This is a genomic window from Mesorhizobium sp. M1307, from assembly GCF_040318155.1.
Taxonomy (GTDB): domain Bacteria; phylum Pseudomonadota; class Alphaproteobacteria; order Rhizobiales; family Rhizobiaceae; genus Mesorhizobium.
Window position 1 is genome coordinate 1 of record NZ_JAMYLR010000033.1, and the last position, 54,860, is coordinate 54,860.

The window sequence follows — 54,860 nt, forward strand, 5'->3', positions numbered from 1 at the left end:
TCCCATCAGCCATCGCATCAAGAAATGCGCCTGGAACGACGACTATCTCATCAATGCCATCACTCATATGCGATAGCCCTGCCCTTGAGGGGGAGATGGCCGGCAGGCCAGAGGGGGGTGGGCTCGGCCATTGTCAGGTGTTTCCTTCGATCAACACCTGTCGTAGCGTCGGGTAGCGCGACATGCGTACGCGTCATCCGGCCGATCCCCGCGTCACTGCCGGCATCGTCGCGCTCGCCGCCATCGCGCTGCTGATCGGCGGTGCATTCGCCGGGCTCGTCGTCGAAGCCACACGCGACCTGTCCGGCGCCGCCGCCGCTTTCGATTCCTATCTCTTGCGCGTCGTCCGTTTCACGCTCTGGCAGGCTCTGCTGTCGACCCTGCTCTCCGTCGCACCGGCGCTGTTTGTCGCGCGTGCACTGTCGCGGCATCCACAGCTTTTCGGGCGAGGCTTCATCCTGCAGCTTTTCGCCGTGCCGCTGGCGCTGCCGGCCATTGTTGCCGCACTCGGTGTCTTGGCGCTCTATGGCCGCGCCGGCTATTTTGCCGGCACGCTGGGCGCGCTAGGCGGCCAGAGCTGGCCCGGCATCTATGGCCTGTCGGGCATACTCGTCGCCCATGTCTTCTTCAACCTGCCGCTAGCGACGCGGCTGTTCCTGGAGGCGTTGCAGACCGTGCCGGCCGACCAATGGCGGCTGGCGAGCCAGCTTGGCATGGGTGCTGCGCCGGCCTTCCGGCTGATCGAATGGCCACCGCTGCGTGCGGTCTTGCCCGGCGTTGCCGGGCTCGTTTTCATGCTGTGCATCACCTCCTTCACCATCGTGCTTACGCTCGGCGGCGGACCCAGCGCGACGACGCTCGAGGTTGCCATATACCAGGCGCTGCGTTTTGACTTCGACCCGGCGCGGGCGGTGACGCTGACCCTGCTGCAGATTGCCCTGACCTTCGTCGTCGTGCTGGCCTTGACGCGGCTCGGCGCCAATATGGTCGGGGATGCCAATCTGCCGGTGGCGCCGCGCCGGTATTTTTCAGCCGGTGCGGCCGAGACCGTGCTGAACGCATTGGCGATCGGGCTCGCACTGCTGTTTGTCGCCGGGCCGATGGCGGCCACGTTGGCAGCCGGGCTTGGCGCCGATCTCGGCCGCCTGGCCGGCGAGAGCGCGGTGCGGCAAGCGACGGCGACCAGTGCCGTGCTCTCCCTCCTATCGGCGCTGCTCTCTGTGGCGTTGTCGCTGTCGCTGGTCATGGCGCGCCGGGCGCTGGCGCTCACCCGGCGGCAGGGCCGGCGGACACTGCTCGAACATCTGGCCGACACCGGTGCGGGGTTCGTGCTGGTGGTGCCGCCCATCGTCATCGGCGCCGGCTGGTTCCTGCTCTTGCGCACCGTCGGCGATGTCTTTGCGATTGCCCCTGTCATGGTGGTTGCGGTCAATGCGGTGATGGCGATGCCGTTCGCCATCCGCGCCATCCGCCCTGCCTATGACGCGGCGAGCGAACGCCACGAACGGCTCTGCGCACAGCTTGGTATCTCGGGCTGGAACCGGTTGCGGCTGGTCGACTGGCCGTCGCTGCGGCGGCCGCTCGCCACCGGCTTCGCTTTCGCCATGGCGCTGTCGCTCGGCGATCTCGGCGTCATTGCGCTGTTCGGCAGCGATTCCGTGCAGACCTTGCCCTATCTGCTGCTGGCGCGCATGGGCAGTTACCGCACCGAGGATGCCGCCGGCCTGGCGCTGCTGCTCGGCCTTGTCTGCCTGGCGCTGGTGTTGGCCGCGGACTGGCTGGGAAGGGGCGAGAAATCATGATGCCGACCAGCCCGGAACGGTCCATTTCGGTGGAAAAAGGCGCGGCCGTACGACTCGATAATGTCTCGTTCAGCTATGGTGAAACGCCGCTTATATTCGATGTCGATTTCCCGGCGTCGGAAATCACCGCCATTATGGGGCCGAGCGGTTCGGGAAAGTCGACGCTGCTCAATCTGGTGGCCGGCTTCGAGACGCCGCGGTCAGGCCGCGTGCTGATCGGCGGCGCCGACGTCAGCACTGCGCCGCCATCAGCGCGGCCGGTATCGATGGTGTTCCAGGAAAACAACCTGTTTGCCCATCTTTCCGTCGAGCAGAATGTCGGGCTCGGCCGCTCGCCTTCGCTCAGGCTGAGCGAGGCTGACCGCGCCGCAATCGCCGCAGCGCTGAAGCGCGTCGGCCTTGCCGGCAAGGAAAGCCGGCTGCCGCGCGAACTCTCCGGCGGCGAGCGGCAGCGCGTCGCGCTCGCCCGGGTCCTGGTGCGCGACCGGCCGGTGTTGTTGCTCGACGAGCCGTTCGCTTCGCTCGGACCGGCACTGCGCGACGACATGCTCGACCTGGTGGCCGACGTCCATTCGGAGCAGCGCATGACGGTGCTATTCGTCACGCACCAGCCGGACGATGCGCGCCGTATCGGCCAAAACATGGTTTTCCTGGATGGTGGCACGGTTGCCGCGACGGGCACCGCGGCCGATTTTTTCGTCGGGGCTGGACCGGAGGCATTCCGACGCTATATCGGCTCGGGTCCGTTTGCGGTTGGATCACGAGATGTTGCCCGGAAGCGGACATAATTTATGGTCAAACCGGCGGAAGGCGAAGCGGCGCTTGCTTGCCATGGTCGAGGTAGTGTGGCTAGGTCCGCCAGGAGCTGGTCCGGCCTAGACTGTGATTTGCCCTTGCTGCCTCGTATCTGTCGGACGCACGAAGGACGCCGTAGCACTTGATTTTGCGCGTGATGCTTTCCGGAAATCGCGTCCGATTTTCGCGGTCACGTGCCAGGACTTGAAAGGAAGCCGATCTGCCGACCGGCATCGACAATCGGAGGGTGAAACCGCTGGCGCGCTTTCTGGCGCTGGCCGGTCTCGCTGTGGCGCTGGCAAGCTGCCAGATGTTCACGCCTCCCGACGTGCAGGAATCAGGCTTCCAGCCCTCCGACAAGCCGATCACGGTCGATAATGTCGCCGCCAACGGCAAGCTCGCTCAACTGGCGAAGGCCCAGCACCCGCGCATCCTCGCCACCTATGGCGGCGAGTATTCCGACCCCAAGCTCGAGCGCATGGTGGCCAAGATCGTCGGCAGACTGACCGTGGTGTCGGCCAACCCAACCCAGACCTACCGCATCACCATCCTCAACTCGCCCAACGTCAATGCCTTCGCGCTGCCGGGCGGCTATCTCTACATCACCCGCGGGCTGCTGGCGCTGGCCAACGATTCCGCCGAGCTTGCCGCCGTCATCGCGCATGAGATGGGCCACGTTACCGCCAACCACGGCCTGCAGCGCCAGCAGCTGGAAGCCGAAGAGGGGTTGGCGACCAAGGTCGTTTCGGACGTGCTCGGCGACAACCCGACGGCCAAGGCGGCGCTGATCCGCGGCAAGCTGAGGCTGGCCCAGTTCTCGCGCAATCAGGAGCTGGAGGCCGACGCCATCGGCATCAAGTCGATCGGCGAAGCCGGTTTCGATCCCTACGCCGCCGGCCGCTTTCTGCAGTCGATGTCGGCCTATACCGATTTTCGCTCGATCAGCGGCGCTACCGACGCCAGCCTCGACTTCCTGGCGACGCACCCCAACACGCCGCAGCGTATAGACCTCGCGCAGCGCCACGCCCGCCAGTTCGGCGCGCCCGGTGTCGGGTCGCGCGACCGCGATTCATTTCTTGCCGGCGTAGACGGGCTGCTTTACGGCGACACGCCGGAGGAAGGCTATGTGCGCGGCGAAACCTTCCTGCACCCTGGCCTCGGCGTGTCGTTCTCGGTGCCCAACGGTTTCGTCATCGACAATTCGGCGGCGGCGGTGACGGCGACCGGCCCGGGCGACATGGCGATCCGCTTCGACGGCGTTTCGATCGACAAGAACCGCTCGCTGACCGACTACATCCGCAGCGGTTGGGTTGCCGGCCTCGACGACAGCAGCGTGCGCCAGGAGACGATCAACGGCAACGAAGCGGCAACCGCGCATGCCGGCGCCGATGGCTGGCAATTCGACATTGCGGTGATCCGCGCCGGCGGCCAGGTCTACCGCTTGCTGACTGCTGCACCGTCGGCCAGCACCTCGCTGAGCACGGTGGCGCGCTCGGTCAGCGGCTCGTTCCGCATCCTGAGTGCTGCCGAGAAGGCGGCGTTGAAGCCGCTGCGTATCCGCATCGTCACGGTGCAGCCCGGCCAGACAATGGGCTCCCTGGCCGCACAGATGGTCGGCGTCGACCGCAAGCTGGATTTGTTCAGGGTGCTCAACGCGCTGTCGCCGGGTGCCGCGGTTTCGGCCGGCGACAAGGTCAAGATCGTCACCGACAAATAGCAGCCGACGCGATTCAGGCTGCGAGAAATTCCGGATTCTGCTTTACCAGCGCCGCCTTGAGCTTTTCCATGGCGCGCGCCTCGATCTGCCGGACACGTTCCTTGGAGATGCCGAGGGTCTCGCCGAGCGCTTCGAGCGTCGCGCCCTCGTCGCTCAGCCGGCGTTCCTCGATAATCCTGAGCTCGCGCGCATTGAGAGCGCCGAGTGCCGTCTTCAGCCACACCGAGCGGCGTTCGACGTCGATCGTATCGCCGACGACCTCATCGGGCAGCGGGTCATCCGAAACCAGGAACTCCATCCGCTCGGTTGCGCCCGCATCGTCGGCTAGCGGCGTGTTGAGCGAGCTGTCCGGCGCCGAAAGGCGGGAATCCATCATCGCCACATCGGCCTCCGATACCCCGAGAGCCGCCGACACTTCGCGGTAGAGCGTGGCATTCGACATCTGCTCGGCGCCGTTTGCCAGGCGGGCGCGCAGGCGCCGCAGGTTGAAGAATAGCGCCTTTTGCGCCGAGCTGGTGCCGCCGCGCACGATCGACCAGTTGCGCAGGATATAGTCCTGCATCGAGGCGCGAATCCACCAAGTCGCGTAGGTCGAGAACCGCACCTCGCGCTCGGGCTCGAAACGGGCCGCTGCCTCCAGCAGCCCGACATGGCCTTCCTGGATCAGGTCGCCCAGCGGAAGGCCGTAGTGGCGAAACCGCGACGCCATGGAAATGACCAACCGCATATGCGCGACGGTGATGCGGTGCAGCGCGTGCTGGTCATTGTTTTCCTTCCAGCGCAGCGCCAGGAGATGCTCTTCGTCACGTTCCAGATAAGGGGCTTTCATCGCCGCGCGAACCATGGTCCGTCCTGCACTGTCTTCCATCATGCCGCGCTCCTGCTCCAGGCGTTGCGGTGCAATCGAATCGTGAGTTGGCGCCGATGGTTGAAATGGCGGCGCCGCGCCCTACAACAGCGAAGAACGTGCCATGCGGGGGAATGTTCCCCCGGACTGTCATGTCGATTGTGCTGTTCCAGGCGATTCGCCACCGGCCTTGACTCAGCCGGATGGCGCCGGGAGATGCTGGTTGAGAATTGGATTTCAAGGGCGCGAGATTTTTGAAATTTAGTTTCTTATTCTGGCATCGCGCATCTGTCATTTTCCGGCACTCGCAATGACGCCGGACATCGGCCAAGGACGGGATCACAGAAAAATGAAATGGCTCAAATCGCTCATTATCGCCGGAACGCTGCAGGTTCTGGCCGTCGCCGCCAGTCATGCCGGCGCCAATCTCGACCAGATCAAGCAGGCCGGCGTCTTCAAGGTCGGCACGGAAGGAACCTATGCGCCCTTCACCTATCATGATGCTTCCGGCGCGCTGGTCGGCTTCGACGTCGAGATCGCGCGGGCCATCGCCGAGCGCCTCGGCGTCAAGGCCCAGTTCCTCGAAGGCAAATGGGACGGGCTGATCGCCGGTCTCGACGCCAACCGCTACGATGCCGTCATCAACGAGGTCGGCATCACCGAGGCGCGCAAGGCTAAATATGATTTCTCCGATCCTTACATCGCCTCCAAGGCAGTGCTGATCGTGCGCGGCGACAACACCGACATCAAGGGTTTCGCCGATCTCAAGGGCAAGAAGGCGGCGCAGTCGTTGACTTCGAACTTCGGCAAGCTGGCTGAAACCAACGGCGCCGAACTCGTCGGCACCGACGGCTTCGACCAGTCGATCCAGCTGCTTCTTACCGGCCGCGCCGACGCCACCATCAACGACAGCCTGTCCTTCCTCGACTTCAAGAAGCACAAGCCCGACGCCAATGTGAAGATTGCCGCCCAGGAAGAAAACGCCGACTATTCCGGCGTCATCGTGCGCAAGGGCGATCCGGAACTGGTGGCCGCCATCAATAAGGCGCTGGCCGACATCAAGGCCGACGGCACCTACAAGAAAATCGCCGACACCTATTTCGGCCAGGACGTTTCGAAGTAAAACGGCTTTCTCGTGTGGGCCGAATGCCGGCCCGCGTCGTTCGTATCGCGGCGAGCTGTCTTTCGACGGCCCGCCGCTTTCGCGTGATATGAGCGACGGCAATCTGGCAAGGAGGAGCCTTCGTGCCGCACTGGCTGCAATTGATGCTGGAATCCCTGCCTACGCTGCTGTGGGCTGCACTGATCTTCACCGTGCCGTTGACGCTGCTGTCGTTTGCATTCGGTCTTGTCCTAGGCCTGGTTGTAGCGCTTGTCCGGCTGTTCGGTCCCAAACCGCTGGTCGCCGTGGTCCGCTTCTACGTCTGGATATTCCGCGGCACGCCGCTTCTCGTGCAACTGTTCCTTATCTTCTACGGCCTGCCATCGGTCGGCATCCTGCTCGACGCCTTTCCAGCAGCACTGATCGGCTTCACCTTGAACATCGGTGCTTATTCGTCGGAAATCATCCGCGCCGTCATCGGTTCGGTGCCCAAGGGCCAGTGGGAAGCGGCCTATTCGATCGGCATGACCTGGGCCCAGGCAATGCGGCGCACCATTCTTCCACAGGCGGGCCGCGTCGCCGTGCCGCCGCTGTCCAACACCTTCATCTCGCTGGTCAAGGACACTTCGCTCGCCGCCGCCATCACTGTGCCGGAGATGTTCCAGGCAGCGCAGCGCATCGTCGCCACCACCTATGAGCCGCTGATCCTCTATGTCGAGGCAGCGGCCCTCTATCTGGTCATGAGCTCCGTGCTGTCGGCCTTGCAGGCGCGGCTGGAAACGCGGCTCAACCGTTATGGCGGCTTCCTGGAGGCGCGCGCATGATCGGCCTCACCAACATCGAAAAGCGTTTCGGCGACAATTTGGTGCTGAAGGGCGTCACCGTCACGATCGAGGAAGGCAGCGTTACGGCGCTTGTCGGGCCGTCGGGCGGAGGGAAGAGCACGCTTTTGCGCTGCATCAACCTGCTCGAGCTGCCGACTTCAGGCACGGTACGGATCGGCGACGATGCACTCGAATTCCATCCCGGCGGCAGGGTCTCGACCAGGGATATCCAGCGGCTGCGGCTGCAGACCGGCATGGTGTTCCAGAATTTCCAGCTGTTTCCGCATCGCACTGCGATCGAGAACATCATGGAGGGGCTGGTGACGGTGCTGAAATGGCCCAAGGAGAGGGCGCGCGGACGGGCGCTGGCCCTGCTCGAAAAAGTCGGCATGGCGCACAAGGCCGATGCCTGGCCGGCGACCCTGTCGGGCGGCCAGCAGCAGCGCGTGGCGATTGCCCGGGCGCTGGCGCCTTCGCCGAAGGTCCTGCTCTGCGACGAGCCGACCTCGGCACTCGATCCGGAACTGGCGCAGGAGGTGGTTGACGTGCTCGGCAAGCTCGCCAGCGAGGGCACGACCATGGTGATGGCGACGCATGACCTGCGGCTCGCCTCCAAGATCGCGCGGGAAGTGGTGTTCCTCGATGCCGGCAACATCGTCGAACAAGGCCCGGCCGCGGTGCTGTTCAGCAACCCGGAACGCCAGCGGACCAAGCGGTTCATCGCCACGCTGAAGCACGAGGCGGAAAGGGAGGGCGGCGAAGGTTAGATATGCCCGTCGCCGGTCAGCTAAGACAAAAAAACCCGGCGCGAGGCCGGGTTTTCCATGTTTCCTGGGCGAAAAGGCTCAGGCAGCTTCTTCCTGCTCGGCTTCCTCGTTGTCGGCCTTGGCGCCGCGCTTCGGGCCCTTGTTGAGGTTCACCTCGATGAGGCGGACCGCTTCGGTCTCCGACATGCGGTTGACGGCCGCGATCTCGCGGGCCATGCGGTCGAGGGCCGCCTCGTAGAGCTGGCGCTCGGAATAGGACTGCTCCGGCTGGTTATCGGCGCGGTAAAGGTCGCGCACCACTTCCGAGATCGAGATCAGATCGCCGGAGTTGATCTTGGCATCATATTCCTGGGCACGGCGTGACCACATGGTGCGCTTGACGCGGGCGCGGCCCTGCACGACCTTCAGCGCGCGCTCGACATAATCCTCTTCCGACAGCTTGCGCATGCCGATCGAGGTCGCCTTGGCGACCGGCACCTTGAGGCGCATCTTGTCCTTCTGGAAGTCGATGACGAACAGCTCCAGCTTGTGGCCCGCGACTTCCTGCTCGTCGATCGAGACGATCTGGCCGACACCATGCGCCGGATAAACGATGTACTCGCCGGTCTTGAAACCGTGGCGCGCTGCGGTGGACTTCTTCTGCGGGGTGATCGTTGCCATTACGCCCTGAACTCCTTGTTGTGGTACCGGCATCGTGCCGGCCCGAACTCGTGCGACCGGGGTGACCGGTCCTCAGCCACACAACGATGAACTCACCGGAAAGGCCAGGACCGGCAAATCGCAACATTGCGACCGCCTGCCCCAGATCGCTCTGGTCCGGATTGAGAAATTCACCTTTCAGTGATTTGGGGCGTTTGCGCCATAAATCGACGTTGTGTCACCGGCATGTTTGGTTGATATAACACAAAAAGTCGGAAGAATCAAGGTTTTGCTGCACGCGCGAAGGCCACGCGCCGTCGCCGCCTGTCAAGGCGGTTAATGTATCACGGCTGTTACGCGGCGTCAGGCCGCCGCAGCCGGCAGGCTCGTCAGTCGCCTTCGCCGGGCTCGGGGGAGAAATATTTCTCGAACTTGCCAGTTTCGCCATCGAAATTCTTAGCGTCGGCCGGCGGCTCCTTCTTGGCGGTGATGTTGGGCCATTTGTCGGCATATTCGGTGTTGATCTGCAGCCATTTGTCGAGGCCCGACTCGGTGTCGGGCTTGATCGCGTCGGCCGGGCATTCCGGTTCGCAGACACCGCAATCGATGCACTCGTCCGGGTGGATGACGAGCATGTTCTCACCTTCGTAGAAGCAGTCGACCGGACAGACCTCGATGCAGTCCATGTATTTGCATTTTATGCAATTGTCGGTCACGACGTAGGTCATTGGTCGGCTCCGGGACGTCCCATTTTGTTGGGCTTTTTTGGTGAGGTAACGCCTTTGTCCGCCGGTGGCAAGGGCGGCCCCTGCCAGCGGTGCCGCGGTTTCCGGAATGGAATTCCGGAAGGCCGGCAAAGCGGGCGTTCGACCTTGCTCAATCGTCGCCGAGCAGGTGGTCGGTCTGGCGGCGTTCCTTCTTCGTCGGGCGACCGCTGCCGGCCTCGCGCAACGGCGGCACCGCATCCGGAAGCGCCTCGCCCTTGGGCGCGGGGGGGCGGCGACATGTCCTCGTAGAGCAGGCGGGCCTCTTCGGCCGGGCCACGCCGTACGCCGGTGCCAAGGACTTTCCAGACGAAGATCCGCCGCTCCAGCGTGATGGTCAAAACGTCGCCCGGCCGGACCGTATCGGAGGCCTGCGCTGCTTTGTCGCGATTGATGCGGACGCGTCCGGCGACGACCAGCTTGGCTGCCAGCGTGCGCGATTTTACCGCGCGCGAGAAGAACAGCCACTTGTCGATGCGCTGGCGGGCATCAGTGACCATTGGACGAGCAGCTTACTTCTTCAGCTGGTCGCGCAACGCGGCGAGCTTGGCGAAGGGCGAGTCCGGATCGAAGCGGACCGGGCGTTCCTCACGCGGCTTTGGCTGGAACGCCGGCTTTGCGCCTTGGGCGCCGCCTTTGCCGTCCTGCCGGCCAGCCTTCCAGTCGGGCCGGTTTTCGCGCCAGTCCGGGCGTTCACCTTGCGGCTTGCCGGCGCGCTGATCTGCCGCGTCGCCTTGCGGCCTGGGCTTGAACTTGCTGCGATCGAAGCGCGGCTTGCCGGCGCCGTCGCGCTGGTCGTGGCGCCCCTGACGGGCGGGCCGGTCGCCCGGCGTCGGTTGCCCGCCGGCATCTACCGGCGCATCGCTGCGGCTGTCCGGCGCAGCTTGACCATTGCGCGCGCGATTGTCCCGATGATTGTCCCGGGGGCGGTTGTCATGCTGGCGATGACGCGGGCGCTGGTCGAAACGACCCTGCCGCCATAACAGGATGGGTTTTGGCTCCTCGGCTTCTGGAGCAGCTTCGCCGGCGACGGCTCCTGCCGTCGCTGCAGGTTCGGCCGGCGATGCTTCCGTAGTGTCGGAAACCGGCGGTTCTGCCGGTGCCGCAGCCTCAGTTTCCGCCCCAGGTTCCGCCGTTGGCTCGGCCGCCGGTTCCGCAGGCGCTTCAGCAGTCGCCTCCGCGGCGGGCCGGGTCTCTTGCGTGACTTCTGCCGCAGCTTCAGGGGCTGGAGCTTCCGCGACAGGCTCTGCCGTCGCTTCGGTCACAGCTTCGGCCGCCGCCTCCGCAACAGGAGCCGCATCCGACACAGGTTCCGAAGCCTCCGCCGGCGGCTCTGCCGCGGCAGATGCTTCCGCCATCCTCGCCTGCTCGACTCGCGCAGCCTCTTCCGCCGCCTGCTTTGCAGCGGCCGCGTCACGCGCGGCATTATCCTGTGCTTCGAGCCGCGCCTTGACCTCGGCCGCCGGTTTGGCATCGGCGCGATAGCCGAGTCCCTTCAGGATTTCTTCCATGTCGTCGGCGGTGGCGCCGAGAATCGACATCATCGGCGGCGTCACCATGAAGGACTGGCCGTCATAGGCGCCGTCGGGGCGAGGACCGAGGCCCGGCTTCCAGTTGGTCGCCGGCCGGATCAGGTCGGCCAGCCGTTCGAGAATATCGACGCGTACAGCACGCCGGCCAAGATTGCGGTAGCCGGCAAGCTTGTAGAAGGTCTTGTCGAAGGTCGGATCGATGACCACCGAGGTGCGGCCGGAGGCCAGTGCGTGAACGACATCGCCGAAACCGGGCTTGTCCTTGCCGTCGTTTCTCAGCGCCCACAGCAGCGTTATCAGCCCGGCCGGCGCCGGTTTGATCAGCGCCGGCACGAAGACATGGTAGGCGCCGAAGCGCACTCCGAGACGGCGAAGCGCCGCGCGGCCTTCCTGGTCGAGCGACTTCATCTCGTCGGCGATGTCGCGACGGTTGATGAGGCCGAAATGCTCGACAAGCTGGAAAGCGATGCCGCGGCCGATGCCGGTGATCTGCTCGGCATTCTTGAGATCGACCAGCGGCTTCAGCAGGGATTCGATCTGGAAATTGACGAAGCGCTCGGCGCGCGCCGCAACCTTGTCGCGGGCCGGGCCGGTGAGTTGCTCGTCGGCCAGCAGAACCAGACGCGGCTTCAAAGCGTCTTCGCCGGCGACCAGCGTGCCGATCGGCGCGCCGATCCAGCGCAGCGTGCCATCCGAACCCAGCGCGATGTCGCCATTGGCCGAGGCGCCGAAGCGCTCGGCCCGCGCCTCGAACTCGGCGGCAAGCGCCTTCTGCGCCGCCGCCCGCACCGCCTTGGCGTCTTCGCCGCCGGCGCTCTGGTCGGCGGTGAAGCGGAAACCTTGCAACTCGCCGACGTGATGGCCTTCGACGAGGACGGTTCCGGTTGGGCTGATTTCGGCTTCAGGCATCGTGTTTTCTCTAAGGCGCCGCATGAGGACGGAAGTCCTGCGGTCTACAAAACGTTTCGTCAACCGCTCATGCAGCGCATCGGACAATCTGTCTTCGATTTCGCGCGTCTTTTCCTGCCAGTGTGCCCGATCGGCCAGCCAGCCGGGCCTGTTGGAAACGAAGGTCCATGTGCGGATCTGGGCAATCCTGTGCGATAACGTGTCGATGTCGCCTTCGGTGGTGTCGGCACGGCGCACCTGCTCGGCCATGTAGTTCTCGTCGACATGGCCATGCCTGGCAAGGTCCATGTAAATGGAGGCAATCAAGTCGGCGTGCTGGGCCGGCGCGATCTTCCTGTAGTCGGGCAGCGCGCAGGCTTCCCACAGCAGCGCCACGCGCCTGGCATCGGTGGTGAGTGCCCGGACGTCCTCGTCGCGCGACAGATGCTCGAGCGCCTGTGCGTCTACTGCCGGCAGCGCGCGCGTCAGGCCTTCGACCGGGGCGTTGGTCTCAATCGACCGCTTCAGCGCATCGAGGTTGGCGAAATCGAAATGCGCGGTGCGCCACTGCAGCACTTTCACCGGGTCGAAATCATGCGCCTCGATTTTGTTGACCAGTTCATCATCCAGCGGATCGACCTGGCCGGTGACGCCGAAGGTGCCGTCGCGCAGATGCCGGCCAGCGCGGCCGGCAATCTGGCCGAGCTCGGCCGCCGTCAGGTTGCGGTACTGGTAGCCGTCGAATTTGCGGTTCTGGGCGAAGGCGACGTGGTCGAGGTCGAGGTTGAGGCCCATGCCGATGGCGTCGGTGGCGACGAGGTAGTCGACGTCGCCCGACTGGAACAGCGCCACCTGGGCGTTGCGGGTGCGCGGGCTGAGCGCGCCGAGCACGACGGCGGCACCGCCCTGCTGGCGGCGGATCAGCTCGGCGATGGCATAGACCTCGTCGGCCGAGAAGGCGACGATCGCGGTGCGCCGCGGCAGGCGGGTCAGCTTCTTCGAGCCGGCATAGGCAAGATGCGATAGGCGTGGCCGGGTCACCACCGACACGCCCCGCAGCAGGCGCTGCAGGATGCCGTGCATGGTGGCCGCGCCCAGCAGCAGCGTCTCCTGCCGGCCGCGCAGATGCAGGATGCGATCGGTGAAGATGTGTCCGCGTTCGAGATCGCCGGCGAGCTGGACCTCGTCGATGGCAACGAAGGCGGCGTCGGTCTCGCGCGGCATCGCTTCCACGGTGCAGACCGAGTATTTCGCGCCCGCCGGCTGGATCTTTTCCTCGCCGGTGATGAGCGCCACCTTATGGGCGCCGACCTTCTCGCAGACGCGCGTATAGACTTCGCGGGCAAGCAGCCTGAGCGGCAGGCCGATGACGCCGCTTTCATGCGCCACCATGCGTTCGATGGCGAGATGGGTCTTGCCGGTGTTGGTCGGGCCGAGCACGGCCGTCACGTCTCGACCCGACAGGATCAGCGGTTCAGTGTGTTTCGGATGGATGTTCATCGGCCTGGAAATAAGGCTCTCTGCCTCGCATTGTCGGGAGCGCGCCCATATTGGCCGCGTATGACAGGCGACACATAGGGATTTCGGGCGCGAAGCGAAAGCGGAATATGCCGAGGGCAGGCCGATTGGTTGGTTCGAAGCCAGAAAATCTGTTCCCGATTAACAGTTGGAACGAGTCTGGAACGAATCAGCGACGAATCACTGACTCGCGCTGATTCAGGGTTTGTTCACGGCTACATCTGGGTTTTCTGTCGGCGTATCTCACCACATGCTGAATCACGGAAACTGGCCCGATTTATGCAAGCGGCATCCAAGCGAGCACTGCGGTTAACCTTTGCCGGTGAATGGTCGTGGCCGGCCAATCTGCTTCGCACAACGTTATGAAATTATTGATGTTTCCTAACGCGCTTTAATCATTTCGAGGGTGTTTTCAGCTCTCGCCGTTAACGTTCCGCTCAAAGCCGGAACGAATCGGCGACGAATCAGAGATAGCCGAAGTTTCTTGGTTTGTTCACCGCAACATGTTGTGTTGTGAACAGCTTTTCCACCGAGAATCCACAGGCTGCCGGGCGGCTTTTGCACAAGCTGCGAGTTTGCCGTTAACCTTTGCGTGCCGGATTGGGGCAGCGTGCTGCATCGAGATCTTGCAACGGGAAGACCGCTATAGAAACGGGCCGTTTTGCAGGCCCGTTCGTCCAAGCGCGGATCTGTCTCAACGTAAAGACAAACGATCAGGCGACGTACTGGCCGCCATTGGCTGATATGGTCGAGCCGGTGATGAAACCGGCATCGTCGGAAGCGAGGAAGACGACGCAGCGCGCGATTTCCTCCGGCTCGCCGAGACGGCCGACCGGGATGTGCGGGATGACCCGCTCGTTGAGGACCTTCTCGTCCATTGCCTTGACCATCTCGGTGGCGATGTAGCCGGGGCAAATGACGTTGACGGTGATGCCGGCGCGCGCGCCTTCCTGGGCCAGTGCTTTGGTGAAGCCGATATCGCCGGCCTTCGAGGCCGAATAATTGACCTGGCCGGCCTGGCCTTTCTGGCCGTTGATCGAGGAGATGGTGATGATGCGACCGAACTTGCGGTCGCGCATGCCGCCCCACAACGGATGCGTCATGTTGAAGACGCCGGAAAGGTTGGTGTCGAGGACCTCTTTCCATTGCTCGCGCGTCATCTTGTGGAACATCGCGTCGCGAGTGATGCCGGCATTGTTGACCAGCACCGAGACGGGACCAAGATCGGCTTCGATCTGTTTGATGCCGGCGGCGCAGGCCTCGTAGTCGGCGACGGACCATTTGTAGACCGGGATGCCGGTCGCGGCCTTGAACTTTGCCGCCGCTTCTTCATTGCCGGCGTAGTTTGCGGCGACCGAATAGCCGGCGCTTTTCAAGGCGACCGAAATCGCCGCGCCGATGCCGCGCGACCCGCCTGTGACGATTGCAACCTTTGTCATATGTCCTCCCGGGAAATGCAGATGACTGAGCGTTGAAGCGGTGGGGTTTGCCCTCTATTCCCTACTCGCTTTGCGCCAGCATCCTATTCGTATCGCTTATCTCATCACAATGCTTCCACGCACATGGCAACACCCATGCCGCCGCCGATGCACAGCGTGGCAAGGCCTTTCTTGGCACTTCTGCGGCGCATCTCGTAGACCAGCGTGTTGAAGATGCGGGCGCCCGAGGCGCCGACCGGATGGCCGATGGCGATGGCGCCGCCATTGACGTTGACGATGGCCGGATCCCAGCCCATGTCCTTGTTGACGGCGCAGGCCTGCGCGGCAAAGGCCTCGTTGGCTTCGACCAGATCGAGGTCGCCAACCGACCAGCCGGCCTTGGCCAGCGCCTTGCGCGAGGAGGGGATCGGTCCCGTCCCCATGATCTGCGGGTCGACACCGGCGGTCGCCCAGGAAACGATACGCACCAGCGGTGTGATGCCGCGCCTTGCGGCTTCCGCTTCGGTCATCAGCACCACGGCGGCGGCGCCGTCGTTGATGCCGGAAGCATTGGCAGCAGTCACCGTGCCTTCCTTGTCGAAGGCGGGCTTGAGCTTGGTCATGGCATCGATTGTCGCGCCGTGGCGGATGTATTCATCCTGGTCGACTACGGTGTCGCCCTTCCTGCCCTTGACTGTAAAGGCAACGATCTCGTCCTTGAATTTCCCGGCTTTCTGCGCGGCCTCGGCCTTGTTCTGGGAAGCCAGTGCGAACTGGTCCTGGTCGTCGCGGGTGATCTGGAACTGGCGGGCGACGTTCTCCGCGGTGTTGCCCATATGATAGCCGTAGAAGGCATCGGTCAGGCCGTCCTTTATCATGGTGTCGATCAGCTTGAAGTCGCCCATCTTGACGCCATCGCGCAGATGTTGCGCATGCGGAGCCATCGACATCGATTCCTGGCCGCCGGCAACGATGATTTTTGCATCGCCCTGGGCGATCTGCTGCATGCCGAGCGCGATGGCGCGCAAGCCCGAGCCGCAGAGCTGGTTCAGGCCCCAGGAGGTCGCCTCCTGCGGTACGCCGGCAGCCATTGCCGCCTGCCGCGCCGGGTTCTGCCCTTGAGCCGCGGTCAGGATCTGGCCGAGGATGACCTCGTCCACCTCCTTGCCGTCGACGCCGGCACGGACCAGCGCTTCCCTGACGGCGACGGCACCCAATTCATGGGCTGGGGTGTTGGCGAAGGCGCCGTTGAAGGAGCCGACGGGCGTGCGCGCTGCACTGGCGACAACGATGGCGTTGGAAGCGGACATGTTCTTCTCCAGGCTTTCGGGGAACGATTTCGGGTGCCGTCGGGGACTTTTCTTGCCCTTTCCACAACCCGAGTCAAACCCGAAATGGGCATGGCGTCCCACTGCCGCAAGCATGCCGCCCGTCGCTGCAACGGCGGCCCGTCCGTGCTGCGCAGCATAAAATGTTCCCGCACTGCACAAACTGCTTGGATTCATGACGCTTTTGCGCATATCCTTTAAAAAGGCGCAATCGTTACCGGCGGCTTACTTAAGCTGCCCGGTGTCCGGGGAGGATGCAGATGGCCGCAAAAGACGAACCTATTGTTATCAAGAAATATGCCAATCGCCGTCTCTACAATACGGGCACCAGCACCTATGTGACGCTCGAGGATCTCGCTGAAATGATCAAAAGAGGCGAGGACTTTACTGTCCAGGACGCCAAGACCGGTGACGACATCACGCATCCGGTACTGACCCAGATCATCTTCGAGCTGGAGAACAAGGACGGGCAGAACATGCTGCCGATCCCGTTCCTGCGTCAGCTCATCGCCTATTACGGCGACCAGATGCAGATGATCGTGCCGAGCTTTCTCGAACAGTCGATGCTGGCCTTCTCGAAGGAGCAGGAACGCTTTCGCGAGCAGATGAAAGATGCGCTCGGCAAGTCGCCGATGGACATGATGAAGATTGCCACGCCGATCAAGGTGCTTGAGGAGCAGACGCGGCGCAACATGGAAATGTTCCAGAACGCCATGCGGCTGTTCACGCCGTTCCCGCCCGCGGGCTCGGCGCCGGCAGCAGCGCCGGCCGAACCGGCCAGGAAGGAAACGCCGGAAAAACCCGACGACCTTCAGGAGCTGAAGGAGCAGATCGCCGCGATGCAGCGCAAGCTCGACACCATGTCGTGATTGCCGGGGCGAGGCGCCGCGTCGAACCTTCGCTCAGGTGCCGCTGAGACTTCGCAAACAGCGCGGCTAGAGCTGCTCCGGCAGCGGCCCCTGGTAGCGGGCGCGTGGCCGGATCAGGCCGTTGCTTGTCACCTGCTCCACGGCATGCGCGGCCCAGCCGACGCTGCGGCCGAGCGCGAACAGGCGGAACGGCGCATCGGACGGCAAACGGAGGCTGCGCGTCAGCGCGGCCAAAGCGAAATCGACGTTCGGGCGCATGCCCGTTGCCGCAAAGGCCGCATCGCAAAGCCGTAACAGCCCATCATCGACATCTATCGCGGCCAGCAACGGTTCCGCACGCGGATCGCCGTCGGGATAAAGCGGATGGCCAAATCCGGGCAGCGGCCTGTCGTGACCGAGCCAGCGTCCGACAGCCGCATCCGGCCCCAATCTCTGCGCATCTTCCGCCAGCATCATGACCGCCTCCGCGGCGCCGCCATGACGCGGCCCGGAGAGCGTGGCGAGGCCGGCAAGCAGGCAGGCCGAAACAGGTGCGCCGGTGGACGCGGCGACCCGTGCGGCGAAGGTCGATGCGTTCAATTCGTGATCGGCCAACAGCACCAGTGAGCGGCGGATCAAGTCTGCGCCGGCCGCATCGAGCGACCATCCCCGCGCCAACCTTTCGTGCGCGGCACCAGTTCCGGGAATCGCGCCGAGCGCCTGCGCCAAAGCGGCGATGGCGCCGGCCGCATCGTGGTTGAGCGAAGCCGATCTTCGGCCGAGCGAAGGCCGGCCGTTGGCCGCCAACGCGGCCAATTCCGCGAAGGCAGCCGGCCGGCCAGTTGCGCTGTTGCCATGGCGGCTCGCCGAGACGAACGACACTGCTGCGTCAGATGCCCAAAGCAGGTTTGCCGTCTGCTCCAGCGTGGCAGCCTCGCAGAGAGCAACCGCATCCTGGCCGCGATAGACAAGGCGGCCATGCAAAACGGTCGAGATCGTGGTGGCGATCGCCGGCTCACCCCAGGCAATTGCACTTTCGGCGATTGCCTGGGGATTTCGGCCACGAGCCCGGCGGCTCGCCAGCGCCGCGATGTCGTCGGCGCGATACTGGCTGCGGCGTGGATCCGCCCGGTCCGGCCGCACGCCGATGCGTCCGCGGCTGACATAGGCATAAAGGGTCTGGGCGCGCACCTTGAGACGCTCCAGGGCTTCGTCCCGCGTCAGCCACTCCGTCATGTCAGCCTTGGCATATTGATTCAGTTGATCAAGATTGATGGTCCAGTCACCAACCCTTATCTTCCACCCGGAAAGGGTCAAGGAGAAAACCAATGGCGAATGGGCTCGATGATGTGGTGGCGGCGGAAACGGTGCTCTCCGATGTTGACGGTCTTGGTGGCCGCCTGACCATCCGGGGCCATTCGTTGCCCGAACTGGCAGGCCGCTGGAAATACGCCGAGGTGGTTCATCTGCTGTTCGACGGCTTTTTCGACGATCTTCCCGGCGACAAGGAGCTGGCGAACGCGATCGGTCGGGCGCGCAGCGAAGTGTTCGAGCAGATCAAACCCTTGCTGCCGTTTCTCGCATCCCTCGATATCTACAGCGCAATGCGCGCCGGCATTGCCCTGCTGCCGGACGGCGACAAATTGCCGGACGCGCTGCGGCTGGTTGCGGCACCTGCCGTGCTGACGCCGGCCTTGCTGCGCCTGCAGCGCGGCGACAGCCCGATTGCGCCCGATAGCAAGGCCGATCATGCCGCCGACATGCTGCGGATGCTGACCGGCATTGCGGCCTCGCCTAAATTGGCGAAGGCGCTCGATGCCTATCTCGTGACGGTTAGCGACCACGGCCTCAACGCATCGACTTTCGCCACGCGCGTGGTCGCCTCGACGCAGGCCGGGCTTACTTCGGCGGTGCTGGCCGGGCTCGGAGCGCTCAAGGGGCCGCTGCATGGCGGCGCGCCAGGTCCGGTGATCGAGATGCTGGATGCGATCGAGGCGAATGGCGACGCCGCCCGCTGGCTGCGCGACGAGATCGCGCGCGGCCGCCGCATCATGGGCTTCGGGCATCGCATCTATCGCGTGCGCGATCCGCGTGCCGACGTGCTGAAAGCGGTGGTGCGGCAGCTCGGCGCCAAGGGCGAAGCCGGCCACCGGCTGGCCTTTGCCGAAAGCGTGGAGCAGGCGGCGCTCGAAGTGCTCCGCATCGCCAAGCCGTCGCGCTCGCTCCAGACCAATGTCGAGTTCTTCACAGCGCTCCTGCTGGAAGCGGCGGGCTTTCCGAAAGAGGCGTTCACCAACGTCTTTGCTGCCGGGCGCGTCGCCGGCTGGATTGCCCATGCGCGCGAGCAGCAGACGAGCGGACGGCTGATCCGGCCGCAGTCGCGCTATATCGGGCCGGTCCCAGACCTCGTCGCCTGAGGATTTTTCCCTCGCGTACTTGCGAAAACCGGTCGCAACAGCCGGTGCCGGACACCTCTCTCATCGGGACGAGAGCGGTCTACATGACAAAAATTTCATGTCATTGCTCCACACATCCGCTGTTCTTGGGTGACAGAGAGCCTATATGTTGCAGTGCAGCATGGTTCCACGGGAGCCCGCCTCGAAAGGAATAAAGCCGCCTTGACCGCCAGAAAAACCGCCATCGTCACCGGTTCCACCTCGGGCATCGGCCTGGCCATTGCCCACGCGCTCGCGGCCGAAGGCTGCAACGTTGTCGTCAATTCCTTTTCCGACACCGCCGACGATCACGCCATCGCCGACGCGATCGCGAAGCACCACGAGGTGAAGACCGTCTACGTCAAGGCCGACATGTCGAAGCCGGCCGAGTGCCGGGCTTTGGTGGCGAAGGCAGCCGAGGCATTCGGCTCGGTCGACATCCTGGTCAACAACGCCGGCATCCAGCATGTCGCGCCGGTCGAAAGCTTCCCGATCGAGAAATGGGATGCGATCATCGCCATCAACCTGTCATCGGCCTTCCACACCATCGCAGCCGCCATCCCGTTGATGAAACAGGCTGGTGGCGGCCGGATCGTCAACGTCGCCTCGGCCCACGGCCTTGTCGCCTCGCCGTTCAAGTCGGCCTATGTCTCGGCCAAGCATGGCATTATGGGCTTGACCAAGACTGTCGCCCTGGAGCTGGCGCGCGACAAGATCACCTGTAATGCCATTTGTCCGGGCTATGTGCTGACGCCGCTGGTCGAGGCGCAGATCCCCGACCAGATGAAGGCCAACAAGATGGACCGCGAGACGGTGGTCCGTGAGGTCATGCTCGAAAAGCAGCCGACCAAGGAGTTCGTCACCGTCGAGCAGGTTGCGGCGGCCGCAGTGTTCCTATGCTCGGATGCGGCGGCGCAGATCAACGGCACGCACATCTCTGTCGACGGCGGCTGGACCGCTCAGTGAGGCTTCCAGCGGTCAAGGGCCACGCCATGCCGAAAAACGGCAAGGCGGAAGAGCCAAAGAAGATCAATGTCGCGCTGCAAGGCGGCGGCTCGCACGGGGCGTTTTCCTGGGGCGTGCTCGATCGGCTGCTCGAGGACGGGCGCCTCGACATAACGGCGGTTTCGGGCACCAGCGCCGGCGCCATGAATGCCGTGGCGCTGGCCGACGGCTTTGTCCGCGGCGGTGTCGAGGGCGCGCGGCGGAAGCTCGACGATTTCTGGCGTGCGGTGGCGGCAAAGGGCCGCTTCAGCCCGGTACAGCGCATGCCCTGGGACGTCGCCTGGGGCAATTGGTCGATCGAGAACACGCCCGGCTATTTCCTGTTCGATACGATGTCTCGGGTATTTTCGCCCTATGTCGCCAATCCGCTCGCAATCAATCCGCTGCGCGACGTGGTCGAACGTGAGATCGATTTCGACAATGTGCGCGCCTGCAAGTCGATTGAACTGTTCATTTCCGCTACCAATGTCGAGACCGGCCAGTTGCGGGTCTTCTCGGACGGCGAGATCGACCTCGACACGGTGATGGCGTCGGCCTGCTTGCCGCAATTGTTCCGTGCCGTCGAGATCAAGGGCGTGCCCTATTGGGATGGCGGTTATGGCGGCAACCCGGCACTGTTCCCGTTCTTCAAGACGGCGGCCACCGAGGACGTGCTTTTGGTGCAGATCAATCCGGTGGTCCGCGAGGGGACGCCGAAGAGCGCCAATGAGATCCAGAACCGCATCGACGAGATTACCTTCAATGCCGGGCTGTTGCGCGAATTCCGCTCGATCGCCTTCGTCAAGGAACTGATCGCCGCCGGCCGATTGCCGCACGGCGAATATCGCGACATCCGCATGCACCGCATCGATGCCGACGAAGCGTTCAAGGATCTGTCGGCATCGTCCAAGGTCAATGCCGAATGGGCGTTCCTTGTCTATCTGCGCGACCTCGGCCGCACCGCAGCCAGTGATTGGCTGGAAGAAAATTATGACGCCGTCGGCAAGCGGCCGACGATCGATCTGTCCGGCGAACTCGACGACGGCTTGAAGCCGGTGCGCGGGCCGGCGCCGGGCCGGCGGGTCAAGGAATTTCTTGCGGCGCGCAAGCAGCCCGAGGCTGCCCGCCGTCCGGCCTAGCTGCTTCGCAAGCAGATGGCATTCGCAATCTGTCCAATCATCCTGACACTTGCTGCCATACTGCTGTTTTGGCGATCAACAGCCGATGCTGCAGCCGCATCTTTGCGGACAAAGCAACAACCCATCAACTTTTCTGACTATATTGCGATGCAACTTTGAGGTAGAAGCGCGCTTCGCCGATCACGGCAATTTGAATACGGCCTCGCGCGCACCCATATCGGCGACGCGCCCCAAGTAGAAGATGCGGCCTGGCCGAACCCCGCGCACTGGAAAAAATGACGATGCCGAAATTCAGGTTTCACAAGCTTGCAGCCATTGTTGTGCTCATCGGGTTCGCTGGCTGGATGGCGACAGGCGAGTTCTCGTCCGTCGGCAGCGCGTCCGCCGACAACAAGCCCAAGGCAGGAGAGGTCGAGCAGCCCACGGCAGCCGACGCAGGCAAGCCCCAAACTGGCAAACAGGGGGCTGCCAAGCCGGGGACTGCCGAGGCGGAACAGCCCAAGGCGCCGTTACGCACGGTCGCGATCATAACCCCGCCGCGGCGCACCTATGCACGCGCTATCCGCATTTCCGGACTGACCGAAGCCGACAAGCGCGCCGTCCTGGCGACACGCGTCGCCGGCGTCATCGACAAGCTGCCGGTCAAGCAGGGTCAGCACGTCAAGACCGGCGACCTCATCCTGATGCTTGCCGCCGAGGAAAAGATCTCGGCGGTCGACAACGCCAAGCAGCTTGTCGTGCAACGTGAGGCCGAGCTGGCTGCGGCCCTGCGGCTGATGAAAACCGGCAATCTGCCCAAGCTGCAGCTCGATACGGCCCGTTCCAACCTGACGCTGGCCAAGTCGCAACTGGACGCCGCGCGAGCTGAGCTCGACCGCAACGAGGTGAAGGCGCCCTTCGACGGCGTCATCGACCGGGTGCCGGTGGAGCTTGGCAGTTCCGTCATGCAGGGCGGCGAGGTGGCGACCATTCTCAAGCTCGATCCGGTGATCGCCCGCGGCGAAGTCAGCGAACGCGATCTCGGCTATCTGAAGATCGGTGACGAAGCCAATGTGCGCCTGGTCAGTGGCCAGACCGTCAAGGGTACGGTGCGCTACATCAGCCGGGATGCATCTTCGGCAACCCGTACCTTTCGGGTCGAAGTCGCCATCCCCAACGCCGATGGGTCCGTACCGGCCGGCATGACGGCAGAAATTGCGCTCAGCGCCCAGCCGACCGACGCCGTGATGTTGCCGCGATCGGTGGTGACGCTCGGCGACAAGGGCGACCTCGGCATCCGCGCCGTCGACAGGGATGACAAGGTCGTGTTCTTCCCGATCGATCTGGTCGACGACACGCCAACCGGCCTGGTGCTCGGCGGCATTGCGGCCGACGCCCGCATCATCGTCGCCGGCCAGGAGCTGGTGAAGGAAGGCGAGGTGGTCAAGCCGGTCGCAGCCGACCAGGCGACCATCCAAAAGCTGTTGGGCGAAGCGACGGCCGGGACGCAGTAATCATGGACATCGTCAAACTTGCTATCAGCAATGCCCGGCTGACCATTGCGGTCCTGGTCTTTCTCATTCTTGCCGGTGCGGTCGCCTACCAGTCGACGCCGAAGGAAGCGGAACCCGACGTTCCGATTCCGATGATGTATGTCAGCCTGATCTACCAGGGTATCTCGCCGGAAGACTCCGAACGCCTCCTGCTGCGGCCGATGGAAGCCAAGCTGAAGAGCCTGAAGGGCCTGAAGGAGATGCGGTCGGCCGCCTTCCAGGGCGGCGGTTATGTGCTGGTCGAATTCCAGCCACAGACGGACCTCGCCACCGCGCTGCAGGACACACGCAGCAAGGTGCAGGACGGCAAGGCCGACCTGCCGCAAGCGGCTGAGGAGCCCGTGGTCTCCGAGGTCAACATCTCCGAGTTCCCCGTCCTGGTCGTGACGCTGTCGGGCGAGGTGCCCGAGCGCGTGCTGACGGCGGCGGCGCGCGAGCTGCGCGACCGCATCGAGGAAGTGCCTGGCGTGCTCGAGGGCTCGCTGCAGGGTGCGCGCGACGACCTCGTCGAAGTGGTCATCGATCCGATGAAGCTGTCTTCCTACGGGCTGCAGCTCGACCAGTTGATCGGTGCGGTCGGCGCTTCCAACAGTCTTGTCGCCGCCGGCAACATCGAAGGATCCGAGGGCAAATACGCGGTCAAGGTGCCGTCGCTTATCGAGACGCCAGAGGATGTGGCGGCGCTGCCGGTCGTCGCCGGCCCCAATGCGGTGGTGCAGGCCAAGGACATCGCCACCATCCGCTCGACCTTCAAGGACGCCGAGACGGTTACCCGCCTCGACGGCAAGCCGGCGATCGCCATCGAGGTGAAGAAGCGCATCGGCTCCAACCTGATCGATACGATTGGCAAGGTCAGGGAGGTGTCCGACGCCTTCATCAAGACGATGCCGGAGGGCATGCACGTCACCTACACGCAAGACAAGTCCGTCTTCGTGAACCAGTTGCTCGGCGATTTGCAGAACCACGTGATGATCGCCGTGATCCTGGTGTTCATCGTCATTCTCTACGCGCTGTCTGGCCGTGCCTCGTTGCTGATCGGATTGGCCATCCCCTCGTCCTTCCTGATCGGCATCCTGTTGCTGGCAATGATGGGCTACACGATCAACATGATCGTGCTGTTCAGCCTCATCCTGGCGGTCGGCATGCTGGTCGACGACGCCATCATCGTCACCGAATTCGCCGAGCGACGCATGAGCGAGGGCATGCCGAAGGAGCAAGCGTTCGCGCTTGCCGCCAAGCGCATGGCCGGCCCGGTCATCGCGGCGACGATGACGCGCATTGCCGCCTTCTCGCCGCTGCTGTTCTGGCCGGGCATTATCGGCGACTTCATGAAATACATGCCGATCACGCTGATCGTGACGCTCTCGGCCTCGATGCTCTATGCGCTGGTCTTCGCGCCGACGCTGGGCGCGATATTTGCCAAGGCGCCGGCCCATCACCCCGACGACAATCGCGACGGCTGGTACATGGCCGTGGTCAAGCAGGCGGTGCATTATCCCATCACCGTGCTTGTCCTCACTGTGGCGCTGTTGTTCGGCGTCGGCTACGCCTATTCGAAATTCGGCGCCGGCGTCGAATTCTTCCCGAATGTCGAGCCTGACTACGGCCTGCTCTATGTCCACGCCCGCGGCAATCTTTCGCTTGCCGAAATGGACGCGGCCACCAAGACCGCGGAAAATCGGCTGCTCGGTTGGCCGGGCGTGAAGTCTGTCTATACCCGTGTCGGCAAGACGCAGAGCGGCGGCCAGGATGTTCCGGAAGACGTGGTTGGCGTGATCCAGTACGAATTCGTCGACTGGCGCGAGCGTAAATCGGCGAACTCAATCCTGGACGAACTGCGCGGCGTTATGGCCGGCATTCCCGGCGTCGACGTCGAGGTTCGCGTGCCGGAAGCCGGCCCGCCTACCGGCAAGCCGATCCAGATCAGGCTTTCGGCCGTCGATCCGAAGGGCCTTGACGACAAGGCCCGCGCCGTCGCCGCGCGCATTGCCAAGGTGCCCGGCGTCATCGATATTTCCGACGGTCTGGCGCCGCCCGGCGTCGACTGGGCGCTCGAGGTCGATCGCGCCAAGGCGGCGCAGTACGGCATCAGCCCGACCGCGGTCGGGACGGTGGTGCAACTGGTGACCAACGGGCTGAAGCTCAGCGAGTACCGGCCCGCCGGCGCCGACGATGCAGTCGACATCAGGCTGCGCCTGCCCGAGGATCGGCGCACGCTGTCGACGCTCGACGAACTCAGGGTGCAGACCGCGCAAGGCTCGGTGCCGATCTCGAACTTCGTCGTGCGCAAGCCGGAGCCGACGGTCGGTATCCTCAACCGCATCGACGGTGCGCGAACGGTCGTCGTCCAGGCCAACGTCGCTGCCGGCGCCCAGGTGGCTGCCGTCCAGCAGGAGGTCACCAAAGCTGTCGCCGACATGAACCTCGGCAGCGGCATTCGCTGGAAGCTTGCCGGTTCGAATGAGGACAGCGCAGAGGCCGGCGCCTTCCTCAGCAAAGCCTTCGGTGCGGCGATCTTCCTGATCTTCATCGTGCTTCTGGCGCAGTTCAACAAGTTCACCAGCGTCTGGCTGGTGCTGTCCTGCGTGGTCATGGCGACGATCGGCGTGTTCCTCGGGCTGCTGCTGACGGGAGAGGCATTCGGCATCGTCATGTCGGGCATCGGTGTCATCGCGCTGGCCGGGGTGGTGGTGAACAACAACATCGTGCTGATCGACACCTATGACCGGTTGCGCGAAGAGGGCTGGGACAAATACGAAGCCGTTCTACAGACCTGCCGCGAACGTGCCCGTCCGGTGGTGCTGACGGCGGTGTCGGCGATCCTCGGCGTGCTGCCGATTGCTTTCGGCCTCGGCCTCGAAATCTTCCATCACGAGACGACGATCAACGCGCCGTCGACGCAATGGTGGATTTCGCTGTCTTCGGCGATCGTCTTCGGGCTGTCCTTCGCCACCGTGCTGACGCTGGTGGTGACGCCGTCGATGCTGATGGTGTTCACTCGCGCCAAGGTCAAACCCGGTGCGCGTCGTGGCTGGTTCAGTCGCCTGTTGGGGCGTCGAAAGGCCGAAATCCCGTCGAAAGGCCTGGACGCCGATCTGGGTGCCGAACCGGCGATCGCCTTCCCGAAGGCCGCCGAATAGAGTCCGGATCGCCGTCCTGATCAAGCAAAGGCCGCCCGGGAACAATGGGCGGCCTTCTGCATTGTTCCGTCATTGCAACCTCAAAGCGAGGATTTTCAGATGACGATCAGCACCATTCTCATCATTATCCTTATTCTTATTCTGATCGGCGCGGTTCCGGCATGGCCGCATTCCCGGTCCTGGGGTTACGGACCATCCGGCATCGTCGGCGTCATCCTGATCGTTGTCCTGGTGCTGCTGTTGATGGGCCGGATCTGAGCGCAACCTTCCTCCCGAACAGCGGCGGATGACCATCAGGCCATCCGCCTTTTTTAAGTTCCTTGTTGGGCAGCTTTTTGCGTCGTCTTGATCGTGGCGATGCCGATATCCTCAAGCGCTTCCGACACTGCATTTTCCAGCGGCGTGTGCGGGATCGTACCGATCACGCTTTCCAGCCTGCCTGAAACCAGCCGGTGCGGCTCGAAGCGGAGATAGGACATCGAAACGATCTCGCGCCACATCGCCACGAACGGGCTGCCGGCGCGCAGCACCCACCACGGCATCGACGTCAGTTTCAGCGAGCGCCCGAGCGCCTTCTCGGCGGCCGCCTTGAGCTGCAGGTCGGTCACCGCATGGCCAGGAAAGTTCAGCGCCTCGTAGAAGCCGAGCTTGTCGAGATTGTCAGCCAGCCCGACGAAGGTCTTGGCCAGGTCGGGTAAATAGGCCCATTCATGCACGAGATCGACCGGCCCTGGGGCGGTATAGACGCCCTTGGTCATCTTGGCGGCAACAACCAGATCGAACCACGATCCGCTGCCGGTGCCGCCGAAGAAATCACCAGCGCGCAGCAGGATCGTGCGCACTCGACCTGCATCAGCCTCGCGGCGAAACAGGTCCTCCATGGCGACGCGGATACGGCCCTTTTCCGTCGTCGGGCGAAACGGCGTGTCGGCGATCACCGCCGGCATTTGCGAGCCGTAATTGTAGACGGTGCCCGGGAAGAGATGCAGCGCGCCGTTCGCCCGGCAGGCAGCCATCACATTCTCGGCCATCGGCAGGCATTTGCTCCAGTCGGTGTAGAGCGGGTTGAGGCCGTTGAAAATGATATCGACGCTTTCGGTCGCGCGGATCAGCGCAGCACGGTCGAGCGCGTCGCCGGCGATCGCCGTAGCGCCTTTGAGCTCGGCCGGCACCTTGCCGCTGCGGGTGACAGCGCGGACGTCGTAGCCGGCATCGATGAAGGCCTTGGCGACCGTGCGGCCGAGGCGGCCATTGGCGCCGAGAATTGCGATCGTGGTCATTGTTCGTCTCCGTGTTGCGTTACGACGCCAATATTGTCTCTTCGCAAACGAATGAAAATTGACTACGATTGGCGATATGATATTCAATTTTGAATGGATATTGACTGGAACCTGATCAAGAGTTTCGTCACCGTGGCGGAGACCGGCAGCCTGTCGGCGGCCGCACGAAAACTTGCCGCAAGCCAGCCGACGCTCGGCCGCCACATCGCCGAGCTGGAACAGGCGCTCGGCGTCACCCTGTTCCGGCGCGGGCGGCGTGGCTATGCGCTCACGGAAGCGGGCAGCACGCTCTTTGAACGGGGCCGCGCGGTGAGCGAGCAGGCGAGCGCCTTTTCGCTGCTGGCGCTGGGATCGGTCGAGGCGATAGAGGGTACGGTGCGCATTGCCGCCAGCGAAGTGGTGGCGGCCTATGTGCTGCCGGAAATCACAGCGAGGCTTGGGTTCGAGGAGCCGGGCATCGAAGTCGAGATCGTCGCCTCGAACCAGGTCGAGAATCTGCTGCGTCGCGACGCCGATATCGCCATCCGCATGGTCAAGCCGGCGCAGAATGAACTGGTCGCGCGCAAGGTGACCGACATTCCGCTCCGCGCCTGCGCGGCAAAATCCTACCTCGACCGGCGTGGCCGTCCGCGCGAGGCCCGCGATCTTGCCGGCCATGATCTGGTCGGCTTCGACCGCAGCGATGAGATCATTCGCGGCTTCGCCCAGTTCGGCGTCCCGCTCGCCCGCAATGCCTTCCGCTTCAGGACCGATAATCAGATCGTGCTGTGGGAAGCGGTGCGGGCGGGAAACGGCATCGGCTTTGGCCAGGAGCCGCTCGCCGACCGTGATCCGCTGGTCGAGACAGTGCTGCCGGGTCTCCCGCTGCCGACGCTGCCGGTGTGGCTGGCCATGCATCGCGACGTGCGCACCAGCGTGCGCATCCGCCGCGTGGCGGATTTCCTCTACGAAGAGTTCAAGCGCTATTCGGCCGGTGCGGGCTCGGCAGCGAATTCGGCGCGGTGAGCGAGGCCGGCCATCAACAGCACGACGACCAGCAGCCCGGACAGAGCGACCAAGATCGGGCCGAAGCTCGAGTGCTCGGCGATGAAGCCAATCGCCGACGGCGCCACCAGAATGCCTGAGTAACCCATTGTGGTGACGACGCTCATGCCGGTGCCGGACGCCATGCCCTCCTGGTTGCCGGCGGCCGAAAAGATGATCGGCACCATGTTGGCAATGCCGAGGCCGCAGAAGGCAAAGGCGGCAATGGCCAGCCAAGGCGAGGGAGCCAGCCCGGCCACCAGCATGCCGGCAGCAGCGGCAAGGGCCGAGGCGCGCAACGTCGTAACGGCACCGAAACGGTTGCGGACGCCATCGCCGAGAAAGCGCATGATGGCCATGACTCCGGAAAAGGCGGCATAGGCCAGGCCTGCGATGGCAAGATCGGCGCCGAGCTCCTGCCTGAGATACAGCGCCGCCCAGTCGAGTACCGCACCTTCGGAGATCATCGTCAGCAGCGCCATCAGCCCAACCAGATAGACCAGCGGGTTTGCCGGCAGCGCGAATTTGTGGTGCTCGGCGACCGGGTGCTTGTCCTCGGCGATCAGGTAGCGGACCGCTACAGCGATTACGGCAAAGGCAAGAGCCGTCACCACTGTCGCATGGGCGAGGTGACCGTAGTTCTGGATGGCGAAACCGCCCAAAGCGCCGCCAGCGAAACCGCCAAGGCTCCAGAAGCCGTGCGAGGACGACATGATGGCACGGGACAGCCGCCGTTCGACTGCCACTGCATTGGCATTCATGGCGACGTCCATTCCGCCGATCGAACCGCCGAAGATGAACATGGCGACGGCCGCAAGGGGCACGTTGGGGGCCAGAGCCACAACCAAAAGGCCGAAGCTGCCGGCAAGTCCGAACCAGCGCAGCACCGTGCGCGAGCCATGCTTCGAGATCAGATGGCCGCACCAGGTCATGGCGGTGACGGCGCCGGCACCGAACAACAGAATCAGCAAGCCGAGCGTGAACTTCGAAATGTCGAGTCGCGTCAGGAACACCGGGATCTGCGGCGCCCAACTGCCGGTCAAAAAGCCGTTGGCGAGGAAGATGCCGGCCACTGCCCAGCGTCCACGAATCGCGATCTGCGTGATTTTCTGCGCGTCCATCGGGTAGAATCCGGTCCGGAAATGGCGTTGCGCGGCAAATTAGATCGATTCAATTCACAGTCAAGCGCTCTTCGCCGAAAGTGCTTGGACCAGACGCTACGTCCTCTCGCGTCGGCCAACCATCTCGGCGGTCCACTCCGAAATCCCTACGGCTCGGGATAAGGCGCGCCATCCTTGTGCACAAACCGGCCGTCAGCGTTGGTGCTCATCATGTCGATGTCGGAGCAGGTGGCGACGTCGTCGGGCCAGCGCGAACCGACTTCGAGATAGATCGCCATCGCGCCCGATTTATTGATCATGTGATGGCCGTTGCCTGATCCTTTCGGAAAGGCCGCGCAATCACCGGCGCGCAGCACCGTCTCGCCGGCATCTTCGACGAGCGTCAGCTCGCCTTCAAGCACGTAGACGAATTCGTCTTCGTGCGAATGCCAGTGGCGCTGGCTCGACCAGTTGCCCGGCGGCAGGCGCATGAGATTGATGCCGAAGTCGGTGAGCCCGCCTGCGTTGCCTAGCCGCTGCCGCACGCGTTCGGCACAGGGTGCATCGAACGGCGGTGGATAGGATGAGCCCTTGCGTCCGGGCACGTCGGCAACGTCAATCTTAGGCACGGCGTCCCCCTAGTGATCCCTAGGGCGTCTTGCCTCGAACTCGGCCTTCTTGGCGTCGGAGGCCTCGATCTGGTTCCGTGCCTGCCACTCGGCATAGGGCATGCCGTAGATGATCTCGCGCGACCGGTCCTTGCTGAGTTCGACACCTTCGGCTTGCGCCGCATCGCGGTACCAGTTGGACAGGCAGTTGCGGCAGAAGCCGGCGAGGTTCATCAAGTCGATGTTCTGTACGTCGGAACGCTCGCGCAGATGCGCGACCAGCCGGCGGAAGGCAGCGGCTTCGAAATCGCGCTTTTGTTCGTCGCTGAGTTCGGTCATGTCATGTTGGCCTCCCTTGGGCCTCATCATACCGGCCCGGTGCGAGAGCCGAATATTTTCACCGCATGTATATCGGCACGTCGATCTATCGCGTCAACGATCAGCGCCAGCCGTTCGGCCCAGGCGAGGGCACCCTTGCGGTCGGCGATCAGGTCCTGGCGGACCTCGAGCAGCGCATGGGCAAAGCCGTTGACGATGGCGTGCCTGAACATGGTATCGCCGCGCAGTGCGCCGTCATAGGGTTCGTTGTCGCCGACGATGAGGCTCTTGTCCTCGGCGAGCATGTCGATCAGCGGCCGCGCAACGCGGTCGTCCAGGTCCCACAATATGCCGACGTGCCACGGCCGCACGAATCCCTGCATGGTCGGTGTGAAGGAATGCACCGAAAAGATGAAGGGTGCCTGCGCGGATGCTCGCGCCACAGAGGCGATCATGGCGCCGACGGCATCATGATAGGGGCGGTAAAAGCGGTCCAGCCGCCTTTCGCGCTCCTCCGGCGCGATGGGGTAATTTCCCGGGATGACGGTTCCGTCATAGAGCTGCCGAATCAGTGTTGGATCGTCCTCGCCGCGATTGGGGTCGATCAGCAGTCGCGAAAAATTGGCAAGCACCGCCGGAACGCCGAGCAGACTTGCGAGTTCGCGGGTTACAGTCTCGACGCCGATGTCGTAGGCGATGTGGCGGTCGAACTCCGCCGCCGGCAGGCCGAGACTGCCATACTCCTCCGGCAGGTCGCGGCGGGCGTGATCGGCCAGAAGCACCATGCCGCGCTTGCGATCGCCTTCGACTATATCGAAAGGCGCGAAAACTGTGGATCGGGTCATTGGCGGGAAAGGTCTGTTCGCTGGCTTTCGGGGAGGGTGGTATCGTCATTCCACGAAGAGAACGCTTGCGCAATGCCGTTGTTTGGCCACGGTTTCTGCCAAAAAACTGAGCAGGGGCGACCGCAAGCGCGCCAGAGCCTTCTAAATCGATTGGAATTGGACAGATCGGCGCGTTGACATGCGTACGGACTTTTCCGAAAAGGGGCGTTGAGAGATGCAAATGTGGTTCTTGAGGGGTTTCAGGATGGGTTTCGCCGGCAGGCTGCGTGTGCGCCACGCCTTGGCCATGCCGCTCCTGATACCGGCCATGGGCCTTTTCGCGGTGATTTCGGCCTCGCCGGCACGGGCCGATTTCCGGGTCTGCAACGCCACGCAGAACCTGGTCGGTGTCGGCATCGGCTATCGCGCCAAGGCCGGCTGGATCACCGAAGGCTGGTGGCACATCGAAGGATCGAGCTGCAAGACGCTGATCGAGGGACCGTTGTCATCAAGGTTTTACTATCTTTATGCAGAAGACGCCGAGCGCGGCGGACGCTGGGATGGCCCGATCAACATGTGCGTGGCCGAAAAAGAGTTCAAGATCGCCGGCGTTACCGATTGCGTCGCCCGGGGCTTTCAGCGCGCCGGATTCCAGGAATATGACACGGGCGAGCAGGCAAGCTGGATGGTCCAGCTGACTGACGAGCCCGCAACGGATGGCGCTCCAGCCGCCCCGGGAACAAACAGTCAATGAGACGCAGCCGCAAGGTCAAGATCCTCGCCACCATCGGTCCGGCCTCCTCGTCCGAGGAGATGCTGAAGAAGCTGTTCGAAGCCGGCGCCGACGTGTTCCGCATCAATATGAGCCACACCGACCATGAATTGATGCGTACGCTTGTCGGCCGCATTCGTGCCGTCGAGGAGGCGGTCGGCCGGCCGATCGGCGTTCTCGCCGACCTGCAAGGGCCAAAGCTGCGCGTCGGCAAGTTCGCCAACGGCAAAGAGGTGCTGACCGTCGGTCAGACCTTCACGCTCGACGACAATCCCGAGCCCGGCAATTCGACGAGGGTCTACCTGCCGCATCCCGAAATCCTGCGTTCGGTCGAGGCTGGTCATCGCCTGCTGATCGACGACGGCAAGCTCGAGCTCAAGGCGGTCAGCAGCAACGGCAAGGCGATCGTCTGCACCGTCGTCGCCGGCACCACCATTTCCGACAAGAAGGGCGTCAGCCTGCCCGACACCGACCTGCCGGTCGGCGCGCTGACGGAAAAGGACCGCCGGGATCTCGACGCGGTTCTGGCGACCGGCGTCGACTGGGTGGCGCTGTCCTTCGTGCAGCGGCCCGAGGACCTGGCCGAGGCGCGCAAGATCGCACGCGGCCGGGCACTGATCATGGCCAAGATCGAAAAGCCGCAGGCCGTCGCCCGGCTGGCCGAGATCATCGAGCTTTCGGATGCGCTGATGGTCGCCCGCGGCGATCTCGGCGTCGAGATGCCTCTCGAAGCCGTGCCTGGCATTCAGAAGCAGATCACCCGCGCCGCCCGCCGCGCCGGCAAGCCTGTGGTAGTTGCCACGCAGATGCTGGAATCGATGATCACCGCGCCGGTGCCGACCCGCGCCGAAGTCTCGGACGTCTCGATCGCCGTGTTTGAAGGCGCCGACGCGATCATGCTTTCGGCGGAGTCCGCCGCCGGCGCCTACCCGGTCGAAGCGGTGGCGATGATGAACCGGATCGCCACCAAGGTCGAAACCGACCCGACCTATGCCGGCATCATCAACGCGCAGCGCTCGGAACCGGAAGCGACCGGCGCCGACGCGATCTCGCTCGCCGCCCGCGAAATAGCCGAGACGCTGAAGCTGTCAGCGATCATCACCTATACCGCGTCCGGCACGACCGGCTTGCGCGCCGCGCGCGAGCGGCCGCAAGTGCCGATCGTGGCGCTGTCGCCGATCCTCAACACGGCGCGGCGGCTGTCGCTGTTGTGGGGCACGCATTGCGTCGTTTCCCCCGACGCCATCGACCTCGACGACATGGTCGACCGCGCCTGCCGCATCGCCTTCGATGAAGGTTTCGGCAAGCCGGGCGACCGCGTCATCATCACGGCCGGCGTGCCGCTGAGGACGCCGGGCTCGACCAACATGTTGCGCATCGCCTATGTCGGATCGGAAGTCGGCCGCTAATGTCGGCCGCGGCTGCCGGATAGGCCGGCTGCATCGCGCGTCGTAAACACGGCGCCAGCCGGGCGCATCGACGGCAGTCGGGTTAGGATAGACGCCGAATTCCGCCAGCTTGCATCAGCCTGTGGCCGGCCGTGAAGCGGTTCGAATGCCCTATCCGACTTGAGCTGGAAGTCAGTTAAGGTAATCTCTCCTGGGAGAAAGAGGAGGGTGATCCAATGTGGATGCGCACTGATCTTCTGGAACTCCTCGGCATAGAGCACCCGATAATCCAGGCGCCGATGAGCGGCATCACCACGCCGGAACTGGCGGCGGCAGTCAGCAATGCCGGGGCGCTTGGCTCGCTCGGATGCGGCATTCTGCCTGCGGCGGCTATCCGCGAGCAGCTCACGGCGACACAGCACGCCACCAATCGTCCGATCAACGTCAACTTCTTTGCGCACCCGGCGCCGATACACGATGATGCGGCAGCCCAAAGTATGCGAGACCGCCTTCGCGGCTGCTATGAGGAGGTCGGCCTCGGACCGGTGCCCGAGCCGGGCGAGCCCTTCCCCACCTTCGATCGTGAGCGTCTCGAAATTGTGCTCGAGCTGCGCCCCAAGGTGGTCAGCTTCCACTTCGGTCTACCCGACACCGCAATTGTGCAGCAGTTGAAGACGGCCGGCTGTACTGTCTTATGTTCGGCCACCACCGTCTCGGAAGCGCGCCAGCTTGAGGCAGGAGGGGTGGACGCCATTATCGCCCAGGGATACGAGGCGGGTGGGCATCGCGGCACATTCACTGGCGACCCTGCTATCGGCACAGCCGGCACTGTGGCACTCGTACCGCAGATTGTTGATGCCGTGCGGGTGCCTGTAATTGCCGCTGGCGGTATCTTCGACGGTCGCGGCATTGCTGCCAGCTTTGCACTTGGTGCATCTGGTGTGCAGATCGGCACGGCTTTCCTGGCCTGTCCTGAAGCCAATGTGCAGCCAGTCTATCGCGAAGCATTGCGCTCGGCCAACGACGAGAGCACGTCGGTGACTCGCTGCTTCACTGGCCGCCCAGCGCGCGTGGTGCGCAACCGGTTTGTGATGGAAATGGCTGGTGAGGAAGATGCAGCGTTGGCGTTTCCGCTGCAGGCGAGTCTGGTCATGCCGCTTTCGATGGCAAAGGATGAAAGCAAGCGGGCTGACTTCTTGCCTATTTGGGCCGGGCAGGGCGTCGCGAAGCTGCGGGAGATGCCGGCCGCCGCCCTTGTAGAGAAACTCGTCACGGAAGCAAACGGCATAGATCGGGCCTATAGGGGAGTAGGGGAGTAGGGGAGTAGGGGAGTAGGGGAGTAGGGGAGTAGGGGAGTAGGGGAGTAGGGGAGTAGGGGCATGCGTTCCACAGTGCAATCTACACCACTCACATACTGCATTACTCCCCTATTCCCCTATTCCCTTACTGGTCTCAAATGCCTTCGCCGGCAAGCTCCTCGGAAAGTGCGGCGACCTGGTCCTGGGCGCTGCGCATCATTGGGTAGATGGCGAGCACGCGCTGCCAGGCCTCAAGTGCCGACTGCTTGTGGCCGGTTTCGGCCATGATCTGAGCCACGCCCGAAAGCGCGCCGAAATGGCGTGGTTCGAGCTGCAGAGTGCGGTCGATGTCCGCCATCGACTTCCCGTAGTTCTTCATCATGAAATGAACAGTGGCGCGCCGGTTCCAGCCTTCCGCATAGGTCGGCTGCAAAGTCACCACCTGATCGAGGAAATCGAGTGCAACATCGAATTTCTGGGTTTCGATCGCCTTCTGCGACCATTGCATCATCAGGTCGATAGAGGCGCTGCCCGACTGGGACCACTCGCTGCCGATCCGTCCGGCGATGCGCTCGGCGGCCTTTTCATTGCGTTCGCGCTTGAGATCGGCAAACAGCTGATCGAGCCGCGCCTGTTTCGTCTTGACGACCGGAGGTGCTGCCGGCGGAGTTGTGGTCGGATCTTCAGCCCACGCCGGCAGCGAGACAGCGCCGGAAACGAGGAAAGCCGTGAAAAATGCAAAAAGAATCCGCATCGCGGGAATCTAGCCCCCGACGCCGGATCGTCAAACTGAATTTAGCGTGAGAGGCGTATCATGCGAACGGAGGCGCGCAGCCTCCGTCGAAAACTCAACCCTGGCGCGCCTTGTAGCGCGGCGCGGTCTTGTTGATGATGTAGATGCGGCCCTTGCGACGAACCAGCTGGTTGTCGCGGTGACGCGCCTTCAACGCCTTGAGCGAATTCTTGATTTTCATGGTCTTGCCCGTCGGTCTGGGCCCGGTCACGGGCCGAATTATTAAGGCGCGCCCACAGACGCGCCTTTGAACTGTGCGTGGCTCATAGACGAGGAGCGTTGCCCGTGTCAACCGCAAGCGCGTTGCCTAAACGATACGGACCGTTTCGTATCATCAAATATCCGCCACTGGCGTCTTGCGGCGTTGCGCAGGGTTGAGACGGCTGGAATGATGCGGTTGCGAATTGGAGATCGTCATGCGCCGAATTCTTGTGTCCGCCTGTCTTGTCGTCCTCGCGGCAGGTTCTGTTGCCTATGCGCAGGAATGCGACCGCAACGACGACAGCCAGCAGATGATGAACATCTGCGCCGACGCGGACTACAAATCCGCCGACGCCAAGCTCAACAAGGCCTACCAGGATCTCATCGGCGGAAGTGACGCAAAAGCCAGGAAGCTGTTGCAGACGGCGCAGCGCGCCTGGATCGCTTTTCGCGACGCGGAATGCAGCTATTCCGCCGCGGACAGCGAAGGCGGCTCGATCTATCCGATGCTGATATCGGAATGCCTGACGCGGCTGACCGACGATCGCACCAAACAGCTCACCGCCGATTCGACCTGCGCGGAAGGCGATGTGAGCTGCGCCAGCCCCGACGAGGACGAGAGCGGCGAAATCCAGTAAGCGTAGGTTCTAACTTTGTGTTTGAGCATGATCTTTTCCGAAAACCGGATTCCACTTTTCGCTAGCGCGGACCTTCGGTTCGGGATCATGCTCTAGCTGCGGCGGCTCACGCGCGTAAAATGGCCCATCTTGCGGCCGGGCCGCGCCTCGGCCTTGCCATAGAGGTGCAGCATCAGATCGGGCTCGGCGAGCAGATCAGGAACGCGCCTGACATCGTCGCCGATCAGGTTTTCCATGACGCAGTCGAACTGCCGGGCGGGACTTCCCAGCGGCAGGCCGGCGACGGCTCGAATATGCTGTTCGAATTGCGAGATGGTGCAGGCGGCCTCCGTCCAGTGGCCGGAATTATGGACGCGCGGCGCGATCTCGTTGGCCAGCAGCGAACCGTCGGCAAGGACAAAGAATTCGACGCCGATGACACCGACATAGTCGAGCGCCGCGAGTATCTCGGCCGCCGCCGCTTGAGCCGCAGCCGCCGTCTCGGACTTCACCCCGGCCGGCAGCGTCGAGCTGTGCAGAATACCGTTGCGATGGACATTCCAGGCCGGATCGTAGGCGGCGAGCGAGCCGTCGCTGCCGCGGGCGGCGATCACCGAAATCTCGCGCTCGAAGGTGACGAAGGATTCCAGGATCAACGGCACGTTGCCCATCGCCTCGCAAGTGCCGGCAAAGCCGCCTGTTTCCATGTTGCGGAAGACACGCTGGCCCTTGCCGTCATAGCCCATGCGGCGCGTCTTCAATATGCCGCTGCCGTTGAACTGTTTCAGCGCAGCCGTCAGTTCCTCGTCATTGTCGACGGGGCTGAAATCCGCGGTCGGTATGCCAATGCCGTTGAGGAATTTCTTTTCCGCCAGCCGGTCCTGCGCTACTTCCAGTGCGCGTGCCGGCGGATAGACCGGCACCGTAGAGGCAAGTGCCGCGGCGGCCGCGACCGGTACGTTCTCGAATTCATAAGTAACGACGGCACTGGCCGCAGCCAGCTCGCTAAGCGCGGCCGCGTTGTCATAGGCGGCGACGATCTGCCGGTTGGCGACCTGTGCCGCCGGGCAATCCGGCTGCGGCTCCAGCACGACGATGCGGTAGCCGAGGCGGGCCGCGGCCATCGCCAGCATGCGGCCAAGCTGGCCGCCGCCGATGATGCCGATGCTCGATCCCGCCGGCAGGCTCACGGCGCGTCCGTGGGCTCGGCGGCCACCTTGGCGGTCTGCGCGGCGCGCCAGCTATCCAGCCGGGCGGCGAGCTTTTCGTCGCTCAGCGCCAACACCGCGGCGGCCAGAAGGGCAGCATTGGCAGCGCCGGCCTTGCCGATGGCCAAAGTGCCGACCGGAATGCCGGCCGGCATCTGCACGATTGATAGCAGCGAGTCCTGGCCCGACAGCGTCTTCGATTCCACCGGCACGCCGAACACCGGCAGCGGCGTCATCGCCGCCGTCATGCCGGGCAGATGCGCCGCACCACCGGCACCGGCGATGATCACCTTGTAGCCGGCCGCCTTGGCGCCCTTGGCGAAGTCATAGAGCCGGTCGGGCGTGCGGTGGGCCGAGACGATCAGGCGCTTGTGCGGAATTCCAAGCGCCTCAAGCGTTTCGGCGGCGTGGCGCATCGTCGCCCAGTCGGACTGGCTGCCCATGATGATGGCGACGTCGGCGCGGTGATCGTCCAAGCTTCTGCTCTCCGGCGGCAAAAGCGCGCATTAGCTGAAATCGAGGGGAGCCGCAAGGATGGCCGGAAACGGCAAAGCCGCTTGGGCCATCTCCGTGGCTATGCACATGGACAGGGGCGGTCTGTCATCGGGCGGCCGCTGCTCGGAAGCGGTTGACGAAGTCGTCAAGTTCGGGCCGTTCCGTATCGGAAATCGCCCAATAGGAAAAGGCGCCGTCGCTCCAGTGCACCAGCGAGAAGCCACCGGCAGAAAGATCGACCGGCGCGGTTGTCGAGCCGGTTTGCTGTGGCGCGGCGACGAGGGTGATCAGGTGCTCGCGATGGCGGTAGACCAGTGCCGGCACCGGCTGGTCGGCGATCACCTCGACCCGGCCGCCGAGCAATGCGAAGCCGTCATTGGCAAGGTCAGGTGCCGGCGGCGACAGACCGACCCTGCCATCGAGCCAGGGTTTGACCGTATGCCTGTCCGACGAGACGACGTCCACCGGGCTGGCGGCCAGCAGGCTGCGGCGGTGGCCGCTGGCGACCGCGGCGGCAAAGCTGTCGGGCGCCCTGCTCAGCATCATCCATTGCGTCGCGCCGCTGGCCAGCACGGCGGTGACGAGGATCGATGCCGCCATTGCGCGCCAGTCGAACGCGCCGAAGCGGCCCGGCCGCGTTTGGGTTGGCCGCATGTGGGTTGGCACGGTTTGCGGCGGCCGCGTCGGCGCCGGCCGAGCCTGTGCCTCGCCAGTCGCGCCGATCGCCGCGATGCGCGCATTGAGGGCGTCGCTGACCTGTGGCAGCGCCAGCCTGCCGACAGCGGACTGCAGCGCCACGATGCGGGCATGCTCGGCGGCGAGCGCCGGATCGGCGGCAATGCGTCGCTCGACAGCCAATGCTGCTGCTGCGTCGAGCTCGCCATCGACCAAGGCATGGATCATCAGCTCCACGCCCGCCGGGTCATCGGGCAGTCCATCGTTGTGCGCGCTCATGGCGCCCTCCCAAGTTGGGATATCAGCAGACCGCGCGCCCTCGCCAGCCGCGACATCACCGTGCCTAGCGGCACGCCAAGCAGCGTCGCGATCTCGCGATAGCTGAGGCCGTTGATGTCGCGCAGCACCACAGTCTCGCGAAATTGGTGCGGCAGCGCGGCGATCGCCGCCTCGAGTGCGGCCGTGTCGGCCTTGGCGATCAGGCTTGCCTCAGGACTATCCGTATCCGGCAGGCCGGCGCCATATGCAGCCGTCATGTCATCGAGGTCGCTCAGGTCGCCGACGGCGACGATACTGCGCGGCCGGTTGCGCGCCAGCCAGGAGTAAGAGGCGTTGCGCACGATCGCCAGCAGCCAGGCGCGCGCATTGCCGCCGGCATAGCCGGCGATGCCCGCATGCGCCTTCAAACAGGCCTCCTGCACCACATCCTCCGCGTCGGCGGCGTTGCCGGTCAGCCAACGGGCAAGCGCAAGCGCATCGGCGAGATGGGGCAGAACCACCTCGCGAAAGCGCTCGGTCGCGGCCTCTTGGTTCAACACCGTCGCATCGCCCGGCATCCCGGGCAGAACCTTCCGAAAATCCTCACGGAGCGACGGTGATCCTGCCCTGCATGTGCGGGTGAAGCCCGCAGAAATAGGCATAGTCGCCCACTTTGGTGAAGGTGAAGGCATATGTGTCACCGGTGTCAAGCGCCTTGGAGCGAAACGAGGCATCGTTGGCGACCACCAGATGCGGGATGTCGTCGTCATTCTCGAAGGTCACGGTAGTGCCCTGCTTTACCGTCAGCACCGCCGGTGTGAAGGCAAAGTTCTCGATCTTGACCATTGGCTGGTCTGCTGCGTTCAGTGGCATGGCAACCATTGTCAGGATCGCCGCCAAACCGAACGTGACAGGGGATACGACCAAGACGCGGGATGGGAAGCGGATCATCGCATTTCCCCTCAGGCCAGCGTGCTGTCGATGATGGCGAGGTCCTGCCCGCCTTGCGTGACTGTCACGCTGCTTGTGCCGAGCAGGCTGCGCAACTGGCCGGCAGGTACCGTCATCGGCCCGGGTGAGGCTGCGGTGCCCGGCGCCGGTTGCGGGAAAGCGGTCGAGCGCGCGGTATGAAAGGTAACGTTGCCTTCGACCTTCTGCATGATCTGGTGGATATGGCCGTTGAGTACGGTGACAGAGCCGAAGCGCTTGAGCAGGGCCAAGGCCTGCGCCGCGTCGTCGGTGCCCCAGCCCCATTCGGGATAAACAGCCCATAGCGGGATGTGGGCAAAGACGACGATTGGCGTCGAGGCGGTGACCGCCTTCAGATCATCGGCCAACCATGCCAACTGGTCGGCGCCGAGATTGCCCAGCCCGCCAGCCTTCAGGTTGACGACGTTGACCAGCCCGATGAAATGGACGCCGTTCTGGTCAAACGAATACCAGCCGGCGCCCTTGGTGCCCTTGCCGTAGCGGTCGAGATAGGCCTGGCCATTGCCGTCATCGATCAGGTCGTGCTCACCGGGCACATAATGCACGTCGAAGCCTGCGCCGCCGATGATCTGGGCAGCGTTGTCGAACTGCGCGACTTTCGACAAATGGGTGATGTCGCCGGTGTGGATCATGAAAGCGGGCTTTTGCGGCAACGCCTGGATCTTGCCGATCGCCTCTTTCAGCGTGTCGATGGCGTGCGGGTTGGCAGCCTTGTCGAAGCCGATGTGGCTGTCGGAGATCTGGAGGAAAGTGAAGCCGGTGGCCAAGGCCTCGGCGGCTTGCGACGCACCGAGCAGGCTGAGCGAGACCGGCACGCCGGCCGAAATTGTCCACAGCACTCCCGTGCCGGCCCAGATCATGCATTCCAGTGCATGACGGCGGCTGATGCCGTCAGCTTCATTGTCGTGGTGGTGGATCATACCGGTCTCCTGCACGCCGGAAATGGCGTCTGTTTGGGAGACCAATGGGCGGGGTGGTTTATTCCGCCCGAAGACTAAAAGTTCATTCACACTGCCGTGATGGCGCACTGGCCCGATGCGAAGCCGGTGCTGGAAGGCACTGGCTCGACCACGCTCTGGCGATGTCTAGTCCGGCCAGCGCAGCGCTCCGGCGGACTGCTTGCGAGCGGGTTTCATCGCATCCGCCGGCCGATCGGCAGCACTCAACACCGCCCGCAGGCGTTCGGCAACGATCTCCGCCTCGCCGGGATGGAGATTGCACGGATCAAGGAAGAAGTGACCGCGCTCGACCTCGTGGTTGCGCACGATCACGGGCGGTGAACCCGCCGCAAGCGCCGAGGCGAGGCCGGCGGCGGTGAAGCGGCTTTCCGGCGCAACGAACACCTGCAGGCGGTCGAGAGGATTTCCGGTCGGATCTGGAATGATACGTGCCTCGATGCCAGGCAGGCCCTGCAATGCGGCTTGCCACAGATGCAGTGCGGCTTCTTCCCGCTGGCGAATGCCGGCATGGTCGCGCCGCTCCCAGGCTTCCAGGGCCGCCATGGTGCCGGCAATGCTCTCCTTGCCGACCTTCATGGCGCGCGCAACGCCGCGGTTCTGGAGATAGGCGGCCCGTACCAGATCCTTGCGGCCGGCAACGATGCCGCTTGTCGGCCCTGAGAGAAATTTGTGCCCGCTGTAGACAACAATGTCGGCGCCGCGCGCCAGAAAGCCACGCAAATCGTATTCCGAGGCGGCGTCGACGATCACCGGCACGCCCTTGGCGTGGCAAATCTCGCAGAACTCCTCAAGCGAGAGCATGCCGTATTGCACGGTGTGGTGCGCAACGACGTAGAGGGCTGCCGCAGTCCGGTCCCGGATCGCCTCGGCAACATGATAATCCTGGGTGACGCTGACCGTGCCGGCAGGCACTGCCTTGGCTCCGGCAAGCCGGATCGACTGGTCGATCGGCGCGCCGTAATTGACGATGTGACCAAGCTGAACGATGACCTCCGATTTGAGGCCCTCGGTGTCGTCCGGCAGCCGCTCGATCGCAAGAAGGCTGGTCCCGGTCATCGCGCCGGCAATCGCCATTGTTATGCCGCTGGCGCAGCATGCGGTGATGAAGCCGGCCTCGCCGCCGGTGAGGCGTGCAATCACAGTACTTGCGGCGCGCTGCAGATCGTCCATCTCGACCCATTGCGAGGCGATTTCCGACATTGCGGCAATCGCTTCTGGCACGATGATCGAAGCGCCGAGCGCCGTCATCGTACCGGAAACATTGATGATCGGGCGAAGGCCAAGCCGTTCGCGGATTGTCGTGTTGGAACGGTCAGCGGCATAGGTCGTCATCTCTGTAGATCCTGTTTAAGATTTCAGGCGGCGATCTCGACGACCGCCTCGATTTCAACTGTGATGTTGCCCGGCAGCGAGCCGACACCGATCGCGGAACGGGCATGTCCGCCAAGCGTATCAAAGACGGCCGCGAAAAGATCGGAACAGCCGTTCACCACCTTGGGGTGCTCGCTGAATGTCGGCGTCGCATTGACAAAGCCAAGCAGCTTGACGACGCGCACGATGCGGCCGAGGTCGCCGGCCGCCGCATGCATGACGGCGAGTAGGTTCAGGCCGGTCAGACGCGCATGCCCGTAGGCCTCTTCAACGCTGACATCCTCTCCGACCTTGCCGGTGCAGAGCGCGCCATCGGCGCGCAACGGCCCCTGGCCGGAGAGGAAGATCAGCCGTCCGCTCTCGGCATAGGTGACGAAGTTGGCGATGGGCTTCGGCGGCTCGGGCAGTGTCAGGCCCAATTCCGCGAGCCGGATGTAAGGCGTCATAAAAGCTCCTTGCGACAGCTTTCGCCGTCCGATGTCAAAAATGCGAGGCGCGAAACCGCGCCAGGAAACTGCGAAGGCGTTCATTGTCGAACCCCGCCGCCAGAATCTCGGCGGGTGGTCCGACGGCACTGACGCCGCCATCCGCCATGAAAACGATGCGGCTCGATGCGTCGCGCGCAAAAGCCATTTCATGCGTGACCATCAGCATCGTCATGCCGTCTTCGGCGAGGCTGCGCACGACCTCGAGCACCTCGCCAACCAGTTCGGGGTCGAGCGCCGAGGTTATCTCGTCGAGAAGCAATATCTTCGGCTCCATCGCCACGGCGCGGGCGATGCCGACGCGCTGCTGCTGGCCGCCGGAAAGCTCGGCCGGCAGACTGTCGGCTTTGTGGGCGAGGCCTACGCGGCCGAGCCAGTGCTCGGCAATGGTGCGGGCCTCGGCATTGCTCTTGCCGCGCACCTTGCGCAGGCCAAGCATGATGTTGCCGGCCGCAGTCAAATGCGGAAACAGATTGAAGCTCTGGAACACCATTCCGGTCTCGGCTCGCATCGCCGCCAGGTCGCGCTCGCTGCGTCGCTGGCGCGTTCCCGTCTCGCGATAGCCGACTTCTTTGCCGTCGATACGGATCGAGCCGCTGTCGTAGCTCTCCAGGAAGTTGACGCAGCGCAGTAGCGTGGTCTTGCCGCTGCCGGAGGGGCCGATGATAGTCACGACCTCGCCGCGCGTCACTTGCAGGCTGACGGAGCGCAGGACCTCGACGGATCCAAAGGCTTTGGAAACCTCGGTGACATCGAGAAGTGCCGGATTCTGGTGCGAGGCGTTGGACATCGTGCTATTCCCGGATGAAGGAGAAACGCCGCTCCAGGCGCCGGCTGGCCAAGGAGAGGGCGTAGTTGACGGCGAAGTAGACGAGCGCACCGAGAATGTAGAGTGGCATCGCCTCATAGGTGCGGCCGATGACCTGGTTGATTGCCTGCATGAGGTCGGTGATGCCGAGCAGCGAGACCAGCGCGCTGCCCTTCACCGCGTCGGTGACGCCATTGATCCAGGGTGGCAGGAAGCGCCTGAACGCCTGCGGAAAAATGACGTAGACCAGCCGCTGGCGAAAGGTCAGTCCGATCGCCATCGCCGCCTCGGACTGACCCTTGGGAATCGAGCCGACGGCGCCCCTGAGATACTCGACGACTTGTGCGGTCTTGAAGAGGGTGAGGGCGAACACGGCCGCCCAAAAGGATTCCAGATGCAGCCCTACCGCGGGCAGGCCGTAATAGACGAAGAAGATCAGCACCAGGATCGGAATGCCGCGTATGGTGTCGCTGAAGATGCGCACTGCCCAGCGTAGCGGAAAAGGACCATAGACAAGGCCGACGCCCATCAACACGCCGGCGATGAGCGATAACACCACGACCAGCAGCGACACCCACAAGGTTACGGCAAAGCCTTCGGCGAGGAACGGCAAGGCGTAGATGATCTGGCTCAGCATGTCAGCGCGCCGCCTTGAACCGGCGCTCGACGAGCCGCAGCGCGAAAAGCAGCGTGTAGCCCGTCAACAGGTACATTGCCGTCACCACCAGATAGACTTCGACAATGCGGAACGTGTTGAAGTTGATCCACTGGGCGCCATAGGTGAGTTCGGGTACCGAGATGACCGACGCCACGGACGTATCCTTGAAGAGCGATATGAATGTATTGGAAAGCGCCGGCAGGGTTATGCGCAGCATCGTCGGCAGGCGCACATCGAGCAGCCTTTGCCATGGCGTCAGGCCGATTGCCTTGCCGGCGTCGAGCTGACCGCGCGGCACCGCCTCGAGCCCCGAGCGAAACACCTCGACCAGGTAGGCGCCGCTGTAGAGCGACAGCGTGGCAATGAATGAGGTTTGCGCGCTGTAGGTAATGTCGACCACCGTCGGCAAGCCGTAGAAGACCAGATAGACGAGCAGGATCAGCGGCACGTTGCGGATGAACTCGACATACCCCGCGATGATGGTCCGCACCGCACGCCCGGCCGACACGTACCAGACCGCCAGAACGAGTCCGATGACGATGCCGATCGCGATCGAGATGACGGCCAGTTCGAGGCTTAGCAGCAGTCCGCCCCAGAGCTTGTCGAAATGCCGCCAGATAAGGTTGAAGTTGAGAGTATAACCCATGCGTCCTCGTCATGGAGGGCTGTGATGAGAGAAGGCGGAAGGACGTTGTCCTTCCGCCTGCTTGCATCAGATGACCGGGAAACCGGGATGGCGCGCCGGCGGCTCCTGTCCGAAATAATCCTTGAACGCAGCGTCGTAGAGGGCCGTTTCATGGCCGAACATGGCGATGGTGAAGGTCTGGTTGACGAAGGTCAGCCAGTCGAGGTCGCCCTGCCGCAGCGCGGCACCATAAAGCATCGAGAACCAGCTCTTGCCGGCATCGAAGTACTTATCCGGATTGCGCGAGGCGAGCCAGCGTACCGTTGACAGATCGACCGCGGCGGCGTCGACGCGCTTCGATTCCAAGGCCTGCAGCACGTTGGCCTGCGTGTCTATCTGCATCACCTGCGACTCCGGCAGGACGATATGCACGTTAGCCTCGGCATCGACATTTTGCAGGATGGAAATCCGCGTCGCCGAACCGCCGGCAAGCAGCTTGTCGAAGGTCTTGTTTTCGGCGTTCGGAAGGGTCAGCAAGGCGATGCCTTCGACGTAGTAGGGTCGGGAGAAGTGGATCAGCTGCGAGCGCTGGGCGGTCATGGTCATGAACTGGATGGTGATGTCGACCTTGTTGGTGGTCACGTTCGGAATGCGCTGAGCCGGATCCTGCATGACAAATTCGACCTTGGTCGGATCGTCGAAAAGCCCCTTGGCGAGGATGCGACCCATGGTGATGTCCATGCCTACCAGTTCGCCGGCGTCGTTCTCGAAATGCCAGGGCGCGTTGGTGCTGCCGGTCCCGACGATCACCTTGCCGCGCTCGAGGACGGTGCGCAGCAGGCTGTCCGGCGCTGCCTGGGCCGCCGCTTTCTGAACGTCGACCGCGGTAGCGGCGCTCATCACTCCGGCCGTTGCAAGCCCGGCCATTCCCAGTTTCAGAAATTCACGCCTTTTGGATGTGTCGTTCACGGCGACCTCCTTTCGTGTTGTGTTCCCCTTTGGAGCAGCAATACAGGCATCGGTTGCAACTGACGCCATTGTCCCTTACAAGGGACGCCTGTACTCTGTACAAGACAGATTAACATCAGGAATCGATAATGCAAGAAGGTAATGCCTTGGCCGCTCGACCGGACGCCGGTCTGGACGAAGACAAGAACTCGGTTTCTCGGGAGAAGGGCCTCAACCGGGTCCTCCAGATTCTGGAGTTTCTCCACACGACCCAGCGTGCGATCGGCATCGGCGACCTTGCCAAGGGGGTAAACGCGCCGCGTTCGACGACTTATACGCTTGTGCGCTCGCTGGTCGACGCAGGCCTGCTGGAGATGGCCGGAGACGGCAATCGGGTCTATTTCGGAAAGAAGCTCTATCTCTACGGAATGGACTATGTGCGGGGCAACGACCTGCTCAGGCGAGGACGCCAGGAAGTCGATCATCTGTCACGCGAGACCGGCGAGACCTCGGAGTTGTGCATGCTGCAAAGCGGCCGCTACACCATCGTCCATTCAACCCCGGGAACGAGGCCATTCCGGATCAGCTCGGCGACCGGTCTGCAAATACCGCTCCCCTGGACAGCTTCCGGGCGACTGCTCCTCGCCGGCTTCGACAGGGCAGCGATTGAGGATATGGTCTCCGAGGACGATCTCGTGCTGCCGGACGGCCGCAGATTGCAACTCGACGATTTCATAGACGACATCGCCGTCGCCAAGTCGGCCGGCTACTGCGTCACCTCCGGCCTTGTCGATGCCTACACGAAATGCCTGGCCGCGCCGGTCTTTTCAGCGCCGGGCAGGGTCGAGGCGACGATGTGCCTGGTGGTTCCGATCGATACCTCGACCGAAAAGACCGACAACCTGATAGCGTTGTTGCGCGAGCGCGCCGCACGGCTTTCGATCGCGGCATAACCGCTTTTCCAGCAGGCCCCGCCGGCGTTCGTTCAAACAATGGCGTTCGTTCAAGCAATAATGTCTGGAATGATCTTGTCTTCCAGCGCCATCAGCCTGTCCTTCAGGAAAAGCTTCTTTTTCTTCATGCGCTGGATCTGCAGCGGGTCGCAATTCATGGCGATCATCGCATTGATGGCCGCGTCGAAATCGGCGTGTTCCTGCTTCAGCCGGGAATATTCGAGGCGGATATCTGCCTGTTCCTGATCGGACATTTTTACCGTCTGCACGTCTGCGGCGCCCAAACTATGGGCCTGATTGGGCGGGACCGGGGCTTCTTGCCCCGGCGCGCAGCCCATATCACATTTCATATTGGCGTGGAATGCTACCACGCAGCATTCGACATCGGTGCGCGATGGTGGCACACTGTCATTATGCCGTCATAGAAGCGAGCCTGCGGTGGACGTGCCATGACGGCTGCAATCCGAGGAAACCATGAAAGGGAGAACCAATCATGTCTCTTGCATCCCATCTTGATGAGCTGCAGCGGAAACACGGCGACATCGAACGCGAAATCGATGATGCGATGACCCATCCATCGGTAGACGACCTCGAAATCGTGAATCTCAAGCGGCGCAAGCTGGCGCTCAAGGACGAGATTGAAAAACTGAAGGCGAAACCGACGACCCACTGAAACCCTTCCAGGACTAGAAGCGCCGCCCGGAGCGCGATCTTTCCGGTGGCATGTCTCTATGCTGCCGGAAACGCTCATGGATTTGCGGCAAGCTGCCGTCTTGTTGTTTCCGATTTGCTGGGCCTGCGCGCCAGTTGCCATTGACAAGCCATCTTTGCTCCTCCACCTCATGCCCGGACCTTCAAGATTAAAGGTAGCCGGCATGACCGGATATTTTTCCTCACCCTTCCCACGCCGCAGGTCGGTCGGTGTCGATGTCGGCGGCGTGATTGTCGGCGGCGGCGCCCCAGTCGTCGTCCAGTCGATGACCAACACCGACACGGCCGATGTCGACCAGACGGTCGCGCAAGTGGCGGCGCTGCATCGCGCCGGCTCCGAGATCGTGCGCATAACGGTCGACCGCGACGAAAGCGCTGCCGCTGTGCCGGCCATCCGCGAGCGACTGGAGCGGCTCGGCATCAACGTGCCGCTGGTCGGCGATTTCCATTATATCGGCCACAAGCTCCTGGCCGATCATCCGGCCTGCGCCGCGGCCTTGGCCAAGTACCGCATCAACCCCGGCAATGTCGGTTTCAAGGACAAGAAGGACCGGCAGTTCGCGGCAATCGTCGAGATGGCGATCCGATACGACAAGCCGGTGCGCATCGGCGTCAACTGGGGTTCGCTCGACCAGGAGCTGCTGACCCGGCTGATGGATGACAACCAGGCCCAAGGCTTTCCGCTGACCGCGCAGGAAGTGACGCGCGAGGCAATCGTGCAATCGGCGATCCTGTCGGCCGAAATGGCCGAAGAGATCGGCCTTGCGCGCGAGAAGATCATCCTGTCGGCCAAGGTCAGCGGCGTGCAGGATCTGATCGCCGTCTACACCGAGCTTGCCACCCGATCCGACCATGCGCTGCACCTCGGCCTGACAGAGGCCGGCATGGGCTCGAAAGGCATCGTCGCCTCGTCCGCGGCCATGGGCATCCTGCTCCAGCAAGGGATCGGCGACACCATCCGTATCTCGCTGACGCCGGAGCCGAACGGTGACCGCACACGCGAAGTGCAGGTGTCGCAGGAGCTGTTGCAGACCATGGGCTTCAGGCAGTTCGTGCCGATCGTCGCCGCCTGCCCGGGCTGCGGCCGCACGACCTCGACCGTGTTCCAGGAGCTTGCCCAGAACATCCAGGCCGACCTGCGCAAGAACATGCCGGTGTGGCGCGAACGCTATCCCGGCGTCGAGAACCTCAAGGTCGCGGTGATGGGTTGCATCGTCAACGGTCCGGGCGAATCCAAACATGCCGATATCGGCATTTCGCTGCCCGGCACCGGTGAGACACCGACCGCCCCGGTGTTCGTCGACGGCAAGAAGGCGGCGACGCTGCGCGGCCCATCGATTGCCGCGGATTTCGAGAAGATGGTCGCCGACTATATCGAACGGCGGTTCGGGCAGCACGACAAAGCCGCGGCGGAGTAGTTGAATGCGGCGTTTGCTGGGCGCGGCGCTGGTTCTCATTTGCGGGCTGATCTGGGCGACAGCCGTTCAGGCCGATCCACCACGGCCCGCCAAAAAGAAGCTGATCGACCAGGTTTGCAACCTGATCGAGGCCCATGCCGACCGGAACGGGCTGCCCAGGGATTTCTTTGCCCGGTTGATCTGGAAGGAAAGCCGTTTCGATCCCAATGCGGTCAGCCCGGTCGGCGCCGAAGGCATTGCCCAGTTCATGCCGGGCACCGCCAGGATGCGCGGGCTCGCCAATTCCTTCGACATCGAACAGGCGATCCCGGCCTCGGCAAAATACCTCGCCGAAATGAAATCCGGTTTCGGCAATCTCGGCCTCGCCGCCGCAGCCTACAATGCCGGCGAGAGCCGGGTGACGCGCTGGCTGCATTCCGGCGGCTTCTTGCCGATGGAGACCGAAAGCTACGTGTTGGACGTCATGGGCGAGCCGGCCGACAACTTCACCAATACCGCCTACGCCGGCGTCATCCGGCCGCTCGACAAGAAGGCGAGTTTCGCTGCTGCTTGCCGCGAGCTGCCGGTGATCATGTCCAGAACCGTGCCGATGTCGTCGATCAACATCAAGCCGTGGGGCGTGCAGGTGGCCGGCAATTTTCGCCGCGCCGCGGCGCTCAACCAGTGGCTGAGAGTGAAAAGCCGGTTCCCGGCAATGCTTGCCGGCCACGATCCGGTGGTCAGCCGGGTCCGTACCCCGATCGGCAGGCGCGGCATCTATGCCGTGCGGATCGGCGCCGATAACAGAGCCAAGGCCGACACGATCTGCGACAAGCTGCAAAGCGTCGGCGGCGCCTGCATCGTGGTACGCAACCGGTAAAGCCATATGTCGGAGCGTTTTGCGCCATTGCTGCCCATCTCGCTCCCCGTGGCACTTCGTCCTCGATACGTGAATCATATTTTCGGTGAACCGTTAGGCAGGTCTTGCATCGTCGTCGATGCGGGGTAAGGTCCCCGCGATTTTTCGTGAAAGGGATCAGCATGGCCGGCTTCAAGACACTGGACGACATCGGCAATATCAGCGGCAAGCGTGTGCTGGTGCGTGTCGACCTCAACGTTCCCGTCACCGAGGGCAAGGTCACCGACGCCACCCGCATCGAGCGCATTGCGCCGACCATTGCCGAGCTCTCCGGCAAGGGAGCCAAGGTCATCCTGCTTGCCCATTTCGGCCGGCCCAAGGATGGACCTGCGCCGGAATTCTCGCTCGAGCCGATCGCCAAGGCGACGGCGGACGTGCTCGGCCGTCCGGTTGGCTTTGCCGCCGACTGCATCGGTGACAAGGCGGCAAATGCAGTTGCTGCCATGAATAATGGCGACGTGCTGCTGCTCGAGAACACCCGCTTCAATAAGGGCGAGGAGAAGAACGACCCGGCCTTCACCGAAAAGCTCGCCGCTAACGGCGATATCTTCGTCAACGACGCCTTCTCTGCTGCGCACCGTGCCCATTCGTCGACGGAAGGGCTGGCGCATGTGCTGCCGGCGTTCGCCGGCCGCACCATGGAGGCCGAGCTCGATGCGCTGGAAAAGGGGCTTGGCAATCCCGTCCGCCCGGTTGTCGCCATCGTCGGCGGCGCCAAAGTCTCGACCAAGATCGACCTGTTGATGAACCTGGTGAAGAAGGTCGACGCGCTGGTCATCGGCGGCGGCATGGCCAATACGTTTCTAGCGGCGCGCGGCACCGACGTCGGGAAATCCTTGTGCGAGCATGATCTCGCGACCACCGCCAAGCAGATCATGATCGAGGCGGCCGAGGCCGGCTGCGCCATCATCCTGCCCGCCGACGGCGTTGTCGCCAGGGAGTTCAAGGCCGGCGCCGCCAGCGAGACCGTCGCCATAGCAGACGTGCCGGCCGACGGCATGATCCTCGACGTAGGCGCAAAGACCGTGAAAACCATTGCCGAATGGATCGACCGCGCCGCGACGCTGGTCTGGAACGGGCCGCTCGGCGCCTTCGAGATCGAGCCGTTCGACCATGCAACGGTGGCGACGGCCAGGCACGCGGCAGCGCGCACCAAGGCCGGCAGACTGATCTCGGTCGCTGGCGGAGGCGACACGGTGGCGGCGCTCAATCATGCCGGCGTCAGCGATGATTTCACTTATGTCTCGACGGCCGGCGGCGCTTTCCTCGAATGGATGGAAGGCAAGCCCTTGCCCGGCGTCGACGTCTTGAAGCGCTGAGCGCGGCCGCAAGAGCAGCGCGAAGGAGTGCGCCCGCGACTTTCAATCGATTCGCGCTTGTTTGACGAAATGGTTCGACTTGAACCTGCGTTGCTCTGGTGGTCTGCTGGGCGCGTATCAATTCTTTCAGGAGAAGCACGATGAGCGAACGTCTCGAGGACATTGCCGCCGCGATGGTGGCCAATGGCAAGGGCCTGCTGGCCGCCGACGAGAGCTCCGGCACCATCAAGAAGCGCTTCGACGTCATCGGTGTCGAGTCGACCGCCGACAGTCGCCGCGACTATCGCGAGATGATGTTCCGCGCCAGCGATGCAATGACCAAGTACATTTCCGGCGTCATCCTCTACGACGAGACCATTCACCAGAAGGCCGCCGACGGCACACCGCTGGTCGACATCATCAAGGCATCAGGCGCTATCCCCGGCATCAAGGTCGACGCCGGCGCCAAGCCGCTGGCCGGCTTTCCCGGCGACACCATCACCGAGGGCCTGGACGGCCTGCGCGAACGCCTTGCCGACTATTACAAGCTCGGCGCCCGCTTTGCCAAATGGCGCGCGGTGATCGACATCGATGTTGCCAAGGGCGTGCCCTCTGCCACCTCGATCGGCTCGAACGCCCATGCGCTCGCCCGCTATGCAGCGCTTTGCCAGGAGGCCGGCATCGTGCCGATCGTCGAGCCGGAAGTGCTGATGGACGGCGCTCACGACATCGACATTTGCTACGAGATCAGCAAGGCGACGCTGACAAAGCTTTACACGGAACTCTATGCGGCGCGCGTCGTCCTCGAAGGCACCATCCTGAAGCCGAACATGGTGCTGGCCGGCAAGAAATCAGGCAAGGTCAGCAGCCCCGACGAAGTTGCCGAAAAGACGATAAAACTGTTCCGCGAGACGGTGCCGGCCGCTATTGGAGGCATTGCCTTCCTTTCGGGCGGACAATCTGACGAGGAGGCGACCGCCAACCTCAACGCCATCAATGCCATTGGCCCGCATCCGTGGAAGCTGACCTTTTCCTACGGTCGCGCCTTGCAGGCCGCTCCGCAGAAGGCCTGGAGCGGCAAGCCGGCGAACGTCGCCGCCGCGCAGGCCGCCTTCGCCCATCGAGCCCACATGAACCATCTGGCAGCCCTTGGACAATGGCAGCCGACGCTGGAGCAAGCCGCCTGACGGAATTCAGGTTGCGTTCCCTCCGACCCGGGCCATGTGCCCGGGTTTGTTTGAAAGCAGCAAGGGCCGCAATTTCCTGCAACTAAAAATGCAGCTCGGTGTCGGCATTCCTCGCTGCCGAACGTCCTCCGTGAAAAGAGGAGCAGACCTATGCCAAACAACAAGACCGTATCGCAGGAAGACTGGTTTCAGGCGCACAAGGCGCATCTGGCGCGCGAAAAGGAATTGACGCGCTTTCGCGACCGCGTCGCCGCCGAACGCCGCGAATTGCCGTGGCTGAAGATCCGCAAGGACTATGTCTTCGAGACCGAGCAAGGGCCAAAGAAACTGCCCGACCTGTTCGGCGGCAACAGCCAGCTGATCGTCTACCATTTCATGTTCGGGCCGGGCGCCGATTATCGTTGCGAGGGCTGCTCGTTCCTTGCCGACCACATTGACGGTGCCAACCAGCATCTCAGGCACCACGACGTCTCGCTCGTGGTGGTGGCGCGGGCGCCGCTGGCCGAGCTTCTGCCCTACAAGCAGCGCATGGGCTGGAAATTCGACTGGGTGTCGTCGTACGCTTCGGACTTCAACTTCGACATGCAGGTGTCATTCACCGACAAGCAGATCGCGGCCGGCGACACGACCTACAATTTCGAGCGGCGCGCGCGGAGATCGAAAGACCTTCCCGGCACCAGCGTGTTCTATCGCGACGAGAAAGGCGACATCTTCCTGACTTTCATCTCGCGCTCCAGAGGCGGCGATCCGCTGATCGGCGCCTATCACTATCTCGACCTGACGCCGAAAGGCCGCAACGAAACTGGCCCGCATCATAGCCTCGGCGACTGGGTGCGGCTGCACGACGAGTATGAAGACCGATCCGGAACACATGACTGCTGCCATTGAGGCGACAAGGGTGTCGCTGCAAGGTCGTTCACCTTCAGTGCAACATGCGCTAAGTGCTGTTCGCTATGCCCTAAAAGGGACTTGCCATGCGGCGCTTTCCGACCCTTCTCACCTGGCTCGCCTTTCCGGTTTATGTCTGGCAAGGACTTGGCGTGCGTCGCCGCACCGCCCGCATGCTGCCGGCACAAGGTCCGGTCATGCACGAGATATCTGGCCTGGCGCCAGCAATCTCGGTTCTGGTGCTTGGCGATTCCTCCGCCGCCTCGGTCGGCATCGGCAATTCCGAAAACGGATTGGCCGCGCAACTGGCAGTTCTGATTGCGCAACGCACCGGCCGCACCGTGCGCTGGCGGGCGGCCGGCTTCAACTCGGCAACCTCTGGCCAGATCCGCGATCATGTGCTGCCCAATCTATCGGCCGATCCGTGGACGCATATCGTGCTGGCCATCGGTACCAACGACACCAAGAATTTTCATTCCGTACCGCGCTTCAAGCGCGAGTTTGGCGGCCTGCTCTACGCGCTGCGCGCCAAATGGCCGGAAGCGCGCGTGGTGTGGTCGCCGGTGCTGGAGTTCACCCGGGCTCCGGCAATGCCGCCATTGCTCGGCAAGATCCTCGAAATCCGCGCCGTCGAGGTGAACCGGATGGGCGAGCGCCTTTGCCTCGAACGCGGCGCCATACCGGCGCCCCGGCTGCCGATCACGGATGCCGATGCCGGCTTCGCATCGGATGGATTTCACGCTTCGGAAGCCGGCTACCGAGCCTGGGCGGAACATCTGGTCAGCCTGGTGCTCGCCAACGAACCGGGCGTCGCGTAGCGGGCCGCCCGCACTAAAGCGCGTCGCGTTCGATTGGTCTCATCCGACGCGCTTCAGGTTCTTGTTTTTATGCATGTCGTTGTCGCAAAACCGCTGCACAATTTTGCGCGACATGCATTACGTCCAGTGCCCGAGCACCGCCGTAATCGAAATCGCCGCCATCGCCAGCAGCGCCAGCTTCCAGAAATCGCTGCGCCGCTTCAGCCCGGGCCAGCCGAGCGGCTTGATGAGCTGGATGACCATCATGAAGATGATGACGAGCGCGAGAAGTTTCGACATGCAGCCTTTGATCAGCATCGCGGCTGGCTGTCAAAGCGGCTCCGGGATCGCCGGCTTCCACTGCGGCAAGCCTCTTTTCAGCACTGCCTTGTCACTTCGATGGATAAATCGGAACGCCGGTCATGAGAGCCGCACCCTCCTGACAGACTGCTGTCAGCAGGGGTGTGCGATAGTGCCTGCATCGAAAGAGAGGAGACCAGCCATGAACGGTATTACCATTCTGCGTAGCGTGCAGCACTATGTCGGCAAGATCCGGACGATCCGCAATGAGATCCGCACCCAGCGATTCATGAACACCCTGCCGGCGGACATCCGCAAGGATATTGGTTGGCCGGACATGTATGGCGACCGCCGCAATGGCGGCAATTGAGGCAAGCTTTCCGCGTGGCGTTTGGATGCGACCTGGCGACGAGCTGAAATGGGCATGCTGAAGCCTCCTGACAGTATGGTGTCAGGAGGCTCGTGCCATAGTGCAATGGCCGCCGGAGCCGGATGGCCGAGAGGACGATCGATGAAAAGCTGGAACGACAGGCTGAACACGCCTGGCATCAACGGCATAACACCGTCGCCACGCACCATCGGCGACGTCGTCGAAGGCCAGCCGATGCTGGTTCCTACAGCTCGCCAGGTCCACGCATTCATCCGCTCTATCCCCGAAGGCATGGACATGAATATCCGCGCTTTGCGCA

The 54,860-nt window shown here is 63.4% G+C and carries 56 protein-coding genes and 1 pseudogene (1 of these 57 running past the window's edge); 28 read left to right on the forward strand and 29 right to left on the reverse strand.

All coding sequences use genetic code 11. The annotated features are described in order from the left end of the window. Window positions 1-182: 182 nt before the first annotated feature. The 3 genes from thiP to NKH16_RS26020 all read left to right on the forward strand — a co-directional run bounded on the left by thiP (window position 183) and on the right by NKH16_RS26020 (window position 4,314). A complete protein-coding gene (gene thiP, locus NKH16_RS26010) occupies window positions 183-1,802 on the forward strand; it encodes a thiamine/thiamine pyrophosphate ABC transporter permease (protein WP_352677922.1) in 1,620 nt (539 codons plus the stop codon). Further along, window positions 1,799-2,590: a thiamine ABC transporter ATP-binding protein gene (gene thiQ / locus NKH16_RS26015; RefSeq protein WP_352452516.1), complete on the forward strand. Its 792-nt coding sequence runs from the start codon at window positions 1,799-1,801 to the stop codon at window positions 2,588-2,590. Before thiP ends, thiQ begins: the two co-directional genes overlap by 4 nt. A gap of 254 nt (window positions 2,591-2,844) precedes the next feature. Beyond that, window positions 2,845-4,314, forward strand: coding sequence for a M48 family metalloprotease (locus NKH16_RS26020; RefSeq protein WP_023680559.1), 1,470 nt, complete (start codon window positions 2,845-2,847; stop codon window positions 4,312-4,314). A gap of 13 nt (window positions 4,315-4,327) precedes the next feature. On the opposite strand, the gene NKH16_RS26025 is transcribed toward NKH16_RS26020, so the two are convergent. Continuing rightward, window positions 4,328-5,185 (reverse strand): RNA polymerase factor sigma-32, encoded by an 858-nt coding sequence (locus NKH16_RS26025; protein WP_023680558.1) that lies wholly within the window; start codon window positions 5,183-5,185, stop codon window positions 4,328-4,330. Window positions 5,186-5,510: 325 nt separating this feature from the next. Between NKH16_RS26025 and NKH16_RS26030 the strand changes: the two genes are divergently transcribed. The 3 genes from NKH16_RS26030 (at window position 5,511) to NKH16_RS26040 (ending at window position 7,854) form a co-directional block, all read left to right on the forward strand. Then, window positions 5,511-6,284, forward strand: coding sequence for an amino acid ABC transporter substrate-binding protein (locus NKH16_RS26030; protein WP_352452514.1), 774 nt, complete (start codon window positions 5,511-5,513; stop codon window positions 6,282-6,284). Window positions 6,285-6,406: 122 nt separating this feature from the next. Beyond that, on the forward strand, window positions 6,407-7,087 hold the full coding sequence (locus NKH16_RS26035; RefSeq protein WP_023721020.1) for an ABC transporter permease subunit: 681 nt from the start codon (window positions 6,407-6,409) through the stop codon (window positions 7,085-7,087). Beyond that, the gene (locus NKH16_RS26040; RefSeq protein WP_352747691.1) at window positions 7,084-7,854 is read left to right on the forward strand and encodes an amino acid ABC transporter ATP-binding protein; all 771 of its coding nucleotides are present in this window, start codon (window positions 7,084-7,086) and stop codon (window positions 7,852-7,854) included. The genes NKH16_RS26035 and NKH16_RS26040 overlap by 4 nt, the downstream gene beginning before the upstream one ends. Window positions 7,855-7,932: 78 nt before the next feature. On the opposite strand, the gene NKH16_RS26045 is transcribed toward NKH16_RS26040, so the two are convergent. The 6 genes and pseudogenes from NKH16_RS26045 to NKH16_RS26070 form a co-directional block, all read right to left on the reverse strand. Continuing rightward, window positions 7,933-8,514: a CarD family transcriptional regulator gene (locus tag NKH16_RS26045; RefSeq protein WP_006327799.1), complete on the reverse strand. Its 582-nt coding sequence runs from the start codon at window positions 8,512-8,514 to the stop codon at window positions 7,933-7,935. Between the two features lie 368 nt (window positions 8,515-8,882). Then, window positions 8,883-9,221, reverse strand: coding sequence for a ferredoxin FdxA (gene fdxA, locus NKH16_RS26050; RefSeq protein WP_352452512.1), 339 nt, complete (start codon window positions 9,219-9,221; stop codon window positions 8,883-8,885). A gap of 148 nt (window positions 9,222-9,369) precedes the next feature. After that, window positions 9,370-9,757 (reverse strand): annotated as a pseudogene (locus tag NKH16_RS26055) (RNA-binding S4 domain-containing protein). A gap of 12 nt (window positions 9,758-9,769) precedes the next feature. Next, the gene (locus tag NKH16_RS26060) at window positions 9,770-13,177 is read right to left on the reverse strand and encodes a helicase-related protein (protein ID WP_352747688.1); all 3,408 of its coding nucleotides are present in this window, start codon (window positions 13,175-13,177) and stop codon (window positions 9,770-9,772) included. A 731-nt stretch (window positions 13,178-13,908) separates the two neighbouring features. After that, entirely contained in the window at window positions 13,909-14,634 is a 726-nt protein-coding gene (gene phbB, locus NKH16_RS26065; RefSeq protein WP_352747686.1) for an acetoacetyl-CoA reductase, read from the reverse strand. Window positions 14,635-14,738: 104 nt separating this feature from the next. Beyond that, the gene (locus NKH16_RS26070; protein ID WP_352747684.1) at window positions 14,739-15,923 is read right to left on the reverse strand and encodes an acetyl-CoA C-acetyltransferase; all 1,185 of its coding nucleotides are present in this window, start codon (window positions 15,921-15,923) and stop codon (window positions 14,739-14,741) included. 278 nt (window positions 15,924-16,201) lie between these two features. Between NKH16_RS26070 and phaR the strand changes: the two genes are divergently transcribed. Then, on the forward strand, window positions 16,202-16,810 hold the full coding sequence (gene phaR, locus NKH16_RS26075) for a polyhydroxyalkanoate synthesis repressor PhaR (protein WP_352747681.1): 609 nt from the start codon (window positions 16,202-16,204) through the stop codon (window positions 16,808-16,810). A gap of 66 nt (window positions 16,811-16,876) precedes the next feature. On the opposite strand, the gene NKH16_RS26080 is transcribed toward phaR, so the two are convergent. Then, on the reverse strand, window positions 16,877-18,025 hold the full coding sequence (locus NKH16_RS26080) for a citrate/2-methylcitrate synthase (RefSeq protein WP_352747700.1): 1,149 nt from the start codon (window positions 18,023-18,025) through the stop codon (window positions 16,877-16,879). Window positions 18,026-18,117: 92 nt separating this feature from the next. On the opposite strand from NKH16_RS26080, the gene NKH16_RS26085 reads away from it, so the two are divergent. From NKH16_RS26085 to NKH16_RS26110, 6 genes are all read left to right on the forward strand, one after another. Next, a complete protein-coding gene (locus NKH16_RS26085; RefSeq protein WP_352747679.1) occupies window positions 18,118-19,206 on the forward strand; it encodes a citrate synthase/methylcitrate synthase in 1,089 nt (362 codons plus the stop codon). Between the two features lie 201 nt (window positions 19,207-19,407). Further along, entirely contained in the window at window positions 19,408-20,190 is a 783-nt protein-coding gene (locus NKH16_RS26090) for a 3-hydroxybutyrate dehydrogenase (protein ID WP_352747676.1), read from the forward strand. A 26-nt stretch (window positions 20,191-20,216) separates the two neighbouring features. Then, the gene (locus tag NKH16_RS26095; RefSeq protein ID WP_352747698.1) at window positions 20,217-21,347 is read left to right on the forward strand and encodes a patatin-like phospholipase family protein; all 1,131 of its coding nucleotides are present in this window, start codon (window positions 20,217-20,219) and stop codon (window positions 21,345-21,347) included. A gap of 281 nt (window positions 21,348-21,628) precedes the next feature. Further along, window positions 21,629-22,840, forward strand: coding sequence for an efflux RND transporter periplasmic adaptor subunit (locus tag NKH16_RS26100; RefSeq protein WP_352902548.1), 1,212 nt, complete (start codon window positions 21,629-21,631; stop codon window positions 22,838-22,840). A 2-nt stretch (window positions 22,841-22,842) separates the two neighbouring features. Continuing rightward, window positions 22,843-26,019, forward strand: coding sequence for an efflux RND transporter permease subunit (locus tag NKH16_RS26105; RefSeq protein ID WP_352747672.1), 3,177 nt, complete (start codon window positions 22,843-22,845; stop codon window positions 26,017-26,019). Between the two features lie 99 nt (window positions 26,020-26,118). Further along, window positions 26,119-26,277 carry a DUF3309 family protein gene (locus NKH16_RS26110; RefSeq protein ID WP_023678456.1) on the forward strand — a complete coding sequence of 53 codons (159 nt, stop codon included), beginning with the start codon at window positions 26,119-26,121 and terminating at the stop codon, window positions 26,275-26,277. A gap of 53 nt (window positions 26,278-26,330) precedes the next feature. Here NKH16_RS26110 and NKH16_RS26115 read toward each other — a convergent pair whose 3' ends face one another. After that, complete coding sequence (locus NKH16_RS26115; RefSeq protein WP_352902551.1) at window positions 26,331-27,299, reverse strand: SDR family oxidoreductase; 969 nt, start codon at window positions 27,297-27,299, stop codon at window positions 26,331-26,333. 93 nt (window positions 27,300-27,392) lie between these two features. On the opposite strand from NKH16_RS26115, the gene NKH16_RS26120 reads away from it, so the two are divergent. After that, window positions 27,393-28,304, forward strand: a complete 912-nt coding sequence (locus tag NKH16_RS26120; protein WP_352745982.1) for a LysR family transcriptional regulator — start codon at window positions 27,393-27,395, stop codon at window positions 28,302-28,304. Here NKH16_RS26120 and NKH16_RS26125 read toward each other — a convergent pair. The 4 genes from NKH16_RS26125 to NKH16_RS26140 all read right to left on the reverse strand — a co-directional run bounded on the left by NKH16_RS26125 (window position 28,262) and on the right by NKH16_RS26140 (window position 31,193). After that, window positions 28,262-29,443: an MFS transporter gene (locus tag NKH16_RS26125; RefSeq protein ID WP_352747668.1), complete on the reverse strand. Its 1,182-nt coding sequence runs from the start codon at window positions 29,441-29,443 to the stop codon at window positions 28,262-28,264. The genes NKH16_RS26120 and NKH16_RS26125 overlap by 43 nt on opposite strands. 146 nt (window positions 29,444-29,589) lie before the next feature. Then, window positions 29,590-30,051: a cupin domain-containing protein gene (locus NKH16_RS26130; protein WP_352452498.1), complete on the reverse strand. Its 462-nt coding sequence runs from the start codon at window positions 30,049-30,051 to the stop codon at window positions 29,590-29,592. A 9-nt stretch (window positions 30,052-30,060) separates the two neighbouring features. Next, window positions 30,061-30,369 carry a DUF1244 domain-containing protein gene (locus NKH16_RS26135; RefSeq protein ID WP_352747666.1) on the reverse strand — a complete coding sequence of 103 codons (309 nt, stop codon included), beginning with the start codon at window positions 30,367-30,369 and terminating at the stop codon, window positions 30,061-30,063. Window positions 30,370-30,395: 26 nt separating this feature from the next. Next, window positions 30,396-31,193 carry an N-formylglutamate amidohydrolase gene (locus NKH16_RS26140; protein WP_352747663.1) on the reverse strand — a complete coding sequence of 266 codons (798 nt, stop codon included), beginning with the start codon at window positions 31,191-31,193 and terminating at the stop codon, window positions 30,396-30,398. A gap of 286 nt (window positions 31,194-31,479) precedes the next feature. On the opposite strand from NKH16_RS26140, the gene NKH16_RS26145 reads away from it, so the two are divergent. The 3 genes from NKH16_RS26145 to NKH16_RS26155 all read left to right on the forward strand — a co-directional run bounded on the left by NKH16_RS26145 (window position 31,480) and on the right by NKH16_RS26155 (window position 34,651). Further along, the gene (locus NKH16_RS26145) at window positions 31,480-31,926 is read left to right on the forward strand and encodes a DUF1036 domain-containing protein (protein WP_473505739.1); all 447 of its coding nucleotides are present in this window, start codon (window positions 31,480-31,482) and stop codon (window positions 31,924-31,926) included. Further along, the gene (pyk, locus tag NKH16_RS26150) at window positions 31,923-33,353 is read left to right on the forward strand and encodes a pyruvate kinase (protein WP_352452495.1); all 1,431 of its coding nucleotides are present in this window, start codon (window positions 31,923-31,925) and stop codon (window positions 33,351-33,353) included. The genes NKH16_RS26145 and pyk overlap by 4 nt, the downstream gene beginning before the upstream one ends. Window positions 33,354-33,568: 215 nt before the next feature. Continuing rightward, window positions 33,569-34,651: an NAD(P)H-dependent flavin oxidoreductase gene (locus NKH16_RS26155; protein WP_352747660.1), complete on the forward strand. Its 1,083-nt coding sequence runs from the start codon at window positions 33,569-33,571 to the stop codon at window positions 34,649-34,651. Between the two features lie 133 nt (window positions 34,652-34,784). On the opposite strand, the gene NKH16_RS26160 is transcribed toward NKH16_RS26155, so the two are convergent. Then, window positions 34,785-35,384, reverse strand: coding sequence for a tetratricopeptide repeat protein (locus tag NKH16_RS26160; protein WP_352747657.1), 600 nt, complete (start codon window positions 35,382-35,384; stop codon window positions 34,785-34,787). Between the two features lie 94 nt (window positions 35,385-35,478). Further along, window positions 35,479-35,604, reverse strand: coding sequence for a type B 50S ribosomal protein L36 (gene ykgO, locus NKH16_RS26165; RefSeq protein ID WP_006203764.1), 126 nt, complete (start codon window positions 35,602-35,604; stop codon window positions 35,479-35,481). Between the two features lie 235 nt (window positions 35,605-35,839). On the opposite strand from ykgO, the gene NKH16_RS26170 reads away from it, so the two are divergent. Further along, on the forward strand, window positions 35,840-36,262 hold the full coding sequence (locus NKH16_RS26170; RefSeq protein WP_352454859.1) for a lysozyme inhibitor LprI family protein: 423 nt from the start codon (window positions 35,840-35,842) through the stop codon (window positions 36,260-36,262). A 92-nt stretch (window positions 36,263-36,354) separates the two neighbouring features. Here the strand turns inward: NKH16_RS26170 and NKH16_RS26175 are convergent, their stop codons facing one another. The 12 genes from NKH16_RS26175 to NKH16_RS26230 all read right to left on the reverse strand — a co-directional run bounded on the left by NKH16_RS26175 (window position 36,355) and on the right by NKH16_RS26230 (window position 45,742). Beyond that, window positions 36,355-37,431: a 5-(carboxyamino)imidazole ribonucleotide synthase gene (locus tag NKH16_RS26175; protein WP_352902555.1), complete on the reverse strand. Its 1,077-nt coding sequence runs from the start codon at window positions 37,429-37,431 to the stop codon at window positions 36,355-36,357. Next, a complete protein-coding gene (purE, locus tag NKH16_RS26180; protein WP_023678468.1) occupies window positions 37,428-37,925 on the reverse strand; it encodes a 5-(carboxyamino)imidazole ribonucleotide mutase in 498 nt (165 codons plus the stop codon). The genes NKH16_RS26175 and purE overlap by 4 nt, the downstream gene beginning before the upstream one ends. A 124-nt stretch (window positions 37,926-38,049) precedes the next feature. After that, on the reverse strand, window positions 38,050-38,898 hold the full coding sequence (locus NKH16_RS26185) for an anti-sigma factor family protein (RefSeq protein ID WP_352747652.1): 849 nt from the start codon (window positions 38,896-38,898) through the stop codon (window positions 38,050-38,052). Further along, window positions 38,895-39,455 (reverse strand): sigma-70 family RNA polymerase sigma factor, encoded by a 561-nt coding sequence (locus NKH16_RS26190; RefSeq protein WP_352817726.1) that lies wholly within the window; start codon window positions 39,453-39,455, stop codon window positions 38,895-38,897. Before NKH16_RS26190 ends, NKH16_RS26185 begins: the two co-directional genes overlap by 4 nt. Before the next feature lie 25 nt (window positions 39,456-39,480). Further along, the gene (locus NKH16_RS26195) at window positions 39,481-39,828 is read right to left on the reverse strand and encodes a cupredoxin domain-containing protein (protein WP_352747649.1); all 348 of its coding nucleotides are present in this window, start codon (window positions 39,826-39,828) and stop codon (window positions 39,481-39,483) included. Between the two features lie 11 nt (window positions 39,829-39,839). After that, window positions 39,840-40,787 carry a metallophosphoesterase family protein gene (locus NKH16_RS26200; RefSeq protein ID WP_502895005.1) on the reverse strand — a complete coding sequence of 316 codons (948 nt, stop codon included), beginning with the start codon at window positions 40,785-40,787 and terminating at the stop codon, window positions 39,840-39,842. A gap of 165 nt (window positions 40,788-40,952) precedes the next feature. Beyond that, window positions 40,953-42,158, reverse strand: a complete 1,206-nt coding sequence (locus tag NKH16_RS26205) for an aminotransferase class V-fold PLP-dependent enzyme (RefSeq protein ID WP_352747646.1) — start codon at window positions 42,156-42,158, stop codon at window positions 40,953-40,955. 23 nt (window positions 42,159-42,181) lie between these two features. After that, window positions 42,182-42,643 (reverse strand): RidA family protein, encoded by a 462-nt coding sequence (locus NKH16_RS26210; RefSeq protein WP_023678474.1) that lies wholly within the window; start codon window positions 42,641-42,643, stop codon window positions 42,182-42,184. A 34-nt stretch (window positions 42,644-42,677) separates the two neighbouring features. Next, a complete protein-coding gene (locus tag NKH16_RS26215; RefSeq protein ID WP_023678475.1) occupies window positions 42,678-43,472 on the reverse strand; it encodes an amino acid ABC transporter ATP-binding protein in 795 nt (264 codons plus the stop codon). Between the two features lie 4 nt (window positions 43,473-43,476). After that, on the reverse strand, window positions 43,477-44,127 hold the full coding sequence (locus NKH16_RS26220) for an amino acid ABC transporter permease (protein ID WP_023678476.1): 651 nt from the start codon (window positions 44,125-44,127) through the stop codon (window positions 43,477-43,479). 1 nt (window position 44,128) lies between these two features. After that, a complete protein-coding gene (locus tag NKH16_RS26225; RefSeq protein WP_352746000.1) occupies window positions 44,129-44,794 on the reverse strand; it encodes an amino acid ABC transporter permease in 666 nt (221 codons plus the stop codon). 66 nt (window positions 44,795-44,860) lie between these two features. Then, window positions 44,861-45,742 carry a transporter substrate-binding protein gene (locus NKH16_RS26230; RefSeq protein ID WP_031212143.1) on the reverse strand — a complete coding sequence of 294 codons (882 nt, stop codon included), beginning with the start codon at window positions 45,740-45,742 and terminating at the stop codon, window positions 44,861-44,863. 128 nt (window positions 45,743-45,870) lie between these two features. On the opposite strand from NKH16_RS26230, the gene NKH16_RS26235 reads away from it, so the two are divergent. Next, window positions 45,871-46,674, forward strand: a complete 804-nt coding sequence (locus NKH16_RS26235) for an IclR family transcriptional regulator (protein WP_352747644.1) — start codon at window positions 45,871-45,873, stop codon at window positions 46,672-46,674. 50 nt (window positions 46,675-46,724) lie between these two features. Here the strand turns inward: NKH16_RS26235 and NKH16_RS26240 are convergent, their stop codons facing one another. After that, a complete protein-coding gene (locus tag NKH16_RS26240) occupies window positions 46,725-46,928 on the reverse strand; it encodes a YdcH family protein (protein WP_023678480.1) in 204 nt (67 codons plus the stop codon). A 239-nt stretch (window positions 46,929-47,167) separates the two neighbouring features. Between NKH16_RS26240 and NKH16_RS26245 the strand changes: the two genes are divergently transcribed. The 7 genes from NKH16_RS26245 (at window position 47,168) to NKH16_RS26275 (ending at window position 53,892) form a co-directional block, all read left to right on the forward strand. Next, complete coding sequence (locus NKH16_RS26245) at window positions 47,168-47,347, forward strand: YdcH family protein (protein ID WP_023678481.1); 180 nt, start codon at window positions 47,168-47,170, stop codon at window positions 47,345-47,347. Window positions 47,348-47,549: 202 nt separating this feature from the next. Continuing rightward, the gene (gene ispG / locus NKH16_RS26250) at window positions 47,550-48,803 is read left to right on the forward strand and encodes a flavodoxin-dependent (E)-4-hydroxy-3-methylbut-2-enyl-diphosphate synthase (protein ID WP_352683417.1); all 1,254 of its coding nucleotides are present in this window, start codon (window positions 47,550-47,552) and stop codon (window positions 48,801-48,803) included. Window positions 48,804-48,807: 4 nt separating this feature from the next. Beyond that, window positions 48,808-49,662, forward strand: coding sequence for a lytic transglycosylase domain-containing protein (locus NKH16_RS26255; protein ID WP_352746007.1), 855 nt, complete (start codon window positions 48,808-48,810; stop codon window positions 49,660-49,662). A gap of 161 nt (window positions 49,663-49,823) precedes the next feature. Beyond that, window positions 49,824-51,020, forward strand: coding sequence for a phosphoglycerate kinase (locus NKH16_RS26260; RefSeq protein WP_352746021.1), 1,197 nt, complete (start codon window positions 49,824-49,826; stop codon window positions 51,018-51,020). Window positions 51,021-51,160: 140 nt separating this feature from the next. Next, entirely contained in the window at window positions 51,161-52,186 is a 1,026-nt protein-coding gene (locus tag NKH16_RS26265) for a class I fructose-bisphosphate aldolase (RefSeq protein WP_352747639.1), read from the forward strand. 150 nt (window positions 52,187-52,336) lie between these two features. Next, window positions 52,337-53,074 carry a DUF899 domain-containing protein gene (locus tag NKH16_RS26270; RefSeq protein ID WP_352747636.1) on the forward strand — a complete coding sequence of 246 codons (738 nt, stop codon included), beginning with the start codon at window positions 52,337-52,339 and terminating at the stop codon, window positions 53,072-53,074. Between the two features lie 86 nt (window positions 53,075-53,160). Continuing rightward, window positions 53,161-53,892, forward strand: coding sequence for an SGNH/GDSL hydrolase family protein (locus NKH16_RS26275; protein WP_352634153.1), 732 nt, complete (start codon window positions 53,161-53,163; stop codon window positions 53,890-53,892). A 117-nt stretch (window positions 53,893-54,009) separates the two neighbouring features. Here NKH16_RS26275 and NKH16_RS26280 read toward each other — a convergent pair whose 3' ends face one another. Next, window positions 54,010-54,171 (reverse strand): hypothetical protein, encoded by a 162-nt coding sequence (locus tag NKH16_RS26280; RefSeq protein ID WP_352540257.1) that lies wholly within the window; start codon window positions 54,169-54,171, stop codon window positions 54,010-54,012. 202 nt (window positions 54,172-54,373) lie between these two features. Here NKH16_RS26280 and NKH16_RS26285 point away from each other — a divergent pair, with 202 nt between their 5' ends. Both NKH16_RS26285 and NKH16_RS26290 read left to right on the forward strand, forming a co-directional pair. After that, window positions 54,374-54,541, forward strand: a complete 168-nt coding sequence (locus tag NKH16_RS26285; protein WP_023678489.1) for a hypothetical protein — start codon at window positions 54,374-54,376, stop codon at window positions 54,539-54,541. Window positions 54,542-54,682: 141 nt separating this feature from the next. Then, window positions 54,683-54,860, forward strand: the 5' end (the start) of a protein-coding gene (locus NKH16_RS26290; RefSeq protein ID WP_352747633.1) for a hypothetical protein. 230 nt of this gene lie beyond the right edge of the window; the window shows 178 of its 408 coding nt (coding positions 1-178); it begins with the start codon at window positions 54,683-54,685; the stop codon falls past the right edge of the window.

Excerpts from the sequence above, each read along its gene's own strand:
- thiP (WP_352677922.1), top strand. The coding sequence starts at position 183 with ATGCGTACGCGTCATCCGGCCGATCCCCGCGTCACTGCCGGCATCGTC.
- thiQ (WP_352452516.1), top strand. The coding sequence starts at position 1,799 with ATGATGCCGACCAGCCCGGAACGGTCCATTTCGGTGGAAAAAGGCGCG.
- NKH16_RS26025 (WP_023680558.1), bottom strand. The coding sequence starts at position 5,185 with ATGATGGAAGACAGTGCAGGACGGACCATGGTTCGCGCGGCGATGAAA.
- NKH16_RS26030 (WP_352452514.1), top strand. The coding sequence starts at position 5,511 with ATGAAATGGCTCAAATCGCTCATTATCGCCGGAACGCTGCAGGTTCTG.
- NKH16_RS26040 (WP_352747691.1), top strand. The coding sequence starts at position 7,084 with ATGATCGGCCTCACCAACATCGAAAAGCGTTTCGGCGACAATTTGGTG.
- NKH16_RS26045 (WP_006327799.1), bottom strand. The coding sequence starts at position 8,514 with ATGGCAACGATCACCCCGCAGAAGAAGTCCACCGCAGCGCGCCACGGT.
- fdxA (WP_352452512.1), bottom strand. The coding sequence starts at position 9,221 with ATGACCTACGTCGTGACCGACAATTGCATAAAATGCAAATACATGGAC.
- NKH16_RS26060 (WP_352747688.1), bottom strand. The coding sequence starts at position 13,177 with ATGAACATCCATCCGAAACACACTGAACCGCTGATCCTGTCGGGTCGA.
- phbB (WP_352747686.1), bottom strand. The coding sequence starts at position 14,634 with ATGACAAAGGTTGCAATCGTCACAGGCGGGTCGCGCGGCATCGGCGCG.
- NKH16_RS26070 (WP_352747684.1), bottom strand. The coding sequence starts at position 15,923 with ATGTCCGCTTCCAACGCCATCGTTGTCGCCAGTGCAGCGCGCACGCCC.
- phaR (WP_352747681.1), top strand. The coding sequence starts at position 16,202 with ATGGCCGCAAAAGACGAACCTATTGTTATCAAGAAATATGCCAATCGC.
- NKH16_RS26080 (WP_352747700.1), bottom strand. The coding sequence starts at position 18,025 with ATGACGGAGTGGCTGACGCGGGACGAAGCCCTGGAGCGTCTCAAGGTG.
- NKH16_RS26085 (WP_352747679.1), top strand. The coding sequence starts at position 18,118 with ATGGCGAATGGGCTCGATGATGTGGTGGCGGCGGAAACGGTGCTCTCC.
- NKH16_RS26095 (WP_352747698.1), top strand. The coding sequence starts at position 20,217 with ATGCCGAAAAACGGCAAGGCGGAAGAGCCAAAGAAGATCAATGTCGCG.
- NKH16_RS26100 (WP_352902548.1), top strand. The coding sequence starts at position 21,629 with ATGCCGAAATTCAGGTTTCACAAGCTTGCAGCCATTGTTGTGCTCATC.
- NKH16_RS26105 (WP_352747672.1), top strand. The coding sequence starts at position 22,843 with ATGGACATCGTCAAACTTGCTATCAGCAATGCCCGGCTGACCATTGCG.
- NKH16_RS26110 (WP_023678456.1), top strand. The coding sequence starts at position 26,119 with ATGACGATCAGCACCATTCTCATCATTATCCTTATTCTTATTCTGATC.
- NKH16_RS26115 (WP_352902551.1), bottom strand. The coding sequence starts at position 27,299 with ATGACCACGATCGCAATTCTCGGCGCCAATGGCCGCCTCGGCCGCACG.
- NKH16_RS26120 (WP_352745982.1), top strand. The coding sequence starts at position 27,393 with ATGGATATTGACTGGAACCTGATCAAGAGTTTCGTCACCGTGGCGGAG.
- NKH16_RS26125 (WP_352747668.1), bottom strand. The coding sequence starts at position 29,443 with ATGGACGCGCAGAAAATCACGCAGATCGCGATTCGTGGACGCTGGGCA.
- NKH16_RS26135 (WP_352747666.1), bottom strand. The coding sequence starts at position 30,369 with ATGACCGAACTCAGCGACGAACAAAAGCGCGATTTCGAAGCCGCTGCC.
- NKH16_RS26140 (WP_352747663.1), bottom strand. The coding sequence starts at position 31,193 with ATGACCCGATCCACAGTTTTCGCGCCTTTCGATATAGTCGAAGGCGAT.
- NKH16_RS26145 (WP_473505739.1), top strand. The coding sequence starts at position 31,480 with ATGCCGCTCCTGATACCGGCCATGGGCCTTTTCGCGGTGATTTCGGCC.
- pyk (WP_352452495.1), top strand. The coding sequence starts at position 31,923 with ATGAGACGCAGCCGCAAGGTCAAGATCCTCGCCACCATCGGTCCGGCC.
- NKH16_RS26155 (WP_352747660.1), top strand. The coding sequence starts at position 33,569 with ATGTGGATGCGCACTGATCTTCTGGAACTCCTCGGCATAGAGCACCCG.
- NKH16_RS26160 (WP_352747657.1), bottom strand. The coding sequence starts at position 35,384 with ATGCGGATTCTTTTTGCATTTTTCACGGCTTTCCTCGTTTCCGGCGCT.
- ykgO (WP_006203764.1), bottom strand. The coding sequence starts at position 35,604 with ATGAAAATCAAGAATTCGCTCAAGGCGTTGAAGGCGCGTCACCGCGAC.
- NKH16_RS26170 (WP_352454859.1), top strand. The coding sequence starts at position 35,840 with ATGCGCCGAATTCTTGTGTCCGCCTGTCTTGTCGTCCTCGCGGCAGGT.
- NKH16_RS26185 (WP_352747652.1), bottom strand. The coding sequence starts at position 38,898 with ATGAGCGCGCACAACGATGGACTGCCCGATGACCCGGCGGGCGTGGAG.
- NKH16_RS26190 (WP_352817726.1), bottom strand. The coding sequence starts at position 39,455 with ATGCCGGGCGATGCGACGGTGTTGAACCAAGAGGCCGCGACCGAGCGC.
- NKH16_RS26195 (WP_352747649.1), bottom strand. The coding sequence starts at position 39,828 with ATGATCCGCTTCCCATCCCGCGTCTTGGTCGTATCCCCTGTCACGTTC.
- NKH16_RS26200 (WP_502895005.1), bottom strand. The coding sequence starts at position 40,787 with ATGATCCACCACCACGACAATGAAGCTGACGGCATCAGCCGCCGTCAT.
- NKH16_RS26205 (WP_352747646.1), bottom strand. The coding sequence starts at position 42,158 with ATGACGACCTATGCCGCTGACCGTTCCAACACGACAATCCGCGAACGG.
- NKH16_RS26210 (WP_023678474.1), bottom strand. The coding sequence starts at position 42,643 with ATGACGCCTTACATCCGGCTCGCGGAATTGGGCCTGACACTGCCCGAG.
- NKH16_RS26215 (WP_023678475.1), bottom strand. The coding sequence starts at position 43,472 with ATGTCCAACGCCTCGCACCAGAATCCGGCACTTCTCGATGTCACCGAG.
- NKH16_RS26220 (WP_023678476.1), bottom strand. The coding sequence starts at position 44,127 with ATGCTGAGCCAGATCATCTACGCCTTGCCGTTCCTCGCCGAAGGCTTT.
- NKH16_RS26225 (WP_352746000.1), bottom strand. The coding sequence starts at position 44,794 with ATGGGTTATACTCTCAACTTCAACCTTATCTGGCGGCATTTCGACAAG.
- NKH16_RS26235 (WP_352747644.1), top strand. The coding sequence starts at position 45,871 with ATGCAAGAAGGTAATGCCTTGGCCGCTCGACCGGACGCCGGTCTGGAC.
- NKH16_RS26240 (WP_023678480.1), bottom strand. The coding sequence starts at position 46,928 with ATGTCCGATCAGGAACAGGCAGATATCCGCCTCGAATATTCCCGGCTG.
- NKH16_RS26245 (WP_023678481.1), top strand. The coding sequence starts at position 47,168 with ATGTCTCTTGCATCCCATCTTGATGAGCTGCAGCGGAAACACGGCGAC.
- ispG (WP_352683417.1), top strand. The coding sequence starts at position 47,550 with ATGACCGGATATTTTTCCTCACCCTTCCCACGCCGCAGGTCGGTCGGT.
- NKH16_RS26255 (WP_352746007.1), top strand. The coding sequence starts at position 48,808 with ATGCGGCGTTTGCTGGGCGCGGCGCTGGTTCTCATTTGCGGGCTGATC.
- NKH16_RS26260 (WP_352746021.1), top strand. The coding sequence starts at position 49,824 with ATGGCCGGCTTCAAGACACTGGACGACATCGGCAATATCAGCGGCAAG.
- NKH16_RS26265 (WP_352747639.1), top strand. The coding sequence starts at position 51,161 with ATGAGCGAACGTCTCGAGGACATTGCCGCCGCGATGGTGGCCAATGGC.
- NKH16_RS26270 (WP_352747636.1), top strand. The coding sequence starts at position 52,337 with ATGCCAAACAACAAGACCGTATCGCAGGAAGACTGGTTTCAGGCGCAC.
- NKH16_RS26275 (WP_352634153.1), top strand. The coding sequence starts at position 53,161 with ATGCGGCGCTTTCCGACCCTTCTCACCTGGCTCGCCTTTCCGGTTTAT.
- NKH16_RS26280 (WP_352540257.1), bottom strand. The coding sequence starts at position 54,171 with ATGTCGAAACTTCTCGCGCTCGTCATCATCTTCATGATGGTCATCCAG.
- NKH16_RS26285 (WP_023678489.1), top strand. The coding sequence starts at position 54,374 with ATGAACGGTATTACCATTCTGCGTAGCGTGCAGCACTATGTCGGCAAG.